Raw genomic sequence first — 57,671 nt, 5'->3', positions numbered from 1 at the left:
TTTTTCGATAACACGAATAATAGGGCGTTCTGGGAAATTACCATTATTTTTAACTACAAAACCTGTTTCACCAGTACTTAGTGTTACTGTTATACCAACAGGATACATAATAACCGATTTTTTAAAAATTTGGACCAATTCCGTTTCAAAATGTGTGCCCGCACCACTATAGAGAATTTCAAAACCTTTGTGTGGCAACATCGCTGGTCTATATGAACGACTCGATGTTACTGCATCATATACATCTGCTATAGCCATTATTTTTGCATAAGGATGAATATCCTTCCCATTTAATCCTTGTGGATACCCAGTACCATCTATCTTTTCATGGTGTTCAAATGCACAACGGGATGCCAATATAGGTATTTCATGCTGTTTTTTTAAATATTCATAACCCACAGATGTGTGTGTTTGAATAAGTTGAAACTCTTCTGCCGTTAATTTCTCTGGTTTGTTTAAAATTTCAATAGGAATCACCATTTTACCAACGTCATGAAGTAACCCACTTATACCTAATTCATTTAAATCTTTCGGCCTAACCCTTGAGTTGATGGCCAATTGCAAAGTATAGACCATTACATTAAATGAATGATTGTATAGATAATTGTCATATACTTGTATGGATGTCATTAAATTCAATGTTTTTTTGTTTGAAAGAAGTTCTGATAACACATCATCACATAAATTTTGAAATGATTTTAAAATTTTGGGGCTAAATCTACCAGTCAATTTTGATTTAGATTTCAAACTGGTGAAGGAAGTTTTTATTTCTACTAACGACCTTTGTTTTAATTCGTGTGAAATACTAAAATCCTCTATTAAACCATCGCTATATTTGTCTTTTACATATACCGCAAAAATACCGAGATGCCTTAATCTCGAAATGGCTTTATCCGTTAATTTATACCCCTCTGCTAGTAAAACTAGGCCATTGTTATCATAGATTGATTTGGCTAACTCTGTCCCTGCTTTACACCTACTTAATGACACTAACCTCACACTACACCGTCTCCTATTAATCACTTTATGAAAGTGTACATACTTATTCACATTATTACATAAATTTATCATATAAAATATGTTAAAACTCACATCAATTAAAACTTGAAACCTCAATTACGGTTAAAATGATGAAGAAAAACTGTAGATGGAGGAACGACCATGAAGGACAAACTAACCACTCAAGAGTTACGTGAATATAGGTGCCTGACCCCCAGTGTGTTAAAGCTTTAATGCACTGGCGGTCTGGCACTTTTTTTAGAAACGAATATATCAGATTACAAGTTAGGAAGATTTAAGTCACAGGTCGAGATACAGACGAATTTGAAAATGAATAAAAAACCAATAATTGTAAATCTTCTTAGAATGTTAGGTCGATTTTTGATATGATCAATTAGAGTAATCTAGAAATTTTCTTTTATATCTGGGTGGAGTGGAAGGATGGATTTGTGAAAAATTGTAAGTGCAAATTGAAAGAGGAATAGGGAGTGTATATATGAATCAATTTCTTCAGATGGGTGCCAATACAGTTTTAAGTTCCCCAAAAGGTACTATTACTGTTAGCTATGAAATTTCTAATTCGATAGATATTTCCTTAACAGCATTCCTTTTAACTGATTTAGACAAGGTACAAGGAGATAGTGGAATTATATTTTATAATCAACCAGAGAGCTCTTCTGGTGTAGCTACCTTAATGCCGTCTGAGAATGTAGGTAATACAAAAGTACATAAAATTAATTTTAATATGAGTAAAGCTCCTGAAGGCATTTCAAAAATAGCTATTACTCTTACAGAGGATAATAGTACGGGATTTTCAAATGTAAAGAATTTAAAGGCAGAGATAGGTACCGATCATACTTTTATTCAGTTAACCCCATCTAGTTTCACAAATGAAAATGGAATTGTAGTATTAGAATTATATCTAAGGAATGGCCAGACAAAAGTAAAATCAATCTGGCGGGGATTTAATTCCGGGCTTGAAGGGTTATGTAAAAATTATGGTGTAGAGGTTGAAACTGAGGAGCAAAACAAGCCTTCTGAACCTAAAACTATTCAAAAACAAACCGCAAAAGAACCGCCTCAAACTGTTCCTAAAAATAACGCTATGTCACTGATAAGCCTTGAAAAGGTAAAGGGTAAGATAAGTCTCGAAAAAGGTCAAAAGCCAGTGATCATTGAAAAAACACCAGAAATTACAGCTACCGTATCTTGGAAAACTGGGACAGATTATGATATATATGCTTTAGTCTATACAAAGAATGGGAAGCAGATAGATGTAGCTATGTTTGGGGCAAATGGAACCCCTCCGCTCAGAAGTTTTGGCAAAGGAGCAGTGGAACATATGGGGGATGTTAGGAGAAATAGCGGACCAACTAAGACAGAAGTTATTAAATTAAGGTTAAATAATGAAATTCTCGCAGTTGTTCCTGTGGTTTATTCGGCTCAGTCAAATGGGACAGGCTCATTCTATAGATACAAGGTGTCCATGAGTATAGATAATCATAATGGAACCTCAGTTACCATATCTGCAAAAAATGCAAATAATAATGATAGAATTTATTCCTGTGTACCCGGAATACTTCAAAATACATCGGATGGAGTAATTATAAGCCCATTGGAGCTTTATAGTACACCGAACTCAGAACATAGACCTAAACTTAGGATGGGGTCTTCAGGTATGGTAGAAGTTATAATGGATGAAGGACCAAGAAATGATTACAAGTAGACTAGAATTATGAAACCTCATATAGATGCACCGAGATGAACCGTACCATAAATAGAGGCAGTTTTTATACATGAATTCTATTTATTGGTGGGGAATTTGTACAAAGGTATAGGCTAAACAAGATATACTATTTATGATCTACTTGTTTAGCCTACCTTTTTTGTCTAATGAGCTTTATATAGTCATATAAAAAAATTGTGTGGATAACTGAATTCGAGTAGTATGCATGAATTTTCCTTAGTTTATAATGCAGATGTTTATCCCTTAGTAGAGATTGTCTTCAACTTTTCATGACTGAAAGAATCATCATGTTTAAGTCTGCCATCTTCCATTCGATACACTTTATCGCAGTATTCAAGCATTCGTTCGTCATGGGTAACCATGATTGCAGCTTTGTTTCTTATTTTTGTTTCTTTGGCTATGAGTTGAACCACTTCATGAGCCCTCATCGAATCAAGACTTGCTGTTGGCTCGTCTGCTAGAATAATAGATGGATTATTTATAAAAGCACGAGCAATTGCCGTACGCTGTCGTTCTCCTCCAGATAACTGTTCAGGTAATTTTTCCAGTTTTGTTGCTAAACCAAGACTTTGTAATAATTCCTTTGCAAATTCTTTATCCTCTTTTACAAGTTTCCCTGCCATTTTTTTTACCACAAGTAATTGTTCTAGAACATTTAAATAGGGGATAAGATTACTAGTTTGTAAGATAAATCCTATTTCCTCCAACCGCAATCGCACTAAATCCTTAGGTTTTAACTCACTAAGGTTCTTACCGTTAAGAATGACCGCACCTTTAGATGCATGGAGTAATGCACCTGCAATAGCAAGAAATGTACTTTTTCCTGAACCTGATGGGCCAATGACAGCAATAAACTCACCTTGTTCTACAGTTAGGGAGATATCATCAAGGGCAAGAACTTGATTTTCACCCTGTTGATACTGTTTAGAGACATTTTTTAATTGGATTCCTGACATTATTCCATCCTCCCAATCGCTTGAAGTGGGTCTATTTTTGTGATTTTTCGAACGGAAACCAATGAACTTAAAACCGAAATCACAAGTAATAATAGGGCATAAAGGACTACTAATTTAAGATCAAGTGAAAATGGCATTTCATCCGGAAGAATAAGGGCTGTCCCATAGGTTAATAGGATTCCTGCTATAATACTAATAAATGATAATAGAAATACCTGGGAGACAATGGCTCTTCCCAAGAAACGATTGCTGGCACCAAAGGCTTTTAATATGCCAAATTGATTTGATTTTTGCAAGGTAATTACATAGAAGAATACACCTAGTACAAAAGCTGAGATGGCCAATAGGAAAGCAAGCATCATCATAATTGTGCCATTTTCTTCTTTATAACCAGGCATTCCCTGTACGGCTGTGCTCTTGGTTACTGTTTCCGTATGATTGAATAACTTATTTAGTTTCTCAGAATCAATATTTTCCCCTTGCAACATAATCGCATTTACAGGTTTCTCAATTCCTTTATCAGAACCAGGTGCTGCAAATTGAATAGAGCGCCATTTATCCAGGGTAGTAAAAATAGCAGGTAAATGATTGTATGTTTCATTTTTAACAAACCCGACAATTTCCATTTTTTCTAATGATCCTTCAATTTTCAATGTATCGCCAATTTTAAAGCCCTTTTTCTTTAAAGTATCATTAGCGATAACTTCCAAAGGTTTACTTGCTTGAAGTGGTTTTCCATCAATCACATTAGGTTCCAGAAAACTACCAGGTGATATTCCCAATATGGCAATATCTATTTTTTCTTTATCATCAGAATCAGAATGATTAAGTACGGTTCCCATGGTCGCACCCATTGCTGACGCAGCTGAAACATTAGTTTGGTTTTCTAGTTTCTTTGCCAATGATTCACTCAATAACGATCGACTCATAGAGGATCTTGAGTCATCTTCAAAAGTCACATAACTGGCATTCATGTTTTTAAATGTTGCCGCACTAAGAGTGGAAAGGCCGTTTCCTAACCCAGATAGAATGAATACCAGCCAAGCAATCAGAACAGTTATAACACCTATCATTAGAAATCGTAATTTACCATGCTTTAACTCTTTTATAGCAAGAAACAATATACGTCACTCCTTTAATATAAACAAGATTAATCACGTGTGATTAGTAAAATCATACTAGTTTGTTGTTGATTAGTCAATCGTGACTATATGGTTAAAATATAATATTTATTTTTTAGATTCAAATAAAAAGGAACCCTCAGTCGGTTCCTTTGATTCATATGGATATAAAATTTAATCCAAGTGAAGAAGATGTTGAATGTTTTTTTCAAGAAAGGAAACTTCTGCTTCTAACATGGTAATTTTATGTTTGACTGCAAGATTCACACCGGTTCGTATTCCATGTGCAGGGGTTTGGCTAAATAAATGGATTAGTTTTTTGCTTTTCTCTAATCTTTCCTTCAAGGCAGGTATTGCTTTATCCATCGGAAGAAGATCAATAAACATTAACCCAATATCTCCTTGGTAATTAGCACTTTCCGCAGAAGATAGATTTTTCAATAGTAATTGATAAAAATAGTCTCTTCCACTTTCATTTATAGAGTAGACTTTTCGGGTGGGTCTATTTCCTTCTTGTTCTAACTGAATATCTATATATCCCTTTTGATTTAGTTTATCCAGAGTAGCATAAGCAGTAGGCTTTTTCATATCTGTAACTGTACTTAAGTTTCTTTCGATAAATTCATTAATTTGATATCCGTGTTGACTTTGTCCCATGAGTATCCCAAGCAGTATTAGTGAGCGATTTTCCACTGAAATCCGCCTTTCTTTCATGCATTCTTTATATATTCTCTCGTAAATTTTATTTGTAGTCAATTGATGCAGTAAAAATAGACCATTTTCATGATGAGAGAAATGAGTAATAAAGTCTTGAAGCCAATTAAAATGTATAAAAAAAGGATAGATAGAGCATTTATATTGCTCCACTATCCTTTTTATTAGTGACATTAAAGTGAGGTCACTTCTTTATAAATATTAAACTCCCATTTTCTCTTGAATGATAACCTGGTTTGACTCCTGCTTTTGCTTCTTATTTACAAGATAGATACTGGCCACGATCAGGACAATTCCTAAAAATAAAAGTTTTGTAAAGGGCTCATTTAATAATACAGTTCCGATGATAACTGCGAGCATTGGAACCAAGAATGTAAATGTTGCCACAACACTGGCATCTCCTTTTTTGACAAGTATAACGTAGAGAATCCAGGATAATGCAATCCCTAGAATCGTACCAAAGGAAAGACCCCATATAAACGTATCATTCCAAACAATACTGGACCAATTCTCAGACCAAAGCCCGGCTATCATCAGAACGCATCCCCCAATTAAACACTGGAATGCCACCATCCAAAGAGAATCAACCGAGTGAATTTAGTGGATGAAATCAATGAACTGTTAGCTAAGACAAGTAACAGAGGAAAAGCCCCTACCTTTAATGTCTAAGGCAAAACACCAAAGAATTATTGAAGAGATGTCTAAAATCTGGGGGAATGAGAGGTCACTTATACAAATAAATAATACTCCTCCTGAAGAAAAATCTAGTGATGACAAAAGGAACAAATTAAAAGAAGAGGTATTAGCCCACTATATTAGTGGACAGCAATATATTAATGGCAGCCAAAGGCAATGGAAGGAATTTGTCTTATATAGATTTAATCAGGTATATGAAAAGAAGTTAACAGTGCAAGATTTGATTGTATTAATGAAAAATGTAGGGGTTTCCTTTAATCAACCGGATAAACTTGTTTATTATCCTATTCGAGATTATTTAATCTATATTGGGAAAAAGTCAAAGAAGCCCTTGGATTTACTTTAATGGGCGAACAGTAACTGTCGCTATTCGCAAATTGAACCATTTAAATTAAAGTTTTCATAAATCTTTTTAAGAAATATAAGGTGGGTGAATACTTATAATATTAAGGAGAAAAATATTATCTGCAATTTTCAGTAGTTTACTAGGTGCACTGATGTTTTCCGTACCTGAGAGGTTCGAACTGAATCTATTATTGAATTTATTTTACTTGAACATTATGTTTGTATTAACGTATGGTATAATTTCGTCCTTAATTAGTGATTGGTTAACAAACAAGATTTTCACATCAACATATGCTCGCGAAATTGCTTCCTTTATATTACATTGCCTATTCGGTTCAGTATTTAAAGTACTTAGTCTTGTTCCTGCTATCCTATTTTTCGTTATCGATCGATTGTTAAGAATGTTCAAGATAAAATGGTGGACGGTTATACCACTATTATTACTTGTTGTGATTATATTTTTTATAGGTATTAATCTGGATTAATATATGAAGAACTAGGGAGAGTAGAGGCATCGTCCTCGAGTAAATTGGTGGCAACCATTAATCCTGGCCTGCCTATTTGGGACACAGTGGTACTTAAAAAACTTAGGTAAAAGGCCTCCTGCATATTATAGGAAAAATAGATTGGAATACCCTCTTATTATATGAAGATATTAAAAATGCATATAAAAAAATAATTGCAGAAGAAACACTGGCAAGCTAGTTATCAAGTTATTTGACCAAGAGTATCCTAACTCAGGAATAACCGATATCAAAAAAGTAGAGTTTGTATTATGGCAAACGAGAGAGTAAAGGCACTTTTTGATAATGGTGTTTCTACTTTTTCTACTTTTGACACTGTTCTACATGTTAAGGGAAATTTATTTGCGATAATTCCAAACGAAGGACATAATATTAAAACATAAATTGGGTGGGTCATGATGATTGAAAAAATATGTGAAATTATTAATGATGAGTATTGTTGCGATATTGATATAACTATTGAGGAATGGAAAGAATTATTAACAAATCCTACAGTATTCGATGATAAAAGCAAAGAAGCTATAAAAAAATGGTATATAGAACCTGGATATTCTGCTACTTGTGGTTATATAGGTAAAAAATATAATGAGCACAGTATGAGTGCTAATGGAATTATAAATGGATTAGCGGGAAGAGTCCAAAAAGAACTTGGACGGTTCGTTGTTAAGGGAATAGGAGGTATAGCTACAGGCACAAGATTTATTGTGGTAATGAAAAGCAAATTGATTAATGCAAAACCAAAAACTTGGGAGTGGACGATTAGAGAGGAGCTTGTAAAAGCTATTGAAGAATTAAATATATTTTCGGATTATAGTTATTCGGATGATGCACTTATTTCAGATATCAGCGATAATGACATTTCTTCGGATAACCCACATTTTGAATATAGTGGTAGGCCTAAAAATAAAAAAGACCCTGTTTATGTCAAAAATAAATATTCGTATCCTCGAAGTCACAAGGTATCAATAAATGCTTTACGACACGCAAATAATAAATGTGAATTTGATGATACTCATTTAACATTTACTAGGAGAAATTCGGACTTAAGCTATACTGAACCTCATCATTTAGTACCAATAACTTACCATAATAATTTTGAAGTATCTCTTGATGTTGAAGAAAATATCGTTTCTTTATGCTGTAATTGTCATAAACAAATCCATTTAGGAAAAGGCTTTGAAGTAATGCTAGAAAAATTACATAATGATCGAAAAGACTTATTAACGAGGGTTGGTATAGATATCACGTTAGATGAGTTGATTAAATTATATAAAAATAATTAAATGCGAAAATTTAGCCGGGGCGTGAAGGCACCCGAACTCAAACACCCGCTAGAAGGGTGTCTTCCCAGAGTTGTTTTGTATTTATAAAGTTGAAGCAGTCTTTCTAAAAAAGGTGCCTGACCCTCGTTGCGTGAACGCATTAAAACACTAGAGGTCAGGAACCTTTTTCCAATCGCATAATTATAAAGGGTAATTTAAAGAGTAAAAAATTGTTGGTATATAAGGTGCGGTGAACCGCATCATATGGTACAAGACAAGACATACTCTTTTAAACTCCAAAGACATATCTATAGAGATCCTTTATTGATTCATTTAATAGTGGATCTTTTTATTTACCCGAAAATATAGTAAAATTTTCACATATCCAATAAATAGCAATATAGCAATGATAGTTAACATATAGTCAGGAGCAAACCTATGGAAGCGGTCGAAAAGAAGCTAATCGTGAATTCTGATAAGGGGAATTTATTAAGAGAGTTAGTAAAATCGATGAACGAGTGTGAGCGGTTTTATTTTAGTGTCGCATTTATAAACTTCAGTGGTCTCCAACTTCTCCTAGATCCGTTAAAAGAAGCTGAGTCAAAGGGCATAAAAGGAAAAATTATCACTTCCACATATCTTAATTTTACAGATGCAAAAGCGCTAGAAAAAATTAAAGAGTTTAATAATGTTGAGTTAAAGGTTTTTGTTACGGATAAAGAGATTGGTTTCCATACGAAAGCATACATATTTGAGTACAAAGATAGCTATAAGGTGATAATTGGTTCGTCGAATATTACTCAAAGTGCCCTGAAAAGTAATATTGAGTGGAATGTAGAAATCATTACGAAAGAGGATGGCCGGTTTATTCAAGATGTTCTAAAGGAATATAACTATCTTTGGAATATGAGTGAAGATGCTGATCAGGATTTTATTAGTAGATATGACGAATTTCTAAAAAGCCTCAAAAGTACACAAAAAAAACATCAGTTGATATATGAAAACAAACAATATATCGTCCAAAATAGAATGCAAAAGCGAGCAACCGAGAATTTAGATAGACTAAGAAGCTTTGGCGAAAAGAAGGCTCTTGTCATTGCCGCAACTGGTACTGGTAAAACCTATATGTCAGCTTTCGATGTTAAAAGTTTAAAACCGAAGAAACTCCTCTTTATTGTTCATAGGGAAGAGATTTTGAAAAAAGCAAAGGAAACCTTTGAAATGCTACTACCTAATGAGGGTCTTTCTTTTGGCTTACTTACAGGAAATCATAAGCAAAGTGATGTGGATTATGTCTTTGCTACGATCCAAACCATTTCTAAGTGTTTTCATGAATTTCAAAAAGATGAATTTGATTATCTAATCATTGATGAAGCCCACCATGCGACCAGCCCAACCTATCAAACCGTTTTAAATTATTTCGAACCTAAGTTTACATTAGGAATGACGGCAACCCCTGAACGTAGTGATGGTTATAATGTTTTTGATCTTTTCGATAATAATGTGGCTTTAGAAGTTCGGCTACATGAGGCTTTAGAGGACGAGTTAGTTATTCCTTTTCATTACTTTGGGATTACGGATATTGAAGGCATTGATTTAAGTAATGTTAATATTGACGATATTGCTGAACTAACCAAGCGGTTAAAGGTTAATGAACGGGTCGATTTTATTATTAAAAAAATGGACTTCTATGGTCATGATGGCGAGAAAAGAAAAGGCCTTGGTTTCTGTGCGAGTATTGAACATGCTCAGTATATGGCTAGTGAATTTAATAAAAGAGGCTATAAAAGTGTTTGTTTATACGGTGCCGACTCACCGGATACACGAGAACGTTTTATTAACCAATTAGAAAATGATCAGGATGATTTAGAATTCATATTTACCGTCGATATTTTTAATGAAGGCGTAGACATTCCTTCTATCAATACAGTACTCATGTTAAGGCCAACCAACTCTCCGATTGTGTTTATTCAACAGTTAGGAAGAGGTTTGCGAAAACATGCAGATAAGAGTTTCTTAACCGTTCTTGATTTTATCGGAAACCATAATAAAACGTTCCTCATCGCACTGGCACTTAACGGAAGTCGTTACTATGATAAAGAAAGCTTGAAGTTAGCGATTGCGACTGGATTTGCAAATATTCCCGGGTGTACTCATATCCAAATGGATAAGATATCGCAGGAAAGAATTTTGGCTCAAATTGACAATGAGAACTTTAATTCAATGAAATACCTAAAGGAAGGGTACTTTGAATTTAAAAAGCTCAACCAAGGACGAATTCCATATTTATTATTAGAATATCTTAAGTATGATGGGGCACCTGATCCGACGAAATTTATAGACCGTGAAAAAACATATCTACAGTTTGTAGCAAAAGTTGAAAAAGATGATTATTTAAAAGTGTTATTACAAAACGAAGCTTTCGAAGGGGCTTTAAAAGAATTATCCAGTAAGCTTCCTCTGAACAGGATTTATGAGTTTATCATCATTAGGTATTTGATAGAGCATGAAGAAATTAATTTAGACATTGCTAAGCATCAAATCTTAAAGATGATTAAGGATGTTGATAATGATAGTATCTTACATGCATTTGAGTGCCTGAATCAGAATTACTATGATAGTGGTCAGTTGAAGAGTAAACCCAAACTATTTAATTATACGAACGGATTACTTGTTAAGACTCCTATTTTTAAAGAATTACTAGCAAATAGGGAGTATCGCAAATATTTAGAAGATGCTGTTACCTACGGGATTTTCCGGTACGAAAAAGAGTTTAAGTCTGATTATTACGGTGTTCCACACTTTAAACTATATGAGCAATATCAAATGATGGATGCCGCATTACTTTCCAACTATCGAAAAATCCATAGTTCTTTTAGGGGTTCAGGGTTGCTTGCTAATGGGAAAGAATATTTCTTATTTATTGATTTGCATAAAGAAGAGGATGTAAAGGAAAGCATTAACTACAAAGATAAATTTATTAATGAGCGATACTTCCAATGGCAATCGCAAAATAGTACTGCCCAGCATTCTGAGCGAGGACAGAATATTATTTTTAATAAGCAAAGAGGCGTTAACCTTCATTTATTTGTGAGGAAGTACAGGGAAATAGATGGGAAGAATGAACCTTTTATTTATATTGGAAAAGGAGATACTGTTCAATATGAAGGTGAAAAACCTATTACGGTGAAAATTAAATTAGAGCACGAAATACCTGCAACACTGTATACAGAGTTTACGAAGAAAGTGTAGTCTTCTCATTAGAGAAGACTATTTTTCATATATTAATTGTTCAACGGCTGGGATGTCAGCGGGCGCCCACTTTAGTGAATCTAAGTTTTCTCTTTTTAGCCAAATAAGCTTGGAATGCTCACTTGGAGTTGGCGTTCCTTCTAAAACCTTGCATTTAATTGATTTTAAATTAATGATAAATGTTTCATATTCATGGGTATTATCATTAAATACTTCTTTTGAAGTCTCGATTGTACAGCCTAATTCCTCATCAATTTCTCTTACTAAGGCTGAATAGATATCCTCATTTGCTTCCACTTTTCCACCTGGAAACTCCCACATATTTGGAATAGACATTTCTGGAGACCTAAGAGCGCATAGGATTTCTTTTTGGTCGTTTTCAATAATTGCTGCGACTACCTTTACAAGCTTTTTCAATGTGATCCTCCTTGATGAATTGATTTACTAGTCATAATATATCACTTTTATTTGAAATATTCTTTGATTGAACTTTTCATTCTATTGCGAAAGTTTTATTGGAAAATTAACCCTTATACTCTATCATTAAGATAATACAATAATACGCTAAGAGGAGTGATATTTTGGAATGAAGTGGAAAATTTGTCCTCCTAAACTATCGTTGAACAGGGTGAGCTGCTATGGATAAAAAGCTATTTAAGGCGAAAGTTTTAAATTTACTTGAACAAGATGTAGATGGATTAACATCTGAGAATAAGATCAAGTATATGAAAAAATGGATAAGAGACTATGAGCTTTTACATCAAAGAGAGCCAATTGCAGTAAATCCTCAAGATTCCATTAAAGTAGGTATTCTAGTACAAACAACAATGAGAAAAATAGTTAGAGCTAAATTACTTTCAGAAGAAATAATTAAACATTTACAGGATTTCCGGTATTGTAAATTAACATTTGATATTAATTATCCGCTTTTGAAAAAGGTGGTCTGGGATTTACCAATCTCTGAACAAAGAAAAATAAATGGTTACGACCGGTATTGGAAAGAAACAGTAACTATTAACAACGAGAGATACCTGATCTGTAATGACTGGTATGAAAGAAATAAACCCAAGTTTATAAAATGGGTAGAAGAAATTGAGTATGAGATTACAAAGTTTAAGTATATTAGGGATAGCCAAATATAAATACATTCCTGTCGATAGGGGGTCTAACTATGGAACTATATTTTTATGAAGAGAGATATAAACATTTCATCGAGCAGTATCAATTAACGGAGGAACAACTTCGTTTTACTGGTACGCCAACTGAATGTATCAAACTTTCAAATGAGGATCCTAATCGTTATTCAATCTTAGCGATGGATCAGGAACATTTGGTCACTTTTTTCGATTTGCATAAAAATGAAGGAGTAAAACCGTATTCAAATAATGAACGTTCTATTTTATTAAGAGCCTTTTCGACAGATCACCGTTATCAAGGGAAGGGTTATGCCAAAAATGTCCTTTTGCAATTACCTTCCTTTGTAAAGGAACATTTTAAAGAAACGAATGAAATTGTCCTAGGAGTTAACCTTCAAAATACAGTCGCTCAAGGATTATATAAAAAATGTGGATTTATTGATGAAGGCGAACGAAGGATGGGAATAAAGGGCGAACTCATCATCATGAGTTATCATTTGTAGAATTAAGACGAACTTATGGTTTGTTATGCTCATATCATGTACTTTTGGTAAATATGATATAAAAAAACTAACCAAACGTTTGATTAGATCCTTGAAACCCTTGGTACATATGGTCTGAAAAACTAATCAAGCGTTTGATTAAATCCTTGTAGCCCTTGGTACATATGGTCTGAAAAAACTAATCAAACGTTTGATTAAGTCCATGCAATCGTTGAATCATATGGCCTGAAAAAACTAACCAAACGTTTGATTAAATCCTTGAAACCCTTGGTACATTTGCTCTGAAAAACTAATCAAACGTTTAATTAGATTCTTGTTTCCTAGGTACAGATGAAAAAAGAGAATAGGAGGCTTTTATAATGAATACCTTAATTCCTTTCATCACCTTTTTGCCACTAATCGTCCTAGCATTTGTTGTTAGATGGGTTTATCAAATTAAAAGAAATAGTGACATTCAAGTGGAGCAAAACCAATAAATTATTTCGCTTTTGCAAAATAAAAAGATTAGTAATTAACTATTTAAAATCTTAGTAATCAAAGGAGAAAGACATGAAAATAGAATACGCGATCATAATATTAGCTATTAGCATTGCCTTCAGTGGATTTTGGATAGGCAATGCGCTTAAACACAACAATGCGCTTAAAGATTAGCGAGGATTCAATAAAAAGAATAATCAAGATAGAAAGAGTAACCATGGAACAAAGTGGATCATTTGAAGGTATGATGTTCCCCTATTCGAAAATATATGACCATTATGTTTTTTCAAAAACATCTTTGGACCAATGGGTACAGGAGACTGTAAAATATCAAAACGTATATAGTTCGGCAGGTATTCAACGCAGATAGCATGTTTGGAACGGACCTTTGTATTTTAAAAGGGGGGAAACGTTTGAAAATTAAATTTGGACCCATTCTCTTGCTTTTATCGCTTGTCCTCACGGCTTGTAACATAGGAGTAGACCCGAAGGCACATTTAGGTGAAATTTATAGCGCTGCACTGGACTCCATCATGGGAAAAGATGAGGCATTAAATAGTGACATGAAATTCATTGCGATTGATATGAGCAATTTCGACGCTGGATTAAGTGAAAAGGATAAAAAAGATATTATTACTTTTTTCAAAGACAAATATAAAGTGGATGTAATGGATGTCACTTTTGAGGAACTGAAAGCAAAAGGATTCTACGATCCGGATAAAATGTCTTTAACTGGCGTCCTTCTTAGGATAGAGAAAGTCGATTTCAAATGGAACAATGATGTTTTCTTTGAAGGGTCTAAATATCGCTCAGGATTAGGTGCCATTGGTGTAGAAGGTAATGTCCACTACAAAGATGGCACTTGGCAAGTGAAAGAGTCAAAAGAGACCTGGATAAGTTAATTTAATAATTTTACATACAGTTTAAGAAAAGGGGATGGAGCATAATGTTGATTAGAGAACTGACAGAAGAGGACTACTTAGAATCAATGAAACTCTCTGAATATGCGTTTCAATATAAGGTTCCGGAATCAGACATACCAGCTAGATTAGATCGATTGCGAAACCATAAAGTTTTAGGGATATGGGATGAGGATACTCTCGCTGCCAAACTGCATATTTACCCGCTAAGTATTTTCATGAGGGATGCGGAATGGAAAATGGGCGGTATCGCTGGGGTGGCTACATACCCAGAATATAGACGGAACGGTTATGTGAATACACTCATGATTGATTCCTTAAAACGGATGCGAAATAATGAGCAGATTGTCTCGCTTTTACATCCATTTGATATTTCTTTTTATCGCAAATATGGATGGGAGATCTTAACTGAAACGAAAAAAATCACAATTGAAAAAAAGGACCTTAAGTTCCTCGAACCGCAACCTGGTTTGATTAGAAGATTTTCAAAAGAGACCCATAATGAAGAAATAGAAAAGGTTTATCAACAATATGGCACACAATTTACTGGCATGTTAAAACGCGATTCTTATTGGTGGAAACAACATGTTTATGATGAAGATTCACAGATGGCTGTCTATTATAATCCCGATAAAGAAGCTATCGGCTATATTCTTTATCAAGTAAAGGATAAAAAAATGGAGGTGCAGGAGCTGGTTGCTCTTGACCATGAAGCAAGAATTGGTTTGTGGAATTTCATGTGCCAGCATGATTCTATGGTCGATAAGGTCACGATTCAACTTACCAGTCAGGATCCTTTTCCTTATTTTCTAAAGCAGCCTAACGTGAAAATTGAGCTGCACCCATATTTTATGGCCAGGGTCGTTGATGCGGAGGAATGTTTACGGAGATTTCCGTTTCTACATGAAAATGAGTCCCTATTCCTGCATCTTGAAGATTCCCATGCAGCTTGGAACAATGGGAGCTATTTACTTAATATGGGAGAACTAAAGGTGTTTAAAGAAAAAACTGGAGGTCAATGTGTTCATCCTCCTAAAAAAGGGATTCACTTAACTATCAATTCTCTTTCAGCGATTCTGTTTGGTTATAAAAGGCCGATGGAGCTTTTTGAAATGGGCTATTTGAAAGGTTCCAAGCTTGAAATTGAACTTTTTGAAAAAATGGTCCCAATATTGAAATCGGCGTTTATTGACTTCTTTTAAGGAAAAAAGTGCCTGACCCCCGATGTGTTAAAGCTTTGACACGCTGGGGGTCACCTTTTTAAACGGTTTCATATTGCGTTATCCAAAGTTCTAATACTTGACCGCTTCTCTATTTTCAGCAAGGGCAGATTCATTGAAACCTTTAACGAGGAGCCATACCGCTAAAATCATTTCATTAGCTGCTACTGGCAAAGCCAAAATTCCACCCCAAACAGAAATTTGCTGAAATACCCCAAACATGACGAACAAGGAACAAATAAATACAAGAGTTGCCCCAGTCATACCTAAAATTGATATAAACCTCGGTACGAGCTTGGTTTTATAAAAGATATAACTGTACATCATCGTATTGATCCCAAGCATGAAAAGGGGGCCAAGCATAAATGTCCAGTCATGTATTGCTTTTAATACTGTACCGGAAGCTTGAAAAGAGACGGAATCCGGAGCTCCTGTTGCTACAAATTCCCGGCTTAAGGTCAATAGTGATAATATGCTGATTACACCAACTGTTATGATAATTGCTTCAAGGAACCGGAAACAAACATGCCAAAGCGCAATCGTTTCATTATATTTTCTTAATATAGGAAACATGGTCGTTGCCGTTCCTATTGCTGATGCGACAAGAATTAACTCCATTAGTGCTCCTAATATCACCTGATTGGAGTTTTCGGATCCTTCCATTAGGTAGTTGGAACCTTTTAGTATGGGATCATATAATTTAAGACCTATTACTGCTGTTACGGCAGCAAGTATAAACAGCACGCCCACAATTTTCGCAGCTATGTTTGAATTCATTATTTATTCTCCCCTTCATTTAATAAATTCAATAATGGTTAAACCAAACGATTATAAGTTCTTACTGTTTATGCTCTCCCCATAAAAGAATACTTCTTCCAACGGTAAGTTAAAGGCGAGAGCAATACGAAAAGCGAGTTCTAGAGAGGGGGAGTAATTTCCCCTTTCGAGAGCCACGATGGTTTGTCTTGTTACACCTACCTTGTCAGCTAATTGCTGTTGTGTCATTTCATTATGGTTGAATCGTAATTTACGGATATGATTGCCGACAAGCTTTTTACCCATATTAGACTCCTTTACGATAGTGATAGAGTTTGGTAATGGATCCAGTCACATCGGAGATGAATCCTGAAGAGATTAGGATAATGAACATCATGTACGACGGCTGATAGATAATTAGCGAACCCATAGCAATAAGGAAGCCAATGATAAACACAAAAAAGGAATTTTGGTTCGCTTTCAAATCTATCAACTTATCCAACTCATCTGCAAACCTAGGTTCCTTTTCGCTGGTTGTAATTCTAAAAATGATGTTAAAAATAATGCTGATAAAAATATGCGCGACAATTGAAAACAAAGTCAGGAACAGGACGAAGGAACCCCAATAACGATAGGTTTCCGACTCCTGACCCCCTTCAGGGTAAAGTGGGTACATATACAGGCAATAAAATCCAAAAATGAGTATGGCGCTGATCAGAGATACGATGCTCTTCTTTTCTTGATAGGTCATGGTAACACCCCCTGTATTGTCACTTTTACATAAAGTAAGGTATTATATACATCATGTAAAAGAAAGTATACATCATGTTATGCATAGCTTACATTTAATATGACGGACACAAAAAAGAAACCATAATCCATTAAATAGATCATGGGTTCAGTGGTTATTTTCAATATCCCAAAAATTAACTAATGACCAATTCTTTTTCGGTTAGACCAAGTGACGCTGCTGTTAGAAGTGTGAATTTTGTACGGAAAAAGAGTGCCTGACCCCCAATGCGTTAATGTTTTAACGCGCTGGGGATCAGGCATCTTTTTATAAAAAAATAAATGTTTTACCAATAAAAAACAAAAGTCGGCCGTCTACTATATGAAAGGAGGCCAAAGATGACTCAGACTAGTTTGCATCAATTAAAAACCTCGGTGGATCCCCGGGATGAATTTAAACAATTATATATTGAACATAAAAAGCATGTATTTGCGATGGCGTTATCGATTTTAAGAGATTTTGAATTGGCCGAGGATGTACTGCAAGAAGTGTATATCAAACTTTACCGACATACAAAGGATAACCAAGTGACCAATGTGAGAGCATGGCTGATTCGGGTAACGCGCAACACGGCACTCGACCTTTACCGGAAGAAAAAGCGCGAATTGACCGGGTTCGACGATCAATATTTTGAACGTCTGGAGTACCTATCCGAAGAACCTGTCGACAAAATCGTATTATCCAAATACCTTGCACTCCTCGATAGTGGAGAGCGGCAGATTGTCATCATGAAGGATATTTCAGGGCTAAAGCATAAAGAAATCGCGAAAATTATGGAGATGCCTTTGGGAACTGTTCTCTGGAAATACCAAATGGCCTTGAAAAAACTAAAAAAAGGTCTGGAGTAAGGAGGGAAAGTTTGGATGGAACATGAAAAAATCATCAAGCATTTAGACCATGCTTTGGAGAAGCAGGTCCCAGATGTATGGGATGAGCTAAATAAAAAAATCGATCTGTTAGGTGATGAACCGATGACCATAAAAGAAAAAAAATCCTCTTCAAGAAGGTTCTTATTTACGGCAGCAGCCTGTTTGCTTGTGGCATCATCGCTGACTTTTTCACCAGTAAGAGCGGCGATCCAAAACGTTTACGATAAAATATTCTCAAGCGAGCATATCGATGATAGTGGATTGAAATCCGCTCTAATAAATGGAATGGGCCAAGAAATCAACCAAATCTACTATGATAAAGAACACGATATTACTGTTCATTTTAATAGTATCCTGATGGATGATAAGGAAGCCAAGCTTTTGGTTACCTATGAGAGCAAGAAAACGGATTTAAAAAAATATTACCTTGATCTTTTTGAAGGCTTTACTTCGATGAACTTAGTGGCAGGCAATGAGGATAAGAAATTGAAAAATATCGGCTGGGGCAGCCGTTATTACGATGAGAAGGCGAACAAAGTAGCCGAAGCACTCTCGTTCGAATCCATCAGCACGTTCCAAGGAGATGAAGTCCATTTAAAAGTGAAAGACTTGACCATTCATGGAAAAAAAGGGGCAAAACGTGTAGAAACCGTTTGGCCACTTGATTTCAAGCTCTCAAAAGAAGCGGTTGGTGAGCGCGAAACCGTTGATGTGAATAAAGAATTTTCATTTAAACATGAAACTTATCAAGTAAAGCGAGTCGAATTTTCGCCACTTGAAACAAGGGTGGTCGTCACGGGCACGGACATTAAACCGCATTTCGAAAATGGTGTTGCCTACGATGTATTTAACAAACTCCAGCTGCAACTCTTAAATGCCAGGAAATTTGATAAAGGAAAAGGGTATACGGTTGATTACAACAAGTCTGGTGTATTCTTGAATTCAGCCGGCAAAATGGCCGACCCAATCTTCAGCAAGGCAGAAGCAGACGGACCGCGTGACCAATACGTTCTCTACTTCGCCCCAGTTAAAGACCGCCAAAACTGCGTACTTCAAGTGGGAGATTTAAAAATTAACTTAAGATAAAAAGGAAAAGACAGAAAGTTACCAATGGGTTAGTATGCTGGAGTCAGGCACCTATTTCTTAAAAAGTGTTAGAGGAAATTAAACCTGCTCATGTTATAATAGGTAACTTAGGATAATTACTTCTTAAACTTATAAATGAACGGATGCCAAGAAAAGCCTCCGTATAGCGATAAAATATGGAGGTGTCAAAGAATGAATAAAAAATGGACGATTGGTAAAATAAAAGAATTTGTTGAGAACAATTCGGAAAGTAAGTTGTTGACGGATGAATATCACGGTTTTTCTCAAAAGTTACTATTTAAATGTGCATGTGGTAGTAACTTTGAAAAAACATTTACAAAGTTTAAAAATAATAACCAACGTAAATGTGACGTGTGTCAACCGCCAAAAGTGGCACGATAACAAATAGCGAATAAACGAAGTGCCGATTTCTATTGAAGTTGGCACTATTTTTATTTTATAGGTGGATTAAAGTGGACTTCTCTAAAGGAATTTATGCATGAAGAATAACTAACTCAACGTTTGCTTGAATCCTTGAATCCCTTGGAGCATATGGTCTGAAAAATATAAATGTTCAATTTTCCCTTAATATACTTTGTAATGTTCTATTTATATTATCCAATTAATATAAATCACAAAGTTATCTTTTTCTTGAGGTGGGGAAGTTGGAGATTTTCGGTTTGTCATTTGCAATACTCTTGAAAGTTATTGTCATCAATATTGTATTAAGTGGTGATAATGCAGTTGTCATCGCTATGGCATCACGTAATGTCCCCAAGAAACAACAAAAGAAAGCGATCTTTTGGGGAACATTAGGAGCTATTATTTTACGTTTACTATTTGCAGTCGCGATTGTTTACCTGCTTGAGGTACCATTCGTCACCTTTATAGGAGGCCTTCTGCTCGTGTATATTGCCATTAAATTATTAATTGGTGATGAGGAGGAGAATCTGAAGGAAGGAGGGACAAGTTTATTTTCCGCAGTCAAAACTATCATAATTGCTGATGCAGTGATGTCGCTTGATAATGTACTAGCTATTGCTGGTGCGGTTAAAGGGAATTTAGTCGGTATCATGATTGGAGTGATTGTAAGTATTCCCATCATTGTGTTTGGAAGCCAATTAATATTAAAAGCAATGGAAAGATACCCGATGATCTCATATGCAGGGGCTGGAATCTTATCTTGGACTGCAGGTGAAATGATTCTTGGAGAACCAAAATTTGAACCTTTTCTTACTCGTGATTTACATATATTGGTTCCTACAACGATAACCGTCCTTGTTATTGGTTTTGGATATTTTATTAATCGGAAAAAAACACAATGAGGAATCCTCATTTCGGACACCCTATAGGCAGGAGGGATGTTCATGGGATTACGAATGTTATTATTACTTATTTTCATCAGTTTTACTGTATCGACGGCTGCCAGTGCAGAAACGCCGCTCACTGCTGCCTTTATCCGTGATCATCAGCTATGGATAAAAAAGGGTGACCAAGAAATGCAAATCACAAAAAATCGCTATGTGTATGCTCAGAAATGGTCCTATGATGGCAGGTTTATTGGTTATATCGATGGGGATGAAAAAGGTGAGAAATCTAATCTGTACATATATGATACGAAGGAAAAAGATAGCTACCAGCCATATGTAAGGGTGGTAACATCTGACTTTAAGTGGTCACCAAACAAGAATCAGTTGGCTTACAATGATCAAGGTTTATTAAACGTGACGAAAACAAAAAATGGCCGTCCGCAAGGCTTTGAAAATGTTGCATTAGGGGTTAGTGGGTTTGAATGGTTTCCAAATGGAAAGGAATTTATCGTTGCCTCACAATCCAAGCTGCGTCCTACTGGTTGGGGCCCCATCCCACTTTATCGAATTCCCGTGGATGCCAATCTTGCAAAGGAAAAAATGAAGCATTTTTATACCATTCACACATACGAACCTGATTTGTTTGCGATTGATGCTGATTATTTTAAGTGGAGTTCGGACGGGCAATGGGTTAGTTTTTTAGCCACTCCGACGGCTTCTTGGGCGATGGATAGCAATGTTTTATGTGCCTTATCATCAAAAGGAGAACACTTTCAAGCTGTAGGTAAAATGTTAGGATTCAGCAATTGGTTCAAGTGGGCTCCATCAGCCAATCAATTAGCTTATATTTCAGGAGAAGGAAGATTCTTTGTTGAAAACAAGATAACTACCATTGCCGATATGCCAACCTACCAGCAGCAAAAGGAATACACACCCAAAGGTTTTGTAGACCTTGATTTGGAGTGGTTCTCACCCGACAAAGTAATTGTGGCTCGTGCAAAAGAGAACAAGGAGTGGAAGGAAGGGCCTGTTCCAACCATGTTTACAGCACTTTATGCGATTAATATTAAAACAGAGAACCAAAAACAAATCTCGTACCCAAAGAAGAATGAACTGGATGAAGCTCCTCAAGTGGTGGGTTACAAGCTTACTTGGCTTCGAAAAAAGGCGGCAGGCTCTAAAGGCGATCTATGGGTGAAGGACGGTTTAAGTGGTCAAGAGCATATCTGGGTTAAGAATGTTGATTCCGCACCTGTGTTTTTTACAACGAATAAAAGAAAAAGGCCGCCAGTTTGGCAGCCTTTTAACTGAAGTAACCTATTCATTTAAGATACGGTTGGCGCTAAGCTCTTTTTCGCAGCCGTTTGCTTTAACCAAGGTTTGGAGTGCCACCGTTTTAAGGCGAAGAATCCTCGAATACACTCATCAAGTCCTTGGGCAATCCATACTCCTAGTAGTCCTAAACCAAGGGTAATGCCAAAAATGTAACTAAACAAGACGGCCACTCCCCACATGCAGATGATTCCGATGATAACAGGGAAGCGTACATCACCTACTGATTTTAATGAACCCATAAGGACGATATTCATCGCACGGCCGGGTTCAATAAACACAATCGCCCATAATACAGGAAGAGCGATTGCAATAATGTTTGCATCACTGGTAAAAATAGTTAGAATGGGCTCCCCGATTAAAGCAACAGCCAGTGATACAGTGGCAGATACAAATACGGCAATTTTTAACGTCTTAAGACCCCGCTTCAGAGCTCTGTCATATTGTTTCGCTCCGATATACCGGGCAATTAACAGTTGGGTCCCTTGGGCAATTGCGACGGTAAATAGGAAGCAAACCATGGATATATTTAATATATATACCCGTGCCGCTAAGGCCTCGTCACCGGTAAGTGCGACAAAGCTGGTGATCACCACTTGTGAAAATTGATAGGAAAGGTTTTCTCCAGCAGATGGAACCCCGATTGATAGAAGCCCTTTCACATCTGTTTTTTCGATTTTAAAAATATCTTTCATATGAAACTTTAAATCTAGTCTTTTATAAACAAAGTAGAAAAGTGCAACTATGATAAAAATCCGCGCTGCAAACATGGCATAAGCAACACCAGCTACACCGGTTACTGGCAGGCCAAACCATCCTTTAATGGCAATAAAGGATCCTACGATACTAATTACATTCATGATCACCGTAACAACCATGGTTTCTTTTGTATGTCCGTAGCTGCGCAAGACCGCACTTAACGCTAATGAGATGGCTTCAAGGAACAGAGATAAACCAATAATGGTAAGGAAGGTGGAAGCAAAGTCATATACTTCACCGCTCAGTCCGTAAAATTTTAAAAACAAACCGCCAAAAGCAACTACAATGATGGTCATCAAAATTCCAAACCAGAAATTGACTCCAAACGCTGATCTGGCAAGGCGTCGTGCCCGGTCTAATCGGTTGGCTCCTAAATTTTGCCCAATTAGGATGGTCGCTCCGATAGCTGTGACGTTGAATACTAAAATAAAAATATTAAGAATCTGATTGGCTACGCCGACACCTGCAACCGCATTGTCCGAGTATCCGCTTAAAATTAACGTAGCGACAATTCCCATCCCCATATGGAGCGAGATTTCGATAAAAAGAGGCCACGTGATGCTAAACAAGGATTGATCTTGATATTTATTGTTCTCTTCGGTCAAATCTTATCTCCTTCTTTACGTAAAATCATATAAACCCTATTGTAACTACATTTACTCAAAATGGAAATAAAAAAGATATTCCAGTAGAAGAATGCTTATTTTAGATTATTTTATGTTTCTGACCTTGTGGAAAGACTTCACACTTTTCAATAGCTTTTAAATAATTTAAAATTATCATATAATAATAGTAGATATGTTAATAAGTGAATAAGAATACTATAGAATGGTTATAATTTTGAAACAGAAAAGGTGTGTGATTGGGTCGCGCATTACCTTGGTGTAACACCTGCATCTTTTCTGCAAATTTCAGGGGAAAAGGTTGGTTAAAATGAACAAAGGGGAAACAAAAACAGACGTCATTTTAATTGGTGCCGGAATCATGAGTGCGACTATTGGGACACTCTTGAAAGAATTAGTACCAGAATGGGAAATTACTGTGTATGAGAAACTCGAAAACGCAGGTGAAGAAAGCTCTAACGAATGGAATAATGCGGGTACAGGGCATGCCGCACTTTGTGAATTAAACTACACAGTCGAAAAACCAGATGGATCTTTAGATATTAGTAAAGCGATAAAAATTAATGAACAGTTTCAGGTTTCCATGCAATTTTGGTCTTATCTTGTAAAAAGCAAGCTGATCGCCAACCCACAGGACTTTATCAGACGCTTGCCACATATGAGTTTAGTACAAGGTGCAGAAGATCTAGCTTTTTTGAAGAAACGTTTTGAAGCGCTGTCAAAGAATCCTTTATTCCAAGGAATGGAATTCTCTGAGGACCATGAAAAACTGATCGAATGGATTCCGCTGATCATGGAAGGCCGTACATTGAAAGAACCGATAGCGGCAACCAAAATTGACTCTGGAACGGATGTCAACTTTGGTGCGTTAACACGCATGTTATTTGAACACTTAGAGAGTAAAAGTGTCCAAATAAACTATAATCATAGTGTAAACGGTATCAAACGGAATAATGATGGTCTATGGGAATTGAAGGTGCAGAATCAATTTAGTGGTACAGTCAAACGTCATACGGCAAAATTCGTCTTTATCGGAGGCGGAGGAGGAAGCCTGCATTTACTTCAAAAATCAGGTATTCCTGAAGGAAAACATGTGGGAGGATTCCCAGTAAGCGGACTTTTCATGGTATGTAACAATCCAAAAGTTGTCGAACAGCATCATGCAAAAGTATATGGTAAAGCTAAAGTTGGTGCTCCGCCGATGTCAGTTCCACATCTTGATACCAGATTTATTGATAATAAAAAATCGCTGCTATTTGGACCCTTTGCCGGATTCACACCCAAGTTCTTAAAAACCGGGTCAAATATGGATTTAATTACTTCTGTCAAACCGAGTAATGTGCTGACTATGTTGTCTGCAGGCGCAAAAGAGATGTCACTAACAAAATACCTGATTCAACAAGTGATGTTATCAAAAGAACAGCGTATGGAAGAGTTACGGGAGTTTATCCCTGATGCTAAAGCGGAGGATTGGGATACAGTAGTAGCCGGCCAACGTGTACAAGTTATCAAGGATACCGAAGCAGGCGGAAAAGGAACCCTGCAGTTTGGTACGGAAGTAATTACTGCCGCAGATGGCTCAATCGCAGCGTTGTTGGGCGCTTCTCCTGGCGCTTCTACGGCCGTTCACGTCATGCTTGAGATACTCAAAAAATGCTTCCCGCAACATATCAAAGAGTGGGAATCAAAGATCAAAGAAATGATTCCTTCGTATGGAGTGTCATTAATGGAAAACCCAGAGCTTCTTCATGAAGTTCATCATTCAACCGCACAGACACTAGGACTAAGCGAAAAAGAGCTTGCATATAGTTAATTTTTTGTATTTTGATGTGACTGAACGGGATCCGTTTCCTATCGCAAATTGTTAAAATGAGTGCCAAATTTATTTATGAATTTGGCACTCATTTTTTATTGGAGTAAAGCCAAACATGTAATTCGAGCAGATTGGTATGTCTTCGGTAAAAAATTTTTTCCTGAAAGCAATCTTATTCATTAACAATGACATGAATGTAGGCAGGCTATTTTTCATACTATATTTTGGGGGTGAAAAAATGCCTAGAGCAAATTATCGAAGTTCAGACGTTGACTTAATGGCAAGGATGATGAGAGCAGAAGCCGAGGGTGAAGGACAACAGGGAATGTTATATGTTGGAAATGTAATTGTGAACCGACTTGTAGCAAATTGTTTAGACTTTAAAGGTTTAAGAACGATTAACCAAGTTATTTATCAAGTACAAGGTGGAAATTATTCCTTTGAAGCAGTTCAAAAAGGGAATGTATTTTATCAAAGATCAAGAACTTCTGAAAGAAGATTAGCCAAGCAGAATTTGGATTATTGGAGAGTTCACCCAGCAAAATATGCCCTTTGGTATTTTAATCCACATGCTCCATGCCCTCCAACATGGTACGGCCAACCTCAATCTGGTCAATTTAAAGAACATTGTTTTTATGAACCAAAAGCTGGAACATGCGATAGTGTGTATAGCGGTTAAGCGTACTCTGAGTCATCCCAAATTGTCGAGAAAGGGTATTTTTCTCGGCAATTTTTAATTTTGTCCGAGCAAGGGGCCAACATGATGGCCCCTTTGCTATTCTTGTAACATCGATTTACTTTCCAATGAAGCCGACTTCATTTGGCCTTTAGGCAATTTTACGTTCGCGGCGATAATTCCGCCTAAAATGAGGACAACTCCAAGCCATTGTGACAAGGTTACGTTCTCGGCTAGAACCATAGCAGATAAGATTACTGCAATCGGAAGCTCGGAGGCTGTCAAAATGGTTCCAAGGCTCGGTCCGACATGCATCATTCCTATAGAAAATAAAAGTGGCGGCAGGGCTACGCCAAGTAATCCCAAGAACAATCCGTATGGAGCTACTCCCATCATTAAGGGTAAATGAAGTAAATTGGCTGGCTGAAAAACCAATAAAACGGTGATTAACCCGCCAGTTGACATGAGTGCACTCTTCTGTACAGGCGGGGTATCCTCTCCCACAGAACTGCTGAGAAAAATAAAAACGGTATATGAAATTGCAGAAAGTAGTCCCCACACTGTCCCTTGTAAGGATAGATGTACGCCGCCATCGGTAATAATGCCGGCAGAAAGAATGGAGCCAATGATGAGAATCCCAATCGAAGCCATTTTCCCGGTTCTGGGTATTTTTTTATAAACAATCCAATCAATGAAAGTGCCCATCCATACAAATTGGAATAAAAGGATAATCGCAAGTGAAGCATCAAGTGTTTGAAGAGACTGATAATAAAAGACGCTGGTTAACCCAACAGGAATTCCTGCTAGAAGTAATTTACCCTTGTTCAACAGCGTAAGTTTTTTCTTTTTCGAAAAAAGAGCGACGATCCAGATGAGCATCGTCCCAAGTATGAATTGGCTTCCTGTCACTTCTTTTACAGTAAACCCAGCTGAGTAAGCAAGCTTCACAAAGGTCGATAATACACCGTAACAGCATCCTCCTAAAAAAACGATGAGTGCATAGTGCCAATTTTTCATTTTTTATTCCCCTTTCAGTATTTGATTTTTCCATTCTTTGAACATTTTCAGACAACAAAAAAGCCACACAGCTCTCACGGGAGAGCTGTGTGGCGAAAATAGAGATACTTCTAGAAAAGTCCACAATAAATGAATTTTATTATTTAATTTAACTTTGTTACTTTAAAACAAATGTCACAGAATGTCAATAACGAACAACTGTGACTGTTATAATGTTCAAGGAGAAATCCTTACGCCATATGGCCGGATTTCTTTACTTTCGTCTGTAAGTATTTTTCATTGTACTCGGAGACATCTCCCCACAGAGGAGTACGTCCAGAGACTGGTGCTCCCGCTGCTTTTAAGGCTTTAAGTTTTTTCGGATTGTTTGTGATCAATGTGACTGGTTTATTCCTAAGCGCTTTTAGAACTTCAATCGCATCATCATAATTCCTTGAATCATCACTAAAACCAAGTGCCTCGTTTGCCTCAACGGTATCATAGCCATTTTCTTGAAGGATATAGGCCATCGCTTTACTAAACAGGCCAATTCCTCTGCCTTCATGATTGGCTAGATAAAATAATGCTCCCGTTCCATGCTCGACGATCATTTTCATCGATTGTTTGAGTTGAAAGCCACAATCACAGCGTTTGCTCCCAAAGATATCTCCTGTATGACAAATCGAATGCATTCTTATTAACGCATCCTCGCCATATTCAAAATCCCCATACACAAGGACACTCGATTGTTGATACTCTGCTAAATTGGCGGTGGACAATTGGTCAATGACTTGCTGGAAATCTTCTATCCCATCTTCACTCTTAAGCCAGCTGTACCATTTAAATTCAACCGTTTCTCCATATAAATTAACTGGAAGTTTAATCGGACCTACGAGGTAGATCATTTCAGCACCATTATTTATGAATTTTATTTTATCCTCTAAAACAGAGAAAGTGTCAGATTTTAATTGAATTTGTCCCACTATGAATTCCCCCCATTCAATATTTTCATAGATTTTATCCTTCCTAAGAAAGGATAGGTTCAGCAAAATTATCTTGATAGGTCATTTCTTTTACTCGTTGCTGCTCTTGTAGTTTTTCTGTATGAGCACGTCGAGCTTCTTCGAAGCCTTTTAATTGTGCTGTACTGAAGTTCTGTTTGTCGAGTGCTTCGCTCAGCACATCAGCTAAAACATCTGCATCTAATAAGGAAAGATTGATCCCAAATGCCCCAGTCGGTGTCATCGTATGGGCGGCATCCCCCATGATTAACACTCCGTCCTTCACCCAGGTTGGGCTGTGACTGCTTTGAACTTTTAATAAAATAAAATCATCCCATGATTGAATTTGTGAACGGATGCTTTCAGCTAGCTCTGGAAAAGCCTCAATTGCTTGTTCAATAAACGGAGCACATGATTGCTTTTTCAAAGTGGGATAAGAATCTTCTTCAATATTCCAGCCAAATTGGATGAAACCGCCTGCCTGGGTAAACAAAGCCAGCTGCTGTCCATTGACCAACGCATTTTTAATCGTTGGCTCCCAATTATGTGGGCTTCGAATTTTTGCCCATAGCAAGTCATAACCATGTGTTGTCTTTGAAAATGGTATCTCAGCCAGTTTTCTTACTGTTGAGAATCGGCCATCTGCACCAACAACGATCTTGCTCTTAATTGTTACTTCTTGCTCGCCGTTCATGGCTTTTAGACCTGTTACGGAGCCGGTCTCATTAAAAAGTAACTCGGTTACCTTTGTTCCCATCATCAGCTTATAATCCTGATAATGCTCAGATGCTCCGATTATCGCACTTAATAATTTTTTTTGCGGGACATGGATGCCGACATGCTGTTCTCCAGCACCAGGTGTAACCGTCTTTATGACCCGACCATGCTGCCAATATTCCACTCGTTCCATTAATAACAGTCCAGCAGCTTCTACTTGTTCATATAAACCATGTTTCTTTAATACTTGTTCACCATCTTGGTTTAGATGTTCGCCACGGAATTCTTTATCAATCCCGACATGTCGCTCGAGAACAATGGTAGAAATCCCTTTTTTCGCAAGCAAATATCCAAGTAAAGCGCCGCCTGGACCTGCACCAACAATGCAAACATCTGCCTCAAGGTTCATAGTTGATAACCACCTTATTTATCTTGTTTATGATGTATTGACGAATCCTGAATGTTTAAAGTAAAATATCTATAGTAAATAATTTATTGTTAGTTAGTTACTTTATGTAAGTAATTATATTTTTAAAACTAGTTTGTGTCAAATAAAATTTGTTTTGCAAGGTAATTACCGTGTTAAATGCACTTTGCATAAAAGGAGTGAAAGAACCATGGATCAGTCTGTCATTTGTCCTCGATTCGAAAAAGCGATGGGGATGATGAGCCAGCGGTGGACAGGATTAGTCATTTATCAACTGCTAACAGGGCCGAAACGCTTCTGCTCCTTAGAATCTTCGATGGGGATCAGCGGAAGAGTCCTTTCTGAACGGTTAAAGGACCTAGAAAATCAAGGAATTGTTAAACGTGAGGTATTTCCGGATACGCCCGTCCGAATCGAGTATTCCCTCACTGAAAAGGGATTAGCGTTACAACCAATCGTTAAGGAATTGGAAAAATGGTCACAAACCTGGCTAGCAAATGATTCCGATTAATTATATAATTCTTTAGGCAGCCTTGGCCGAACCAAGGCTGCCTATTTTTTTATGAAAAATAAAAAATAACCCTTTTGAGGACATATGTCCTATTCAAACAGCTTGATGATGTCTTTTAATATAGTTAGCAATGGAAATAAGGGGGAGAAACGAATGAAAGGAATTATCTTTGCATTTTTAGGAGGGGCCTTTATCACCCTGCAAGGAATTGCCAATACACGAATTAGCGAAGATGTTGGGACCTGGCAGGCTGCAACGGTTACCCAGTTTACTGGATTCGTCATGGCCTTTATTATCTTAATGTTTGTTCGGGATGCGAAATGGCAAGGCTTCAAGCAGGTAAAACCATTATATTTGATCGGGGGCGCCTTTGCCGCAATTGTCATCTTTAGTAACGTCAGTTCGATTCAGAGAATTGGTGTGACCCTAAGTATTTCAGCCATTCTGATTGCGCAGCTAACACTAACTTTTATCATAGACAGTAACGGATGGTTCGGCCTCGAGAAACAGAAGATGAAGCTGCCGCAGTTTATCGGTATCGGAATGATGATTGCTGGTGTGGTCATCCTAAGGTCATAAATGATAGGAGGTGGACCGCATGAAAGAACTAAAAGAGCTGGAGCAATTGCTAGCTTACTTACAAACCCATCAATTAGAACAGATATTTCATGAACCATTCCTTCCGCATCTAACGCTATACAGCTTTGAACAAGGGGAATTCATCTGTTCCCAAGGTGATGCGTCAGAGTTCCTGTATGTACTTGTAAAAGGAAAGGTCAAAATCTATACCAGCTCGCCAGAAGGGAAAACACTGATTCTTTCGTTTAAGAAGCCGCTTGAAGTAATCGGGGATATTGAGTACGTACGTAGCATTGACATTATCAACACGGTAGAGGCGGTATCACCCGTTTGGATGATTGGTATTCACCATCGCTGGCTAAAGAAATATGGAAGTGACCACGCGCCGTTTCTGCAATTTTTATTAGATATCATTACCAGGAAATTTCATCTAAAAAACAATTCAATGACCTTTAATATCATGTATCCCGTTGAAGTACGCTTGGCTAGTTACCTACTGTCTGTATCCTTTGATGAAGCGGATTCTCTTCTTAAAAACATCAGCATAAAGGATGCAGCCAATTTGATTGGAACGAGTTATCGTCACTTAAATCGGGTGATTACCCAATTTTGTGCCGAAGGACTGATTGAGCGGAGCAGAGGTTCCATCCTAGTAAAGGATAAGAAGGGATTACTGGAACTCGCAGGAAATAATATTTACGAATAAAATTTTTAGTATTGGGGAGAGAAAGCGGATGCTTCTAGGATTATTATTTGCAATCATTGCCGGTTCATTGGTCGCTTTGCAAAATATCTTTAACAGTAAGGTCAATGAGCGCGCAGGGTCGTGGGCAACGACAACCTTAGTATTGGGGTTGGGATTTCTCGCTTCACTGACATTCGGTCTTATCTTTGAAGGTGGACAGTTATTCCACTTGGAAAATATGAAGACGTGGTTCTGGTTCAGCGGGATGATTGGGGTAGGTGTAGTCGTTTGTCTCGTTCACGGAATAAAGCGGCTTGGCCCAACCTATGCGATCGCGATTGCACTAACATCACAGCTCGTGTTTGCCTTATTGGGTGACACTCTGGGCTGGATGGATCTGAATAAAGTCCCGTTTACTACTAATCAGTTGATTGGTGTACTGGTAATCGTCGGCGGGATCGTCGTTTTTAAATTTGGCGGCAGCGGTGAAGGACAAAAAGTAGGGAAATTGACTGCGCTATTTGCAAAGGGCCGTAAAATATCTGAGTTGCATCAGAGAGAAAACTAAATTGGACATAAAGCAGCGGATTTTATTGAGATCCACTGCTTTTTTCTTTAGGTCGGGAGTTTGTTTGCGAAAGTAAGGTGTTTGTTTGCGAAACTAGGCAAATTGTTTGCGAAACCAACCTATTTTAGAGGAGACTGCCAGTTGTTTGCGAAAGATCTCTATTTGTTTGCGAAACTAAGCAATTTGTTTGCGAAACCTACCCGTTTGTTTGCGAAACCAACCGTTTTATTTGCGAAACCAATTTTACCAGGGGATGGTGTCTGGAGAATAGGAACGATTCTTTTTCTCTCCAGAGCTAGTAAGCCCTGCAGCCCGCAGGTGTCTCCCTGCTGCATCGACAGATTTAATTAGAGCAAAATTTCGAAACTCGAGGTTAGTTATTTTTGAATCATAGAGCAAGAAATAATCCAGCAGGGCGCATGCTAACGCATCACTTGAAAAAGTGTCACAAGGCTGACAGTACCATTTCCTATTCTTACGAATCATTGGAAGATGCCCACATAATGGACAATGAAGGCCTGGCAATAATTCGCCTTTTTTAATATCAAATCTATCTAATATTTGAATGGTAGGTGGAGTATTTTTTTTTACTAGGTGTTTGCTAAGTTTTCGGAGTTCTTTTTCAGAAAGGATTTCATTCGTATACATTTTCTCAAACATAGTGATTTTCTTGAGGAGATGATGGGATTTGCACACCCGTTGTTTTGCTTCTGGATTATTTCCCGTAAAGGATAGGACGGAGTAGTGATTACTGACGACGACTAAGTAATCAACTGTTAATGAAGGGAAATTATACTTGGCTAGGAACTCTTTGATGCAGTCCTTATGCATCTCCGCTTGTGCGATGGGATCGGTGTAGCCTTTATTTTGTTCGTCAACAGTTTGAAAAAATTGTCCATTTTCAAAATCGAATGTTAACGTCCCTGTCATATATTTGGTTTCTAAGATAAGTGCGAGATTTTTTGTAAGAAGAAGGGTATCAATTTGGCAGTTATATTTCCCAAATGGAAGGTTTAAATCGTGGAAAATCATATAGGTCTTATCAGGGAGTCGGGATAAATAGTAGTCGAGAGATTCTTCTCCGTGGTATCCAGCCTGTCGTCTTGAAAGTTCCTTCATAATTTGAGGACGTTTTTCATGGTTTTTGGGAAGTCTCCGTAAAAGTGCCTCTAACATCAGGATAATTAATGGAGTTGTTCTTTCTTTCATTATCAAAATAATCACTCCTTATAGTTTTATTTACTAATTCTCAAAAGGATTGGAAAATTCCTGCAGAATTTTGTAGAAAAAAATCATATTTTGCAGACCGATTCTTTTATAAAATTTGTAAATCTTATTTGTTTGCGAAAGTAAGGTGTTTGTTTGCGAAACTAAGTAATTTGTTTGCGAAACTAACCAGTTTATTTGTGAAACCACCACATTTGTTTGCGAAACCCCAAATAAGCTGTTTAGGTAACCGCTAGGTAGAACTAATATAGATTTTTTCTACTGTTTCGATTGTTTTTTATAGGTTGATTAGAAGAATGAAAGAGGGTAAATAATTGATATAGAGGAATTTTAGAAGATTGATGGAATTACATAGAAAAAGGGGTGGAGTCAATGATAACGAGTGAACATTATCCATATATTTATTTTTTCACGGAGCCGAATGTCGTGTTTGTTTATAAACTTGAAGGGGAAAATTATTTAACCGCATCAGAATTGTCACAACAAGGGGAATGGGAAACGTATGAAATTCAACACCCAACTGATTTCGATAGTTTTAATCATGAAGCACATATACCCCTTGTAGGAAGGGGGTATTTTCTTCGTCAGGACGATCTCAACTTCATGGCAGAGAAAATTAATCAGCTCATTCAAAGTCAGCGGAAACGAAATACCTATTCATATGAGAAAATGGGTGCGGTTCATCTGGTATCTTCCCAATCAACAGCGGGGGCGTTAAGGGTCGGCTTGGATCGCCCGAAGACGGTGATTGGTTTTGATAGTTTTTTCTCGATTGGACTATTGTGGAAGCTGGATCAAAAAGCAGGTCAAGACTCACGCTTTGAATGGTTAAACGAGAATATTAACGTTGAGCAGGATGACTACGAATTACAAAATCAATTTACCAAAACCCTATTAGAAATCGAGGATATTCCTGAATATGTTCCGATTTACATTTGGACGGCCAATAATGGCAATGAACAAACGGGCCTTCGCTTTATCCTTCAAATATTAAAAGAGAAGGATAATGATATTTTTTTAATCAATCCAACGGAACATAATGACTCCAAAAAAGAGAACATATACTCCAGTATGCTGCATCCCGATCAATTAAAAATCCTGCTAGAACAAGCAAAATCGACAGAGCCTTTATCATATCAAGAGCGAATCCAATTCCAAAGAGAGTGGGAAGAACTTGCACAATCTAAGGAGATCCTTCGTTTATGGAAAAATGGACGAGTTACCAATGTTACCGAAGATTATTTTGATGCTCTTATTTTAAAAACAATCGAAAATTTGCATTCCCAGCAGCAACAGAAGGATTTTATCAAAACTGCAAAAGTCGTTGGTACAGCCATGCAGGAAATGGACGAGATGGTCGGGGATTTTTATCTTGAATTCCGTATTCGTCATTTAATTTATAACGAATTTCTTGAATTAAAAGGGGTACCACGGTCGATGCGTCATTATTGGATAAAGTTGCGGGAAAAATAAATTAAAATTAACAATTTTCTAATTACTTGTTGACAGGTTAAAACATGGGATGTTAATATCCTATTAAGTAATCAGATGAGTATTGTCGGAATTGAAAGAATTAAGCCACAATCGAACCGATTAATAAAAGAATATAGGTTACCAGACAACTGGAGACACGAACTTATGTGTCTCCAGTTTTGTTTATATATAATAGTCGACTATTCGCATAGAGACTTCTCCTACTAATGAGAAGTCTCTTTTTTTATCTAAAAAAAGGAGCTGATTCAAATGAGACGATTAAGAGATTCAATTGGTCAACAGTGGTCAACATGGGTGGTTCCAATCCTTATCCTAGTTCTGTGGCAAGTGTTAGGACAAATCGGCTTAATTGGCCAAGATATTTTACCGACGCCGCTGGAGGTATTACAGGCATTTATTCAGTTAAGTAAGGATGGTGTGTTGTGGGAGAACATGGGGGTAAGTGCGAAGCGGGCGTTTATCGGATTTCTGATTGGCGGCAGTATCGGTTTTGTGCTTGGGATGGCGAATGGTCTATCAAGAACTTCAGAAAAATTATTGGATAGTTCGATTCAAATGATTAGAACGATTCCACACTTAGCCCTCATTCCAATTGTCATATTGTGGTTTGGGATTGGCGAATCATCGAAATTGTTCCTTGTCGCACTTGGTGTTGCGTTTCCCATCTACCTTAACACCTTTCATGGAATAAGGTCCGTTGATAAGGGGCTTATCGAAATGGGAAAAGTATACGGCCTCAAATCGCTCCATTTAATTATTACGGTGATTCTTCCTGGAGCGCTGCCATCTATCTTGGTTGGCCTCCGCTATGCCCTAGGAATTATGTGGTTATCGCTCATCGTCGCCGAAACGATCTCAGCTGATTCAGGGATTGGCTATATGGCGATGAATGCAAGGGAGTTTATGCATATGGATATCGTGGTTGTCAGCGTTTTACTATATGCCTTACTTGGAAAGTTATCCGATTCTGTTGCTAAGTTTTTGGAGAAGCAATGGCTGCAATGGCACCCTAATTATAACCATGTGAAAAACCGGTAAGTTTTTATTTAAAAAATTGTTGCCTTTTAACATTCGCTCATTGAAGTCCAAGATTCGCCCGTTGAAGTCAATAATTCGCTCATTGGAACCCCGAATTCGCCCATTGAAGGAAGCAGCCCGATAAATTACCAAAAGAAAGAGTGTAATTTTACACAAAAAATAGTATTTCTTGAGTTTTTTCAAGAGTAGTTACGAAAAAAGTATTTTTAAAGAAAGCGAGAGTGAACAAAATGGCGAGAACCCAAACTGGATTAAAGCTAGAACTATCAAAAGTTGAAAAATCATTTGGTCAAAACAGGGTATTGAAGGAAATTAATCTATCGATTAAACCGGGTGAGTTTGTGGCCATTGTCGGAAGAAGCGGATGCGGGAAAAGTACCTTGCTACGACTGATTGCTGGACTTGAATCGGTTAGTAATGGGCTAGTCCAGGCGGATGAAGAAATCGTCATGCGAAATCACGCGGATTCAAGAATCATGTTTCAGGATGCACGGCTGTTGCCATGGAAGAAGGTTCTAACCAATGTCCAAATCGGCACGAAGTCGCGGTCTAAGGATGAAGCCAAAGCTGCTCTGTCCTTAGTAGGGCTCGAAAATCGAGCGGACGATTGGCCAATCGTTCTCTCAGGAGGACAGAGGCAGCGCATTGCGTTAGCCCGTGCATTAGCGGGTGAACCACGTTTACTGCTCCTGGATGAACCACTTGGTGCTCTCGATGCACTGACTAGAATTGAAATGCAGCAATTGATCGAAAAATTGTGGCTTGAGCAGGGGTTTACCGCCATTCTGGTGACTCATGACGTGAGTGAAGCTGTTTCTTTAGCAGATCGGGTCCTTTTGATTGAGGAGGGGGAAGTAACCATGGATATTGAGATTTCGCTCGATCGTCCCCGCATCAAGGATAGCAAATTTGTCTATTATGAAAGGTTAATCCTTGACCGTGTTATGGGGGAAACCAAACCCCACATCCAGGAATCCTTGCCGAAATGGGTTCGTACCATCTGATTGCAATGAAATACAAGGTATTCACAAATTCGAATTACAAGGAGGAATTGCATTGAGTAATCAAGTAGGAAAACAACCCAAGGGAGAACGAGAGGTAGAGACTGACGTACTAGTGATTGGGGGAGGACCATCGGGGACATGGGCAGCCATTAATGCCGCATCAAAAGGAGCAAGGGTCATTCTCGTCGATAAAGGATATTGCGGAACTAGCGGTGCGACGGCGCCATCGGGGACAGGAGTTTGGTATGTGAATCCAACCCCAGAGGAACAGGAAAAAGCGATGAAAAGCAGGGAAGCGCTAGGGGGATATCTGCAGGATAGAAAATGGATGAAAAATGTATTAAATCGGACCTATAGCAATGTCAATCAGTTAGATACATGGGGATATCCATTTCCACTAGATGAAGATGGGCATAAACATCTGAAAAGTTTGCAGGGGCCAGATTATATGCGTTTAATGCGAAAGCAGGTGAAAAAGGCAGGGGTGAAAATTTGGGATCATAGCCCGGCGCTCGAGCTTCTGGCGGATGAACATGGTGTGGGCGGGGCCGCTGGGGTTTTTAGTGAAACAGGGGAACGCTGGAAAGTAAAGGCTGGAGCCGTAGTGATTGCTTCCGGCGGGTGTGCCTTTTTAAGTAGGGCATTGGGTACCAATGTCTTAACAGGTGACGGCTATTTACTGGCTGCTGAAGCGGGCGCCAACTTATCAGGGATGGAATTTTCAAATGCCTATGCGATTGCTCCAGCTTTTTCATCCGTAACCAAAACAGCCTTTTATACATGGGCAACCTTTTATTATCAGGATGGTTCCATCATTGAAGGAGCTGGTTCTCAAAGAGGACGGTCGGTGATCGCGAAAACACTGCAAACACAGCCCGTCTATGCAAGATTAGATAAGGCAGATGAACAAATGCAGAAATGGATGCGCAAAGCACAGCCAAACTTCTTCGTTCCGTTTGACAGGTTAACAATTAATCCGTTTACGGACCGGTTTCCAGTAACTCTGAGATTAGAAGGAACCGTTCGGGGCACGGGTGGCATCCATCTGATCAATGAAAATTGTGAAACGAAGGTGCCTGGATTATATGCAGCCGGTGACGCTGCGACACGGGAATTTATTTGCGGTGGATTTACTGGTGGGGGTAGTCATAATGCGGCCTGGGCGATGTCATCAGGTTCTTGGGCGGGTGAAGCAGCCGGTGAATATGCGCTAAACCTAGGTTCAAATGCATCAAAACGGAACGTAGCAGGAATTTCGACGACACCCATCTCAGCAAACTGGAGCAAATCAAATAAAAAAGGTTTTGTCTTGTCTGAAATTACGGAAAGCGTCCGTGCCGAGGTGACTCCTACTGAAATTAACTTATTTAGAAATGAGAAAACGCTCCAGTCGTCTTTACAGCGGCTTGACCTCATTTGGGAGGAAATTCGTTTAGGTATTTTAGCAAACAATCCTAATGTCGTCAGAGTGAGAGAAGCTACAGCCATGACGGCAACTGCACGATGGATGTATTCTTCGGCTATTGAGCGGCGAGAGACACGAGGGATGCACAAACGGTTGGATTATAAGGAACAAGATCCGCGTTTTCATTATCGAATTCTTACCGGCGGACTGGATCACGTATGGGTCAAACCAGATCAGCCGCTGCATCAAGAGGAGGGGGTTAGAAGATGATTGAAATCATTAGTAAATCAAAATGTATAAGCTGTGGATTATGTGTTTCTGTCTGCCCCACAGGCGTATTCGACCAGGAAAAAGGGAAGGTTCCCGTGATTGCCCGTAAGGATGATTGCCAAACCTGCTTTATGTGTGAAGTGTATTGCCCTGTTGATGCGATGTACGTCTCCCCAAATGTAGAGGAAGTCGCAGTAAATGAGGAAGAACTTGTAGTTAGCGGGATTTTGGGAAGTTATCGAAGAGAACTTGGCTGGGGAAAAGGACAGAGTTCAAGTGCAGCTTCAGATGCTTCCTACAAGATGTTTCAAATGATGAGCAAATTACCAGGACATTAATAGGAGGATTTTTAATGAATAGAACCAGCAAGCGAACATCGTTTTTAAAAGGATTAATGGGATTCCTACTGGCAGCGGTACTTTTAACATTGGCGGTGGGGTGCACAAATAGTACTTCTTCTAAGACCTCAGAGGAGGCTAATAAATCCAAGTCGACCACATTAAGGATAGGCTATATAGGATCAACTAAAGATAATATTCCTACAGGTGCGGAGGGCTGGGGGCTTCAACATAAACTTCTTCAGGAAAAGTTGAAGAAAATCGGCATCGAAAACTATGAATTTCATGCGTTTCCAAATGGGCCTCCATTGAATGAAGCGATTGCGGCAGGAGAATTAGATATTGGTATTTTAGGAGATACTCCTGCGATTGTAGGGAGATCAAACGGACTCAAGACACGGTTAATCAATCAGGCGGCCATTAACAGCAACGTCTGGTTAATTACTCCGAAAAATGGAGTAAAGTCATTAGAAGAATTAAAGGGAAAGACCGTAGCAACGCAGTTGGGATCGTATATGTATCGCTACCTTACTGGGGTACTCAAAGAAAAGGGCTTGGATAAGGATGTTAAAATTGTCAACATGCTCACAAGTGATGCAGAAGCTGCGTTAAAACGGAATGACATTGCCGCTTTTGCATTTCCGACAAACTCCGGTCCGCTGATCAAGTCAAAAGGATATCCGGTAATTGATCAGGCAAAGGATCATCCCGAGTTACTTGGAAGCACCGTCACCGTGGTTACCGAGGAATTTTTATCGAAGAATCCAGACTTCCTGACTATTTGGAATGAAGTCCGTGAACAATCATTAGCAGATTTATTAACGAAACCGGAGGATTTTTACCAATTCCAATCAGAACAAGTGGGTTATCCAGTCGAAGTCATGAAGGAGTCTTTGCCACTAAATAATTTGAAATCTGAAGCATTGTCCAGTGAAGGACTTAAGTTACTAGATGGGACGAAAAAGTTTCTTGTGGAAGGGCAGTTTGCCAAAAAGGATTTTGAAATAAAGGATTGGATTGCTAAATAGGGAGGGGCTGTTTTTCATTACCTCTTAAACTGGGAATCTAAATTAGGGAGAGGATGATATGGATCATATTCTTCGGAAGGGTGTAGAACAAAGAAGGAAAATGTTAATAAATATCCTTCTTTCCTTTAAAATATATAACAATGAGGAGCAGCTTTCGGAGTTATCATTAACAGAATTAGAAAATGAATTTAAGAGATTAAAGTCAACTAGTCATCCTCATAGTAATAACGGCTCGATTCAATGGAAGAAATAAATAATGGCGACCAGTGCTATCACTGGTCGCCACCTTTTTCCCCACTAAACTAAACATATTGATTCCGCCCCGACAACATCCCAAATAGCATAACGACTAGAGAGATAATGATTAATGTAATCAGTGGGATCGTCCACAAATGGGTATAATCAAACAAATATCCAATAAACATCGGGCCTACTGCTGCTAGGATATAACCAGTGGATTGAGCCATTCCTGATAATTCAGCCGCTTGCCCGGCGTTACGGGCGCGCAGCCCTATATAGCTTAGAGCCAGAGGAAAGGTTCCTCCCAAGCCAATCCCTATCAAAATAATACTTACAATTAAAATTGGATAGGATGATCCCAACCATAACACTAGAAAACCAGAAACGGTACACAAGCTTAATAGGAAGGATATCCACGTTTGTGAACGATAACGTCCTGCAATCACAGGGATTAAGAAACTCGCTGGTAATCCGACAATTTGGCTAAAGGACAAGAGCCAGCCTGCTGTTTCCATGCTTAATCCATGACTATGCAAGATTTCAGGTAACCAAGAAATCGTTACATAAAATAAAAAGGATTGAAAACCCATAAAAATGGCGATTTGCCAGGCAAGCGGTGACCGCCAAAGGTTTGTGTTAGAACCAACCCTTTTCATTCCCTTTTGACTTCCCTGAGTAAATTTGGATAAATATCCCCACACCAGAATCGCGGCGACAGCCGGAATTCCCCAAACGTTTAAAGCACCCTTCCACCCCAGGTTCATTCCTTCTGCTAAAGGAACACTAACGCCTGATGCTAATGACGCAATTAAACCCATTGAAGTGGAATATACACTTGTCATTAAGCCGAAGTGCTTTGGAAATTTATCCTTTGCAATCGCTGGTAAAAGAACATTTCCAAACGCAATTCCCACGCCAATAAACAGCGTTCCAGCGAAAAGAAGAAACGCATTTGGAACGGATCGAATGACAATGCCGATTAAAAGAGAAGACAAACCGATTAGTAGGGCTATTTCATTTGTCATCCGATGGGCAAGCTTTGGGACTATCGGTGACATAATGGCAAAAACAATTAAAGGCAAACTCATTAGTAAGCCTGCACTCCAATGGGCTAGTCCCACATCCTTTTGAATCATTCCGACTAATGGACCTACAGAGGTAATAGCAGGGCGCAAATTAAAAGCTACGAGTACAATTCCTGTAATCAGCCAGATATTATAAAACGATTTCGAATAGGTAGTTGCTTTTGATTTTAGTAACTCCACGACTTTGGCCTCCACAATAAACAAACTTTATACAGTATACCATAATTGAAAGTGGAGAGTAGGTAGTGAAGCAAAAGCCACCCTAATCATAAAAGTAGCAGTTATTTGCTTTCAGCAATGGTTACACATACATAAGCACACCTAAAATTGGCAAACTTATTAAAAGTTGGAGGTGGTTCATGATGAAAAAACCGAGCATAAAGATGCTCTTTGAGAAAAACAAGTCTGAACCACAATTTGTGGAGAAGTCAAATGTAAAGGATATAGAACTAAAAAAACAAGATATTAGCAGTAGTTATGATAAAAATTTAGCAACATTTAAGTCCATTTTCAGTGTACCTAAAAATACAGATGTCAAGGTACGTGAGTTTACAATCCGTGCACTCAATCGGCGTGCTTTTATTATTTTTATAAGTACAATGGTCGAAGTGGAAAGAATCCAGGAAAGCATAGTGAAACCGCTGCTTGAAAATGAACTATCTACAGGGGAAATTAGAGATATCGTTTCATATCCCATCGAAAAAACAGCCACTGTTATTGGGGAGATTACGGAATTTATTACAGGCGGGATGACAGCACTCTTTATAGATGGTGATATCCAGAGCCATTTATTTGAAACTACGAACCTAACGGGTCGTTCCATTGAAAAGTCAGATAATGAAGTGATTGTAAAAGGGGCCAAAGAAGCTTTTAACGAAAGAGTAATTGATAATATTGCCTTACTTCGAAAAAAAATAAAAAATGAAAATTTAATCGTGGATTCTCAAGTTATTTCCAAACGATCTAGAAACGATGTATTTCTTGTCTATCAAAAGGACCTTGCTAATGATGAAATACTTCAAACCATAAAAGATAAGTTAACTTCGATTGATATCGATAGAATTCTCGATTTAAGTATCCTGGAGCAATATTTAGAAGAACGACCAAGGTCGCTATTTCCAACAATCTTATATACTGAACGTCCAGACCGGGCAGCTTCATTCATTGAAGAAGGGCATATTGTTATACTAATGTCTAATTCACCAAGCTGCTTGATCCTGCCAACAACCTTTTGGTCCTTAATGCATTCACCGGAAGATCATTACTTGCGTGCACCCTATGGTAATTTCATTCGGTTGTTGAGACTATTTGCTTTTCTTGTCGCTGTGTTTGCCTCTGCTTTTTATATTGCGATTACAAACTATCATGTAGGAATGATTCCGCCAGATTTGTTAATGGCGTTCGCAGGCACAAGGGAACGTGTTCCTTTTCCGTCCGTCATTGAAATCTTTATGATGGAAATAGCTTTTGAACTTATTCGAGAAGCTGGATTACGAGTGCCAACCCCGATTGGGCCAACCATCGGGATAGTTGGTGCCTTAATTCTAGGTCAAGCTGCTGTTCAGGCGAATATCATTAGCCCGATTGTCATTATTGTCATTGCCTTAAGCGGACTTAGCTCATTTATTATTAGTGACTTAAGCATAAATTTTGCTATTCGTATGACACGCCTTTTGTTTATTTGTTCAGCAGGGCTCCTTGGCGTATATGGGTTAATTGCCTTATGCATGGTCTTTCTCTTTTATTTAGTTTCACTTAATTCATTTGGGACACCTTACCTTGCTCCGATGACGCCACATTTCTTATCGTCAAAGGACCTTATTATTCGTCATCTTCCAATAAAAGAGCGGTTTCGCCCTGGTTATTTAAAACCAAAGGATATGGTCAAACAAAGAAAGGAATAAAAGTATGAAGCAGCAGGTTGGAAAACTTGGCCTACGTGAATATATTTCCATTGCCATTTTAATGGTGGGTGCAAAGGCAACGGAAGATACACCCACTATTCTTTTTAATAAAGTCCATAACTCATCATGGATGCTTCCGATATTATCGGCGGGGATATTTTTTATTCCGCTTTATTTATTACTAAAGATCATGACGCTGTACAAAGACAAAGATTTATTTTCCGTTATTCAAAAGTTACTTGGAAAATACTTGGGTTTTATCGTGTGTCTGCTTATCTTTTTGATAAGTTCCTATGCCATTTCGTTTGATAGCAGGTCCTATTCAAATATTATCCGAACGTTCTATTTTACAACCACACCGAATCTCATTATCTATGCCCTATTAATGGTCGTTTGTACCTATGGTGCTAGAAAAGGGATTCAACATATCGGCTCGGTTGCCTACCTTGTCATTTACCTGTCCGTTTTCTCTTTGTGGTTTGCTTTAATGTTAAGTATGCAACAAAGTACGATCCAATCTATATTTCCAATCTGGGGTCCCGGTAAGTTAGAAATCTTGAATCAAAGTTCTCAAAAGGTAACTCTTTTTGCTGAATTTTTTCTGTTTACTATGTTCATTCCATATCTTCCATCCATTAAGGAATATAAAAAGGGTACGTGGTTTGCCTTTGTTTATGTCAGTATCCAAATTAGTGCGGCGATTTTTATTTATATATGTTTGTTTGATATAGGTATGGGTGGAGTAGGTTATCCGTTCCATACAGCCATTCGTTTTATTTCATTCGGAACCTTCCTGCCAAATGTTGAAATCATTTTTTTTATCACATGGTTAATGTCTGTTTTTATTCGTTTTACTGCATTTCTCTATTTAAATTCCCTAATGTTCGGTCGTCTTTTTAAAATTAAAGACATTGAATATATAATACCATCACTAGCAACTATTTATTTATTGATTGGAAGCATACCTGAAGCAGCCGTTAATGTGAGCACAGAATTTAGAGCGTTATCCCTAACTATTGCCGGTCCTACGTTTGCTGCCATTTCGATCATTCTATGGTTATCGGCACTGTTAAAAGGAGAATTTAAACGTGATAAAAACAGGAACAGTATGTAAATTATTGATGTTTCTATTTATTGTCTGCATATTAACAGGCTGTTGGGATAAACAAGAATTGGAAGATAAAGCCTATGTAATTGGGCTGGGAATTGATCATTCAAATCATAAAGGGAAAATAAAAGTGACGATGCTACTGGCTAATCCTGAAGTTGGGAGTATGCAAGGAGGCGGTGGTTCTACAGAAAAGCCTAGAGAAATCATCACCTTTGAGGCCAATGATTTCATTGCAGCGAAAGGGACAGCCAATGCGATTATCTCACGGACCATTAGTTATGAATTATTAAAGATCTTTGTTGTTTCGGAGGAATACGCCAAAAATCCGAATTTTATTAAGACTTTTTCAGACATCCAAATGGATAAAGAAATTAGACTGGATAGTCATTTAGCCGTATCGAAAGAAAATGCAAGTGAGTTTTTCCTGAAAAATAAGCCGAAAATGGAAACGAGGCCACATAAGTACTTTCAATATATGGTTAATCATGGGATTGAAAATGGCCTCATTCCGGACTCGACCTTATTTCGGTTTTTTAACACAACCTATAGAAAGACTGAACTTTTTTTAGCGATGTTCATTTCCGCCGAAAAGGATAAGAATCCTAAAGAGCATCGGGAAGATGAATACATGGCGGGTCAAGTGAATGCCACAGGGGAGCTTGATGATACACAATTTATTGGATCAGCGGTTTTCAGGAATGGCATGATGATCGGAAAACTAAACGGTCAGGAAACACGTATGGTGAATATTCTTGATGATACCACGAATATCAAAGATATATTGATTGATTTACCAGATCCTTTTTCAAATAAAAAGAAACAGCTCGCGGCAAGAATCTTAAAAACAAAAAGTAATAAAGTAAAAATGAATGTGAAGAGTGCCAGGCTAAAGGTTGATATCACGGTCCCATTAAAGCTTGAAATTATGTCAAACCCATCCATGATTGACATTGCGAAGAAAAGGAACCAACAAATAATAAAAAGTCAAGTGACTAATCATCTCAAAAAAGTAAATGAAAAGTTTTTTAAGAAAACCCAAACGAAATTAAAAGGAGTACCATTTCCCTTATCCATGTATGCACGAAGGTATTTTGGGACCATTCAGGAATATAAAAAATTTGATTGGCAAAAATCTTACTTAAATGCGGATATACGTGTGCACCCTAGTATTCAAATTATTGATTATGGAAAACAAACTAAAGCACTGAAAAGGTAGGGTAGAAGAATGGGCTTATTTATCTTTGTTAGTCTAATTAGTATTACTGTATATACTTTTGGGTTTGCTGTCTCTTTATGGAAGGGCAAACAAAAGCTGAGTGCAGTGGCCGTTTTATTCCTCACCCTTTGTATAATCATTCTGCCGTTTTTCTCAATCCTTTAAAACGAATTAAAAAAGCGAACAGTGTCAGGTACTGTCCTCTAGGATGAGGTCAGGCTCCAATTAAGGCGAAGTAGTGGGAGACTGGCCTTTTTTTTCAAGTTTTAATTCTAGTTTTTCGCTTAAGAATGTGGAGCCAAGGACAAGTACACCGCCAATCATTTGAATCACTGTCATCCCTTCACCCAGGAAAATCGCAGCAATGATCACGGCCGAAATCGGATCGATATAGCTAAGGACAGCAATCGTTTGCCCTTTTAATTTTTGGATCGAAGTAAAGTATAAAAAGTAAGCCAAACCAGTATGTACAATCCCAAGGATTAAGATAAAAAGAATCGCAGTGGAGTTTAACTCAGTAAAATTAAGTTGACCCTTCCAAAGTAAGTAGGGAAGTAGAACCAAAGCAGCGGCCATTAATTGTACTAACGTGGTTTCAAAGCCGGATAAGCCTTTGATGAATTTGTTCATTAATATCACACTAGCATATAATGCTGCCGCTAAAAGACCATAGAAAATTCCTAGGGTATGATTCATTGAACCACTAGTACCGCCAGATCCGGGATTCACTATTAAATATAGACCGATCATGGCCATTACGATACAAATGACCTTTGTACTCGTCAGTTTTTCTTTCAGTACCCATGGAGCTAAAATCATGACAAAAATCGGCGCAAAGTAATAACTAATCGTGGCGTTGGAGATTGTCGTATATCGAAAGGACTCAAACAGAAAAATCCAATTCAGTCCAATTGCTGCTCCAGATAATAAAAGCAGTACAGCGTTTGCTTTCAATGCTTGGAGAGAGGGCTTATGTTTGACAAGGAAACTAGCAATAAGCAAAAATACACTTCCGATGACACCTCTTAAAAAAGCAATTTCACTGGAAGATAGATCAATCTTTTTTACAAAGACCCCGATGCTTCCAAAAATGAGCATCGTCAAGATAAGACACCATTTTCCCTTCATGTGAATCCCCCCTATTTTCTAATCAAATTCTCTGTGTTTGCTCAACTGCTATATACAGCAGGGGGCATCTCTTCTTATGTTATAAACTGGAATAAGGTAAAAATCAACCATTAACTATTTTGGGCATTAAAGGAGAAGTAAGAATGATGAAGAATTGTTATAGTGGAGCGCTTTTAGCAACAGCTATTTTCATTAGTATGAGTGGATGCGTTCTTAAAAACACTCCTCCCGCCAATAATGAGATTGAGGTGAAAGAAACGATGAATCCATCCGTTCATATTGACCCTGCCATTGACCTTTCCAGCAAGCAAACCATCTCAATTATCATTGAATTCAAAACTAAACCAGCTAAAGTAGCAGTAATTGAAGCAGAAGCAAAGGGAATTCCCTTAACGTTGGAGGAAGCGCAGGAACAAGTAGAAGAAAGTCACCGCATGTTTCAAAAGGAACTACTGGAGTTATTAGATAAGAACCAGACTCCCTATAAAATAAGGCACAAATATACGACTGCCTTAAACGGTGTGTCGATGGAAATACCCGCAAATGAAATCAAAAGGTTAGCAGAGTCTTCATCCGTCATTTCAAGAATATCACTTAATCGAAAAATCAAACTAGACCCACCCATATACCCTTTTAAACAACGGTGAAAAAGCGAACAGTGCCAGGCACTGTTCGCTTTACGGAGGCATCAAGCCTTATTTATTCCCATGACGGAGATCAAACAATTGATGGTTGATGGCAACAGTATGCGGATATACATCTTTATATACTTGGTAGAATTCCTTATAGCGCTGAACATTTTCTGATTTTGGTTCATAGACTTTATCGGCTTTAATAAATACATCGGCACATGCTTGAAGAGAGGAGAACCAACCCAAACCAGATGCCGCAATCATCGCTGCCCCCATGCCAGGCCCTTGTTCATTTTGCAGCTTCACGACGCGTGCGTTAAAAACATCGGCTTGAATTTGTAACCATAATTCACTCTTCGCACCGCCCCCAATCGAAATAACGGAATCAATATTTTTTCCATAATTGCGGAAGATTTCAACACTCTCATTAATCGAGAAGACAATTCCTTCAATGACAGCGCGGGTAAAATCACCTTTTTGGTGAGAGCCATCAATACCAGTAAACGTTCCTCTTATCTTTGCATCGGCATAGGGTGTCCGTTCACCCACCAAAAAAGGAGTGAAAATAAGCCCATTTGCTCCAATTGACGATGAAGCTGCTTCATTTAATAGACTGTCGAACGATTGCTCCTTAGCGAACGTTTCTTTAAACCAGGTCAAGCTATATCCAGCAGCTAGTGTGACACCCATTGTATAGTAGGAGTCTTTCTGACCGTGATTGAATAGATGAACTTTACCGCCGTAATTTTTATTTTTATCGTTCTCATAGGAAAGAAAAACTCCTGAGGTTCCGATACTGCAAAGAGCGATTCCTTCCGATAAAATGCCTGCCCCAATTGCACCGCATGCATTGTCTGCACCACCTGCAAACACTTTTGTTGCTGAAGATAACCCCGTTGATGTAGCAATTTCCGGCAAAATTGTCCCAACGAAATCTTCCGTTTCCACTAATGGGGGGCAGATGGCAGCAGGAATTTCAAAGGTGCGAAGAATATCCGTACTCCACGATTTATTAACGACATCCAACATAAGCGTACCTGCGGCATCTGAGTAATCCATGTGGATTGCTCCAGTTAACCGATAGCGGAGATAATCCTTTGGAAGTAAGAAAACGTTTGTTTTTTCCAGATAAGCAGGCTCATTCTCCTTCACCCAGAGAATCTTTGGCAAGGTAAAGCCCTCTAATGCTGGGTTTTTGGTAATTTCCAGCAGCTTACCACCTAGTTGCTGATCGATACTTTTGCATTGCGGAGTCGTTCTTGTGTCATTCCATAAAATTGCATTTCTAATTACGTGATGGTTTTCATCAAGCAGGACTAATCCATGCATTTGACCGGAAAAACTTAGCCCTTCGATATCGTTGGGGTGTACATTTGCGTCACGAACCAACTGTTTTAAGGCGGCAATCGTTTGTTGGACCCAATACTCTGGATTTTGTTCGCTGTATCCTGGCTGCTGCTGGATGAGCGGATAGTCCTTTGAGACTGAATAATGAACATCGCCTTCTTGGTTAACGAGAAGGACTTTAACAGAGCTGGTACCTAAATCTACTCCAATAACATATTTCATATTGATTTCCCTCACCTTTTTACTAAATTTGGCCTTCTATAAACAAACGCCATCCTTCTTGTTTGTGCAAAGGATAGCGTCTAATAATAAATTTAAGCTGACTTTCTCCAAGTTCCTTCCATTTCCTCCAAGGTCTTTCCTTTTGTTTCCGGTACAAATTTCCAAACGAAAATGGCGGAAAGAACACTCATTAATCCGTAAAAGCCATAGGTGACAGCACCACTAAATTCCATCATCATTGGATACGTAGAGGAAATTAAATAGTTAGCCGCCCATTGTGCTGCAACCGCAATAGCAACCGCGCGTCCACGGATATTATTAGGAAAGATTTCAGATATCAATACCCAGCAAATTGGACCCCAGGACATCATAAACGAAGCAGTATAAACGATAATGAAGACTAACGTGCTCACACCGATTACATCGAAATAGGCCAAACTAGATACCCCAAACATACCAATTGCCATCCCAATCGAACCTACAATTAATAATGGTTTACGGCCCCATTTGTCAACAGTCATAATAGCGACAAGCGTAAAAACGACGTTAATTACGCCCATAACCGTTGTCTGCAGCATCGAGGCATCTTTACCCGCTCCCATGCTTTCAAAAATCCGTGGTGCATAATACAAGGCAACATTAATACCGACAAACTGTTGAAACACAGAAAGCAAGATTCCAATAATGATCACAGCTTTACCGTAAGTAAATAGTTTTTCAGAAGAAGCATCGACCGTTTGTTTAATTTGTTGCAAAATCGCTTTTGCAGCGGAAGACCCATTAATTTTTGAAAGGATGGCAAGAGCTTTGTCATCTTGATTTTTCAATGATAAATAACGAGGTGTTTCAGGGACCATCAGTAAGAATACCCCAAATAATAATGCCGGTACACCACAAGATGCAAACATATATCTCCAGCCAACATCATTGACCCATGCTTGACTTTCTCCACTCGAAATTGAAAAGTTAACGAAATACGCAACGAGCATTCCTAGAATGATCATAAATTGGTTAAAGGATACCAAACGGCCCCGGACATTTGCGGGAGCCACTTCTCCAATATACATTGGGCACACAGCTGAGGCCAAACCGACCCCAATTCCTCCTAAGATTCGATAAAGGTTAAACGCGATTAACAAGCCAATTGAGGGTTCTCCTTTTTCGAAAAACAGAAACTCAGGATAAGCTGCCCCTAGGGATGATACTAAGAAAAAGATAGAGGCAATGATAAGTGAATTCTTCCGGCCAAACCTCGAGGCAAACTGACCGGAAATAAAACCGCCAATAATACAGCCTATTAATGCACTAGAAATGGTTGCTCCATGAATAAATGCCCCTAAATTAAGACTATCGATTAGATAGATTTGTAATGATTCCTCCGCACCAGAAATAACGGCCGTATCGTAGCCGAAAAGCAAGCCGCCTATCGCGGCTACTAGTGTAATTCCAAATAGATAAAGCGAGTTCTTTTTTTGCTCCATCGTAAATGTTAAAGACGGGTGTCCTTTTGGATGAAATTATACCAATTTATTAATAGAGCGCTTTCAAATGTACTATGTAGGTTGGTATAATACTCATCCTAAAATCCGTCTTTATCCTCCTTTTATTGTGGAATGGAAAACTCGGAAATTACTTCTGTGAAAAATATTCCCAAAATAGACCCGCAACTACAATTGGCTTATATCAGTTGACGGGTCCATTAGAAATAAAGGCCATCGTTGACTTATATGATTAGACTTCCAATAAATATTGGTTTAATAAAGCTTTCAAGTGTTCCGTTTTACCAGAAACATTTTTTATGGTGTCATTGTTGAGAGCATATGTCTCAAGTGTGTGGAAGTTGGCTCTGCCTTGAACAATATCTAAGCCAATTCCATTGGTAAAGCTGCTGTAACGCTCGGCAATCACATTTTCAAACACGCGGTCTTCGATTAATTTATGAGCCACTTTTAAGCCTCTTGCAAAAGCATCCATTCCAGCTATATGTGCATTGAAGAGGTCTTCTGCTTCAAAGGACGTTCTTCTTACTTTGGCATCAAAGTTCAGGCCGCCCCGACCAAGCCCGCCGTTTTGAAGAATTTCATACATTGCTAGGGTTGTAGAATATAAATCAGTAGGGAATTCGTCAGTATCCCAGCCAAGTAAAGGATTTCCTTGGTTTGCATCCACAGAACCAAGAAGGCCGCTAGTTCTTGCCACACGTAATTCATGCTCAAATGTATGTCCAGCAAGGGTGGCATGGTTCGCTTCAAGGTTCAATTTAAAGTAATCCTCTAAACCGTATTGCCTTAAGAACGCAATCGTTGTAGCTGCATCCGTATCATACTGGTGGGTAGTAGGCTCTTTTGGTTTTGGCTCAATTAAGAATTGACCGTTGAAGCCAATTTCCTTTGCATAATCAACAGCCATATGCATAAATCTTGCTAGGTTATCAAGCTCTAATTTTAAGTCAGTATTTAATAAGGTTTCATACCCTTCTCGGCCGCCCCAGAATACATAGTTTTCTGCGCCAAGTAGTTTGGCAGTTTCTAAGCCCTTTTTCACTTGGGCTGCTGCATAAGCAAACACGTCAGCATTGCAAGAAGTAGCTGCACCATGAACAAAGCGTGGGTTCGTAAACATGTTAGCCGTGTTCCATAATAGTTTTGTGTTACTTGTTTTCATGTAATCTTGAATCATCTCTATAATAATATCTAAATTTTTATTTGTTTCGCTTAAGGTTCTGCCTTCTGGTGCAATATCACGATCGTGGAAAGCAAAGAATGGGACACCTAGTTTTTCAAAAAGTTCAAAGGATGCTTCGACTCTAGCTTTGGCTAAATCCATTCCAGTGAAGTGATGATTCCATGGTCTTTCCATTGTTGCAGCACCAAATGGGTCGGTACCATCGGCTGTGAAGGTGTGCCAGTAAGCAACTGAAAAACGTAGGATTTCTTTCATTGTTTTTCCGCCAATAACTTCTTCAGGATTGTAATATTTAAATGCTAATGGATTTTTAGAATCCTTCCCTTCATAAGCTACCTTGTTTACGCTTCCAAAATAGGTATTCTTCAATGTTTGAACCATGTTTATTCCTCCTGAAATTTAATGATGTTCAAAACTATGTAACTTTAACCAAAATCAAATGGTGTTAGTTTGTTGTTTGGATAAACTAACTTAAATCTGATTACATCTTATAAAATTAAAGCGCTTTAATCAATAGTTTTTTTGAATTTTTTAAGTATAATTTCACCAGATGTTGATTTATAATGTAATTAAACAACAAAAAGTCAATAGAACTTAATTGTTTCATTATACAAACGGGGGCAAGTTAATGATTATCGCAGATCAAATGTTAGTTAAGAAAATGAATCAAAAAGTACTGTTAAATGAAATCGTTGCCAATTCTCCTATTTCTAGGGCGAGGTTATCTGAAATAACAGGATTAAATAAATCGACTGTTTCTTCCCAGGTAAATACCTTAATAGAAAAGAACCTTATTTTTGAAATCGGACAAGGACAATCAAGCGGGGGAAGAAAACCAGTCATGCTGGTTTTTAATAAAAATGCTGGATATTCAATCGGAATTGATATCGGCGTTGACTCTATCAATGGTATTTTAACTGACTTAAAAGGAAATATTGTCCAAGACCAGTATCATCATTTAGAGAAACCATCCCTTGATAGCAACAAAGATCTTATATTTTCTTTGATAAAAGAACTCAATAGTAAAATCCCAGATTCACCTTATGGATTAATTGGCATTGGTATTTGTGTACCGGGGCTGGTTAATACGGAGCAAAAGGTCGCGTTTACCCCAAACATCGACTGGAATTATCAACTTGATTTAAAAGCGCTGATTGAAAAGGAATTTAAGGTACCTGTGTTTATTGAAAATGAAGCCAATGCAGGTGCTTATGGTGAAAAAGTCTTTGGGGCAGCCAAAAATTATCAAAACTTAATATACGTTAGTGTCGGGACCGGAATCGGGATCGGCATTGTGATTAATAATGATTTATATCGCGGGGTTAATGGTTTTGCAGGGGAGATGGGTCATCTAACCATCGATTTTAATGGTCTCAAATGCAGTTGTGGAAATCGAGGCTGCTGGGAATTATACGCCTCTGAAAAAGCGTTACTCCAGGGTAACGGGGCTATTACATCTAGTCAGGAACTGATTCACCAAGCAAACCAAAATGACCCTGATACCTTAATGGCATTACAAAATTTTGGCTTTTACCTGGGGATTGGATTGACCAGTATCTTAAATACATTTAACCCGCAAGCGGTTATCATCCGAAATGATATTGTCGAAGCACTGCCTATGGTTTTGAATTCGATTAGAAATTCTATTTCATCAAGGGGTAATGACAAACTTACTAACAATCATGAGTTATTACTTTCTTCCTTAGGAAAAAATGCGCCTGCATTAGGGACATCATCGATTGTAATTGAGAAATTCTTGGAATTGTTTACATCTTAATCATTGGTCCGTCATACAGAAAGGGTGGAGGGAGATTTGAAAAGAACCGTCTATATCACAAGAAAACTACCGGAGGAAATTGTCGATAAGCTTTCAAGTCGTTTTAATGTGAAAATGTGGTCTGAAGAGGATGTTCCTGTTCCGAGGGAAGTTTTATTAAGAGAAATAGAAGAGGTAGACGGACTTATCTGTCTATTAACAGAAAAGATTGATGAAGAGGTACTGAATAAAGCTAGACAGTTGAAGGTCATTAGTAACGTTGCTGTTGGCTATAATAATATCGATGTGCAGGCTGCAAATGAGAAGGGAATGGTTGTCACCAATACACCTAGTGTATTAACTGAAACGACGGCCGATCTAACCTTTGCCCTGTTAATGGCGGCAGCACGAAGAGTGGTGGAAGGTTCGGATTATTTGCGCAGTGGGGAGTGGGGAGCCTGGTCCCTGATGCAAATGACAGGCCAGGATATTTTTGGGGCAACGATAGGGATTATTGGTTTAGGAAGAATTGGCGAAGCCCTTGTCAAACGGGCAAAGGGCTTTGATATGAATGTTCTGTATTATAATCGGACTCGGAAACCAGAAAAAGAAGTAGAGCTGGGGATCCATTACCGGGACATGAAGGACTTGTTACAGCAATCCGATTTCGTTTGCCTTCTTTTGCCGTACAGTCCTGAGGTACATCATTTAATTGGTAAAGAAGAATTGTCATTTATGAAAAGAAATGCCATTTTGGTCAATACGGCTCGGGGTGGCCTTGTTGATGAGGAAGCATTATATCATGCATTGAAGACAAGGGAGATTTGGGGTGCTGGGTTGGATGTGTTCGAACAAGAACCCGTGCCTATCGATCATCCTTTATTATCCCTGCCAAATGTAGTCACACTGCCGCACATTGGCAGTGCCAGTTTGAAAACGAGAATGAGGATGGCAGAGTTAGCTGCAGATAATATGGTAAGTGTCTTAACTGGGAATGAAGCAATTACCCCAGTTTTAATAAAATAATTGTAAGATTAGTTACTTTTCTGAAATATTTGTTAAGATTGTTGCCCAATTGGATAGTTGTCAATAGTATTTTTCTTTATAATTTTTGGTAATAGTACCGTTAATTAGGAGGAGTTAAAGAGGGAATTCATTTTTTTGATAGACTTGGGAGACTTAGAGTATCGGTAGATTACTAGATTTGAAAGAATAACCGACTTTTATGAATGTAAAATTCTTCCTCAATTATGACAAAAATCGTATGGTACGATTGATTTGTGTAAAAACGGCAAATTGTCAAAATAGGAGGAAGAAACGATGAAGAAGACAAAAACAATTCTTACTGTGGCAGCTGTGGCAGCGGTACTGATGTCGAATCCACTCTTAAATAAAGCCTTTGCTGCAACAAATAGTCCGGAAAAGGTTTATGTATACCAAGGGACTAATATGAATGAGATTAATAGCATCATCGAAAAATATCTTGCTAGTTTAGGATTTACATTTTCTCAAAGTACCGTAAAACAGCCGGTTTCGACTCAACCAACTCAAGCGGTGCCAACACAGGAGCCTGCTCAAACTACCGCACCAGAACCGGAGGCTGTGAAGCAACCTAGCCCAACACAAACAACAAGTACCGTGAGTGCTTATGAGCAAAAATTGGTCGATCTGACCAATCAAGAACGGGCGAAAAATGGTTTGCCAGCGCTTAAAGTGGATACAACACTTAGCAAAATGGCTCATGAAAAGTCTCGTGACATGTCAGTAAATGGCTACTTCAGTCATACAAGCCCAACATACGGTTCACCATTTGATATGATGAAAAAATACGGAATTTCGTACCGCTATGCAGGTGAAAATATTGCGATGGGCCAGCGAACCCCTGAAGAAGTGGTCAAAGCTTGGATGAATAGTGAAGGCCACCGTAAGAATATCTTAAGTCCGAATTACAATTATATTGGCGTCGGATATGTGGCGCAAGGTAATTACTGGACACAGGAATTTATCGGTAAATAATGAGAGCTTGGGGATGAACTGTCCCCAAGCTTTTTTGTATCTTGTTTCCTCTAGCCGTTTTAATTGTTCGTTTCTATTTTTTGAATAATGGTCAATTACTACTATAAGCTATTCGTGACCATTAGAGGTGAAAAATCTGGTACACAGTAACGATAAGAGGCTATTCATGCCCGTCACTGTTGGAAAAACTCCTCAAAGGTAACGAATAAAGGTTATTTGTGCCCGTTATGGGTGAAAAAATAAGTATATGGTAACGAATAAGGTAAATATTTTTGTATAAAGCAACAAACCGCTAAAAACGAGCTTTTTTAAACAAAAAGAACACCTCTTATCTTTGAAGAGGTGCACTTCCTTGTTAGCATAATTGTCTTGTATTCATCGGTAGATTAAAATTATTTTTAAGGGAGCAACTGTTTTACTGGTGCTCTTCCTAAGGTATCGGCTCCGCCTACGCCTAATACCATGATAGCCACGCGTGCTATCCCCTCTACCTTGTACTATAACACCAGATTATTAATAAATTATGAACTAGATATTAATCATTAATTAATATTTGGTTAAAAACTAATCAAATGTCTGATTAAGAAATTTCCTTATTTTAAAGGAATCCAAATTTCTGAGTAGTAATCAGGGCTCCAAGGATCTCCTTCTAAATAGACTTCTAAATTTGGCGTCCCAGCATGCGTGTAATGGCCAGAGGGAAACCATTCAGAGTAAATTTGTTCCCACACATTTTGGATTGCTTCAGGCATTGCGCCGTGAACTTCAAATACCCCCCACTTGGAAGCGGGCAGCTCCAGACTTAATAAACCGTCTGGTATAATCCCTTTATGTTCCGTAGCAATCCAGTAATCCATTAATTGCGCCTCTGTATCTGGCTTATTAACACATACCCCTAAGACCCCCTTAATTTCCCCATTATTTAACTTGATTAATAAATCGTTGGTTCCGTCTGCATGAACTTCAGTCCACAATTTGGGAATCTCCGTTAAGTTCTCCCCATTTTTATATGAAATCTCACGCTTGACACCAATAACTTGGAAGCTGTCTCTTTCGATAATCTTGTATTTCATAAATTTCACTCCATAACCCATTTATATTCATGATCGAAAATATTGTAAAACAGTTCCCTTCCCGTCTGAGACTTCTACCTCTGAATAAGCACCGTTAATAAAAGTAATCTGCGGTGGGAGATGGCCACAATCAATGTCATATATAATGGGAATGCCAAGTTCCACGGCAAGGTCTTGATATACATCTTCCACCGTATAATTGTCCACAGGCTTATTGGCTTCACTACGACCAAACATCAGACCTGAACAATTTTCAAACCATCCAGCTAACTTCATTTGTACCAACGATCTTCGTAAATCAGTCGTACTCAGTTCACAATTCTCTAAATACCAGATAACAGACTCCCCATTGATATGTTGATTTCTAAAGTTCGCTACATCACCAAAGGGTGTCCCAATTAGATGTCTAATAATATCAATACATCCACCGAGTAGACGACCCTCAATTTTTACTGGATAATGTCCAATGGTTTTCCAAACAGTTTGTTCAGTTAAATGAAACACACAAGGAGAAGGGTTAGCGTGCTGCCATTCCTTTTGGTATTTTTCTGAGGAATATTGAAGAATAGATTCCCCTGAATTCAGCGTCAATACAGACTCCCACATGGCTGTTGTTTTGTCGATAAACTCCCCTCGTAAATCTACTAAATTTGTCCCATGTGCTGTAGCGATGCCGGTCTTTAGGGTGATGGCCAGTAGCAAGGCACTTATATCTGAGTAGCCTAAAACCCATTTGTTTGTCAGATTTTCAAAGTTAATATGTTCAAGAGTTTCAATCAGTAATTCGCCGCCCCAAGGTGGAATGATGATGTCAATACCACTGTCGGTCATCATACCATTGAATTCATCTGCTCGTGTTAGTGCTGGGGCTGATTTAGCTTTGTCCTGGGTCCAAGTAGTTTCACCAATGTCTGTTCGAAACCCTCTTTGTTCCATCCGACTACATGCAAGTTTAAGAACATCATGTAATGGTGATGGCACACCCGATGAAGGTGCGGTGACTCCAATCGTTGCCCCCTTTTTTAAATATGGGTAGGTAATCATGGATATCCCCCTTACAATTTACATGATTTTATCATTGTAAAAGTAGTAAAAGTTTAATGCGCGAAGCTAGCTTAATCAATGATAACAGCAACCTCACCGCTTTAAATTTCTGTTTTTAATCGACTGCGTTCGGAATAATGCCATCTCTATGCCCAGATTGCTGATACCCAGCATGTTTCGAAATCCGTCCGGCTAAATCAATAATTTCAGTGATGGCTTGTTCTTTTTTGATTTTCCAGCTGCTTTCTAGCATCGTAAAGCTAATCCCATAAATCAGCTTATTTTCATAATTGTAAATAGGTGCGGATACGCAATAAAATCCAAGTGAAGCTTCTTGCTCTTCGCAAATATATCCCTGTTGTTTGGCGGCAGCTATTTGTTCCCAGAGTCCATCGATATTTTTTACTGTATAAGGAGTATTTTGCTCTAATTCTCTTCCTGAATAGAGTTCCACAAGCTCTTCATGTCTATATTGAGCTAATTGGATTTTTCCAATCGCTGTAGCATGAGCGGGGAACTGCATTCCTGGATCCGTCACTAAGCGGACGCGGGAATCATTTTCTTCTTTTGCTAAGTAAACAATATTGGTACCGTGAAGCGTACCCATTTGTACCGTTTCATTTAGTCTTTTTACTGATATGGCCGCTTCTTTATGAAAGGTTTCTAGAAAATTGAAATTACGAAAGTATGCCGCACTATATCCACCCAAAGTTGGTCCTAATGTGTAGGTATCGCTTTTTTCTTTTACAATCCACCCGAGGATTTCGAGGGTATTTAAAAGTGAAAACATCGTACTCTTATTAATATTCAAGGATTTTGAAATATCTATTAATCTGTGTTTCCCTGGTTCTTTGGCAATTAAACCAATAACTAAGTTGGTTCGTTCAATGGCTGGAACCCAATATTTTTCAGACAATTTAACACCTCATTTTTAAACGAGAAAATGGATGAAGCTCCTCATCCTTATAATAAAATAAGTATAAAAGTTTGAACATAGATAACTGTCCAGCTCCAGCACCCTAGCGGCTAGTGTCCTTC

General features: G+C 38.2%; 56 protein-coding genes (1 of these 56 running past the window's edge). 34 read left to right on the top strand and 22 right to left on the bottom strand.

Annotated elements, in window-relative coordinates:
• Positions 1-999: the 5' portion of an HD-GYP domain-containing protein gene (locus tag V7121_RS16585; RefSeq protein WP_335494243.1), read on the bottom strand. Its footprint begins 93 nt before the window's first position; 999 of the gene's 1,092 nt are visible here — the first part of the coding sequence; the start codon lies at positions 997-999; the stop codon falls past the left edge of the window.
• Between the two features lie 496 nt (positions 1,000-1,495).
• Between V7121_RS16585 and V7121_RS16580 the strand changes: the two genes are divergently transcribed.
• Entirely contained in the window at positions 1,496-2,725 is a 1,230-nt protein-coding gene (locus V7121_RS16580) for a TerD family protein (RefSeq protein ID WP_335494347.1), read from the top strand.
• A gap of 257 nt (positions 2,726-2,982) precedes the next feature.
• Here the strand turns inward: V7121_RS16580 and V7121_RS16575 are convergent, their stop codons facing one another.
• The 4 genes from V7121_RS16575 to V7121_RS16560 all read right to left on the bottom strand — a co-directional run bounded on the left by V7121_RS16575 (position 2,983) and on the right by V7121_RS16560 (position 6,134).
• Positions 2,983-3,702 (bottom strand): ABC transporter ATP-binding protein, encoded by a 720-nt coding sequence (locus tag V7121_RS16575; RefSeq protein ID WP_335494245.1) that lies wholly within the window; start codon positions 3,700-3,702, stop codon positions 2,983-2,985.
• The gene (locus tag V7121_RS16570) at positions 3,702-4,823 is read right to left on the bottom strand and encodes an ABC transporter permease (protein WP_335494246.1); all 1,122 of its coding nucleotides are present in this window, start codon (positions 4,821-4,823) and stop codon (positions 3,702-3,704) included. Before V7121_RS16570 ends, V7121_RS16575 begins: the two co-directional genes overlap by 1 nt.
• Positions 4,824-4,997: 174 nt before the next feature.
• Positions 4,998-5,516, bottom strand: coding sequence for a PadR family transcriptional regulator (locus V7121_RS16565; RefSeq protein ID WP_335547233.1), 519 nt, complete (start codon positions 5,514-5,516; stop codon positions 4,998-5,000).
• A 222-nt stretch (positions 5,517-5,738) separates the two neighbouring features.
• Entirely contained in the window at positions 5,739-6,134 is a 396-nt protein-coding gene (locus V7121_RS16560; protein WP_335494349.1) for a DMT family transporter, read from the bottom strand.
• Between the two features lie 64 nt (positions 6,135-6,198).
• Between V7121_RS16560 and V7121_RS16555 the strand changes: the two genes are divergently transcribed.
• The 4 genes from V7121_RS16555 (at position 6,199) to V7121_RS16540 (ending at position 11,616) form a co-directional block, all read left to right on the top strand.
• Positions 6,199-6,579, top strand: a complete 381-nt coding sequence (locus V7121_RS16555) for a hypothetical protein (RefSeq protein ID WP_335494250.1) — start codon at positions 6,199-6,201, stop codon at positions 6,577-6,579.
• 774 nt (positions 6,580-7,353) lie between these two features.
• Entirely contained in the window at positions 7,354-7,485 is a 132-nt protein-coding gene (locus V7121_RS16550; protein ID WP_335494252.1) for a hypothetical protein, read from the top strand.
• Positions 7,486-7,497: 12 nt separating this feature from the next.
• Entirely contained in the window at positions 7,498-8,385 is an 888-nt protein-coding gene (locus V7121_RS16545; protein WP_335547231.1) for a hypothetical protein, read from the top strand.
• 417 nt (positions 8,386-8,802) lie between these two features.
• Entirely contained in the window at positions 8,803-11,616 is a 2,814-nt protein-coding gene (locus V7121_RS16540) for a DEAD/DEAH box helicase (protein ID WP_335494256.1), read from the top strand.
• 18 nt (positions 11,617-11,634) lie between these two features.
• On the opposite strand, the gene V7121_RS16535 is transcribed toward V7121_RS16540, so the two are convergent.
• On the bottom strand, positions 11,635-12,033 hold the full coding sequence (locus V7121_RS16535; protein WP_335494258.1) for a (deoxy)nucleoside triphosphate pyrophosphohydrolase: 399 nt from the start codon (positions 12,031-12,033) through the stop codon (positions 11,635-11,637).
• A gap of 221 nt (positions 12,034-12,254) precedes the next feature.
• Here V7121_RS16535 and V7121_RS16530 point away from each other — a divergent pair, with 221 nt between their 5' ends.
• The 4 genes from V7121_RS16530 (at position 12,255) to V7121_RS16515 (ending at position 15,854) form a co-directional block, all read left to right on the top strand.
• Positions 12,255-12,758 carry a hypothetical protein gene (locus tag V7121_RS16530; RefSeq protein WP_335494260.1) on the top strand — a complete coding sequence of 168 codons (504 nt, stop codon included), beginning with the start codon at positions 12,255-12,257 and terminating at the stop codon, positions 12,756-12,758.
• A gap of 29 nt (positions 12,759-12,787) precedes the next feature.
• A complete protein-coding gene (locus tag V7121_RS16525; protein ID WP_335494262.1) occupies positions 12,788-13,255 on the top strand; it encodes a GNAT family N-acetyltransferase in 468 nt (155 codons plus the stop codon).
• 890 nt (positions 13,256-14,145) lie between these two features.
• Positions 14,146-14,634 carry a peptide ABC transporter substrate-binding protein gene (locus tag V7121_RS16520; RefSeq protein WP_335494264.1) on the top strand — a complete coding sequence of 163 codons (489 nt, stop codon included), beginning with the start codon at positions 14,146-14,148 and terminating at the stop codon, positions 14,632-14,634.
• Positions 14,635-14,678: 44 nt separating this feature from the next.
• On the top strand, positions 14,679-15,854 hold the full coding sequence (locus tag V7121_RS16515; protein ID WP_335494266.1) for a GNAT family N-acetyltransferase: 1,176 nt from the start codon (positions 14,679-14,681) through the stop codon (positions 15,852-15,854).
• A gap of 90 nt (positions 15,855-15,944) precedes the next feature.
• Here V7121_RS16515 and V7121_RS16510 read toward each other — a convergent pair whose 3' ends face one another.
• From V7121_RS16510 to V7121_RS16500, 3 genes are read right to left on the bottom strand one after another with little or no spacing between them, the layout of a single operon-like run.
• Positions 15,945-16,649 (bottom strand): DUF4386 domain-containing protein, encoded by a 705-nt coding sequence (locus V7121_RS16510; RefSeq protein WP_335494268.1) that lies wholly within the window; start codon positions 16,647-16,649, stop codon positions 15,945-15,947.
• Between the two features lie 51 nt (positions 16,650-16,700).
• Positions 16,701-16,934, bottom strand: coding sequence for a helix-turn-helix transcriptional regulator (locus V7121_RS16505; protein WP_335494270.1), 234 nt, complete (start codon positions 16,932-16,934; stop codon positions 16,701-16,703).
• Between the two features lies 1 nt (position 16,935).
• Entirely contained in the window at positions 16,936-17,379 is a 444-nt protein-coding gene (locus V7121_RS16500) for a hypothetical protein (protein ID WP_335494272.1), read from the bottom strand.
• Between the two features lie 377 nt (positions 17,380-17,756).
• Between V7121_RS16500 and V7121_RS16495 the strand changes: the two genes are divergently transcribed.
• The 5 genes from V7121_RS16495 (at position 17,757) to V7121_RS16475 (ending at position 21,994) form a co-directional block, all read left to right on the top strand.
• A complete protein-coding gene (locus tag V7121_RS16495; RefSeq protein WP_335494274.1) occupies positions 17,757-18,266 on the top strand; it encodes an RNA polymerase sigma factor in 510 nt (169 codons plus the stop codon).
• A 15-nt stretch (positions 18,267-18,281) separates the two neighbouring features.
• Positions 18,282-19,373 (top strand): DUF4179 domain-containing protein, encoded by a 1,092-nt coding sequence (locus V7121_RS16490; RefSeq protein WP_335494276.1) that lies wholly within the window; start codon positions 18,282-18,284, stop codon positions 19,371-19,373.
• A gap of 192 nt (positions 19,374-19,565) precedes the next feature.
• Positions 19,566-19,775: a hypothetical protein gene (locus tag V7121_RS16485; protein ID WP_335494278.1), complete on the top strand. Its 210-nt coding sequence runs from the start codon at positions 19,566-19,568 to the stop codon at positions 19,773-19,775.
• A gap of 278 nt (positions 19,776-20,053) precedes the next feature.
• Positions 20,054-20,698, top strand: a complete 645-nt coding sequence (locus V7121_RS16480) for a TerC family protein (protein ID WP_335494280.1) — start codon at positions 20,054-20,056, stop codon at positions 20,696-20,698.
• A 42-nt stretch (positions 20,699-20,740) separates the two neighbouring features.
• A complete protein-coding gene (locus V7121_RS16475; RefSeq protein ID WP_335547229.1) occupies positions 20,741-21,994 on the top strand; it encodes a translocation protein TolB in 1,254 nt (417 codons plus the stop codon).
• A gap of 14 nt (positions 21,995-22,008) precedes the next feature.
• Here V7121_RS16475 and V7121_RS16470 read toward each other — a convergent pair whose 3' ends face one another.
• Positions 22,009-23,379, bottom strand: a complete 1,371-nt coding sequence (locus V7121_RS16470; RefSeq protein WP_335494282.1) for an MATE family efflux transporter — start codon at positions 23,377-23,379, stop codon at positions 22,009-22,011.
• A 328-nt stretch (positions 23,380-23,707) separates the two neighbouring features.
• Here V7121_RS16470 and V7121_RS16465 point away from each other — a divergent pair, with 328 nt between their 5' ends.
• Positions 23,708-25,210 carry a malate:quinone oxidoreductase gene (locus tag V7121_RS16465; protein ID WP_335494284.1) on the top strand — a complete coding sequence of 501 codons (1,503 nt, stop codon included), beginning with the start codon at positions 23,708-23,710 and terminating at the stop codon, positions 25,208-25,210.
• 238 nt (positions 25,211-25,448) lie between these two features.
• Positions 25,449-25,889 (top strand): cell wall hydrolase, encoded by a 441-nt coding sequence (locus tag V7121_RS16460; protein WP_335494286.1) that lies wholly within the window; start codon positions 25,449-25,451, stop codon positions 25,887-25,889.
• Between the two features lie 96 nt (positions 25,890-25,985).
• Here the strand turns inward: V7121_RS16460 and V7121_RS16455 are convergent, their stop codons facing one another.
• The 3 genes from V7121_RS16455 to V7121_RS16445 all read right to left on the bottom strand — a co-directional run bounded on the left by V7121_RS16455 (position 25,986) and on the right by V7121_RS16445 (position 29,009).
• Positions 25,986-26,903 (bottom strand): DMT family transporter, encoded by a 918-nt coding sequence (locus V7121_RS16455; protein WP_335494287.1) that lies wholly within the window; start codon positions 26,901-26,903, stop codon positions 25,986-25,988.
• A gap of 230 nt (positions 26,904-27,133) precedes the next feature.
• Positions 27,134-27,865 (bottom strand): GTP cyclohydrolase II, encoded by a 732-nt coding sequence (locus V7121_RS16450; protein WP_335494289.1) that lies wholly within the window; start codon positions 27,863-27,865, stop codon positions 27,134-27,136.
• A gap of 43 nt (positions 27,866-27,908) precedes the next feature.
• Positions 27,909-29,009 carry an FAD-dependent monooxygenase gene (locus V7121_RS16445; RefSeq protein ID WP_335494291.1) on the bottom strand — a complete coding sequence of 367 codons (1,101 nt, stop codon included), beginning with the start codon at positions 29,007-29,009 and terminating at the stop codon, positions 27,909-27,911.
• Positions 29,010-29,217: 208 nt separating this feature from the next.
• On the opposite strand from V7121_RS16445, the gene V7121_RS16440 reads away from it, so the two are divergent.
• The 4 genes from V7121_RS16440 (at position 29,218) to V7121_RS16425 (ending at position 31,370) form a co-directional block, all read left to right on the top strand.
• The gene (locus V7121_RS16440; RefSeq protein WP_335494293.1) at positions 29,218-29,538 is read left to right on the top strand and encodes a winged helix-turn-helix transcriptional regulator; all 321 of its coding nucleotides are present in this window, start codon (positions 29,218-29,220) and stop codon (positions 29,536-29,538) included.
• Positions 29,539-29,691: 153 nt separating this feature from the next.
• Positions 29,692-30,117, top strand: coding sequence for a DMT family transporter (locus tag V7121_RS16435; protein WP_335494295.1), 426 nt, complete (start codon positions 29,692-29,694; stop codon positions 30,115-30,117).
• A gap of 19 nt (positions 30,118-30,136) precedes the next feature.
• The gene (locus tag V7121_RS16430) at positions 30,137-30,823 is read left to right on the top strand and encodes a Crp/Fnr family transcriptional regulator (RefSeq protein WP_335494297.1); all 687 of its coding nucleotides are present in this window, start codon (positions 30,137-30,139) and stop codon (positions 30,821-30,823) included.
• A 28-nt stretch (positions 30,824-30,851) separates the two neighbouring features.
• Positions 30,852-31,370, top strand: coding sequence for a DMT family transporter (locus V7121_RS16425; RefSeq protein ID WP_335494299.1), 519 nt, complete (start codon positions 30,852-30,854; stop codon positions 31,368-31,370).
• Between the two features lie 243 nt (positions 31,371-31,613).
• Here the strand turns inward: V7121_RS16425 and V7121_RS16420 are convergent, their stop codons facing one another.
• Complete coding sequence (locus V7121_RS16420; RefSeq protein WP_335547257.1) at positions 31,614-32,579, bottom strand: nuclease-related domain-containing protein; 966 nt, start codon at positions 32,577-32,579, stop codon at positions 31,614-31,616.
• 390 nt (positions 32,580-32,969) lie between these two features.
• On the opposite strand from V7121_RS16420, the gene V7121_RS16415 reads away from it, so the two are divergent.
• The 7 genes from V7121_RS16415 to fbpA all read left to right on the top strand — a co-directional run bounded on the left by V7121_RS16415 (position 32,970) and on the right by fbpA (position 39,427).
• Complete coding sequence (locus V7121_RS16415) at positions 32,970-34,070, top strand: DUF1835 domain-containing protein (RefSeq protein WP_335494303.1); 1,101 nt, start codon at positions 32,970-32,972, stop codon at positions 34,068-34,070.
• 270 nt (positions 34,071-34,340) lie between these two features.
• On the top strand, positions 34,341-35,129 hold the full coding sequence (gene ssuC, locus V7121_RS16410) for an aliphatic sulfonate ABC transporter permease SsuC (protein WP_335494304.1): 789 nt from the start codon (positions 34,341-34,343) through the stop codon (positions 35,127-35,129).
• Between the two features lie 230 nt (positions 35,130-35,359).
• Positions 35,360-36,133 carry an ATP-binding cassette domain-containing protein gene (locus V7121_RS16405; protein WP_335494306.1) on the top strand — a complete coding sequence of 258 codons (774 nt, stop codon included), beginning with the start codon at positions 35,360-35,362 and terminating at the stop codon, positions 36,131-36,133.
• A 52-nt stretch (positions 36,134-36,185) separates the two neighbouring features.
• Positions 36,186-37,808, top strand: coding sequence for an FAD-binding protein (locus tag V7121_RS16400; protein WP_335494308.1), 1,623 nt, complete (start codon positions 36,186-36,188; stop codon positions 37,806-37,808).
• Positions 37,805-38,146: a 4Fe-4S dicluster domain-containing protein gene (locus V7121_RS16395; protein WP_335494309.1), complete on the top strand. Its 342-nt coding sequence runs from the start codon at positions 37,805-37,807 to the stop codon at positions 38,144-38,146. Before V7121_RS16400 ends, V7121_RS16395 begins: the two co-directional genes overlap by 4 nt.
• Positions 38,147-38,160: 14 nt before the next feature.
• A complete protein-coding gene (locus V7121_RS16390) occupies positions 38,161-39,174 on the top strand; it encodes an ABC transporter substrate-binding protein (protein ID WP_335494311.1) in 1,014 nt (337 codons plus the stop codon).
• A 58-nt stretch (positions 39,175-39,232) separates the two neighbouring features.
• Complete coding sequence (gene fbpA, locus V7121_RS16385) at positions 39,233-39,427, top strand: Fur-regulated basic protein FbpA (RefSeq protein ID WP_335494313.1); 195 nt, start codon at positions 39,233-39,235, stop codon at positions 39,425-39,427.
• A 49-nt stretch (positions 39,428-39,476) separates the two neighbouring features.
• Here the strand turns inward: fbpA and V7121_RS16380 are convergent, their stop codons facing one another.
• Positions 39,477-40,679 carry a CynX/NimT family MFS transporter gene (locus tag V7121_RS16380; RefSeq protein ID WP_335494315.1) on the bottom strand — a complete coding sequence of 401 codons (1,203 nt, stop codon included), beginning with the start codon at positions 40,677-40,679 and terminating at the stop codon, positions 39,477-39,479.
• A gap of 179 nt (positions 40,680-40,858) precedes the next feature.
• Between V7121_RS16380 and V7121_RS16375 the strand changes: the two genes are divergently transcribed.
• From V7121_RS16375 to V7121_RS16365, 3 genes are read left to right on the top strand one after another with little or no spacing between them, the layout of a single operon-like run.
• Complete coding sequence (locus V7121_RS16375) at positions 40,859-42,403, top strand: spore germination protein (protein WP_335547227.1); 1,545 nt, start codon at positions 40,859-40,861, stop codon at positions 42,401-42,403.
• Between the two features lie 4 nt (positions 42,404-42,407).
• The gene (locus V7121_RS16370) at positions 42,408-43,517 is read left to right on the top strand and encodes a GerAB/ArcD/ProY family transporter (protein ID WP_335494319.1); all 1,110 of its coding nucleotides are present in this window, start codon (positions 42,408-42,410) and stop codon (positions 43,515-43,517) included.
• Positions 43,492-44,730, top strand: coding sequence for a Ger(x)C family spore germination protein (locus V7121_RS16365; RefSeq protein ID WP_335494321.1), 1,239 nt, complete (start codon positions 43,492-43,494; stop codon positions 44,728-44,730). Before V7121_RS16370 ends, V7121_RS16365 begins: the two co-directional genes overlap by 26 nt.
• Before the next feature lie 225 nt (positions 44,731-44,955).
• Here the strand turns inward: V7121_RS16365 and V7121_RS16360 are convergent, their stop codons facing one another.
• Entirely contained in the window at positions 44,956-45,858 is a 903-nt protein-coding gene (locus V7121_RS16360) for a DMT family transporter (RefSeq protein WP_335494323.1), read from the bottom strand.
• 143 nt (positions 45,859-46,001) lie between these two features.
• On the opposite strand from V7121_RS16360, the gene V7121_RS16355 reads away from it, so the two are divergent.
• Complete coding sequence (locus tag V7121_RS16355; RefSeq protein WP_335494325.1) at positions 46,002-46,505, top strand: protease inhibitor I9 family protein; 504 nt, start codon at positions 46,002-46,004, stop codon at positions 46,503-46,505.
• A 48-nt stretch (positions 46,506-46,553) separates the two neighbouring features.
• Here the strand turns inward: V7121_RS16355 and xylB are convergent, their stop codons facing one another.
• The 3 genes from xylB to xylA form a co-directional block, all read right to left on the bottom strand.
• Complete coding sequence (gene xylB, locus V7121_RS16350) at positions 46,554-48,059, bottom strand: xylulokinase (protein WP_335494327.1); 1,506 nt, start codon at positions 48,057-48,059, stop codon at positions 46,554-46,556.
• 92 nt (positions 48,060-48,151) lie between these two features.
• On the bottom strand, positions 48,152-49,540 hold the full coding sequence (gene xylE, locus V7121_RS16345; protein WP_335494328.1) for a D-xylose transporter XylE: 1,389 nt from the start codon (positions 49,538-49,540) through the stop codon (positions 48,152-48,154).
• Between the two features lie 250 nt (positions 49,541-49,790).
• Positions 49,791-51,125, bottom strand: coding sequence for a xylose isomerase (gene xylA, locus V7121_RS16340; RefSeq protein ID WP_335494330.1), 1,335 nt, complete (start codon positions 51,123-51,125; stop codon positions 49,791-49,793).
• Positions 51,126-51,372: 247 nt separating this feature from the next.
• Here xylA and V7121_RS16335 point away from each other — a divergent pair, with 247 nt between their 5' ends.
• From V7121_RS16335 to V7121_RS16325, 3 genes are all read left to right on the top strand, one after another.
• Positions 51,373-52,521: an ROK family transcriptional regulator gene (locus V7121_RS16335; RefSeq protein ID WP_335494332.1), complete on the top strand. Its 1,149-nt coding sequence runs from the start codon at positions 51,373-51,375 to the stop codon at positions 52,519-52,521.
• Positions 52,522-52,557: 36 nt separating this feature from the next.
• A complete protein-coding gene (locus V7121_RS16330; RefSeq protein WP_335494334.1) occupies positions 52,558-53,526 on the top strand; it encodes a 2-hydroxyacid dehydrogenase in 969 nt (322 codons plus the stop codon).
• Between the two features lie 294 nt (positions 53,527-53,820).
• Complete coding sequence (locus tag V7121_RS16325) at positions 53,821-54,516, top strand: CAP domain-containing protein (RefSeq protein WP_335494335.1); 696 nt, start codon at positions 53,821-53,823, stop codon at positions 54,514-54,516.
• Between the two features lie 593 nt (positions 54,517-55,109).
• Here V7121_RS16325 and V7121_RS16320 read toward each other — a convergent pair.
• From V7121_RS16320 to V7121_RS16310, 3 genes are all read right to left on the bottom strand, one after another.
• The gene (locus V7121_RS16320) at positions 55,110-55,589 is read right to left on the bottom strand and encodes a GyrI-like domain-containing protein (protein ID WP_335494337.1); all 480 of its coding nucleotides are present in this window, start codon (positions 55,587-55,589) and stop codon (positions 55,110-55,112) included.
• A gap of 27 nt (positions 55,590-55,616) precedes the next feature.
• Positions 55,617-56,633 carry a S66 family peptidase gene (locus V7121_RS16315; protein ID WP_335494339.1) on the bottom strand — a complete coding sequence of 339 codons (1,017 nt, stop codon included), beginning with the start codon at positions 56,631-56,633 and terminating at the stop codon, positions 55,617-55,619.
• 115 nt (positions 56,634-56,748) lie between these two features.
• The gene (locus tag V7121_RS16310; protein ID WP_335494341.1) at positions 56,749-57,549 is read right to left on the bottom strand and encodes an IclR family transcriptional regulator; all 801 of its coding nucleotides are present in this window, start codon (positions 57,547-57,549) and stop codon (positions 56,749-56,751) included.
• Positions 57,550-57,671: the final 122 nt, after the last annotated feature.

It is taken from the genome of Neobacillus drentensis (assembly GCF_036962125.1).
In the GTDB taxonomy this organism is placed as follows: domain Bacteria; phylum Bacillota; class Bacilli; order Bacillales; family Cytobacillaceae; genus Neobacillus; species Neobacillus drentensis_B.
Note: the sequence above shows the minus strand (reverse complement) of the source record. Positions and strands in the feature narration are given on the sequence as shown.

Bases quoted from the DNA above. Each gene is read 5' to 3' on its own strand.
- V7121_RS16440 (WP_335494293.1), top strand. From the start codon at position 29,218: ATGGATCAGTCTGTCATTTGTCCTCGATTCGAAAAAGCGATGGGGATG.
- V7121_RS16545 (WP_335547231.1), top strand. From the start codon at position 7,498: ATGATGATTGAAAAAATATGTGAAATTATTAATGATGAGTATTGTTGC.
- V7121_RS16415 (WP_335494303.1), top strand. From the start codon at position 32,970: ATGATAACGAGTGAACATTATCCATATATTTATTTTTTCACGGAGCCG.
- V7121_RS16510 (WP_335494268.1), bottom strand. From the start codon at position 16,649: ATGAATTCAAACATAGCTGCGAAAATTGTGGGCGTGCTGTTTATACTT.
- fbpA (WP_335494313.1), top strand. From the start codon at position 39,233: ATGGATCATATTCTTCGGAAGGGTGTAGAACAAAGAAGGAAAATGTTA.
- V7121_RS16455 (WP_335494287.1), bottom strand. From the start codon at position 26,903: ATGAAAAATTGGCACTATGCACTCATCGTTTTTTTAGGAGGATGCTGT.
- V7121_RS16555 (WP_335494250.1), top strand. From the start codon at position 6,199: ATGTCTAAGGCAAAACACCAAAGAATTATTGAAGAGATGTCTAAAATC.
- V7121_RS16460 (WP_335494286.1), top strand. From the start codon at position 25,449: ATGCCTAGAGCAAATTATCGAAGTTCAGACGTTGACTTAATGGCAAGG.
- xylA (WP_335494330.1), bottom strand. From the start codon at position 51,125: ATGGTTCAAACATTGAAGAATACCTATTTTGGAAGCGTAAACAAGGTA.
- V7121_RS16445 (WP_335494291.1), bottom strand. From the start codon at position 29,009: ATGAACCTTGAGGCAGATGTTTGCATTGTTGGTGCAGGTCCAGGCGGC.
- V7121_RS16575 (WP_335494245.1), bottom strand. From the start codon at position 3,702: ATGTCAGGAATCCAATTAAAAAATGTCTCTAAACAGTATCAACAGGGT.
- V7121_RS16405 (WP_335494306.1), top strand. From the start codon at position 35,360: ATGGCGAGAACCCAAACTGGATTAAAGCTAGAACTATCAAAAGTTGAA.
- ssuC (WP_335494304.1), top strand. From the start codon at position 34,341: ATGAGACGATTAAGAGATTCAATTGGTCAACAGTGGTCAACATGGGTG.
- V7121_RS16335 (WP_335494332.1), top strand. From the start codon at position 51,373: ATGATTATCGCAGATCAAATGTTAGTTAAGAAAATGAATCAAAAAGTA.
- V7121_RS16360 (WP_335494323.1), bottom strand. From the start codon at position 45,858: ATGAAGGGAAAATGGTGTCTTATCTTGACGATGCTCATTTTTGGAAGC.
- V7121_RS16315 (WP_335494339.1), bottom strand. From the start codon at position 56,633: ATGATTACCTACCCATATTTAAAAAAGGGGGCAACGATTGGAGTCACC.
- V7121_RS16420 (WP_335547257.1), bottom strand. From the start codon at position 32,579: ATGAAAGAAAGAACAACTCCATTAATTATCCTGATGTTAGAGGCACTT.
- V7121_RS16465 (WP_335494284.1), top strand. From the start codon at position 23,708: ATGAACAAAGGGGAAACAAAAACAGACGTCATTTTAATTGGTGCCGGA.
- V7121_RS16485 (WP_335494278.1), top strand. From the start codon at position 19,566: ATGAATAAAAAATGGACGATTGGTAAAATAAAAGAATTTGTTGAGAAC.
- V7121_RS16540 (WP_335494256.1), top strand. From the start codon at position 8,803: ATGGAAGCGGTCGAAAAGAAGCTAATCGTGAATTCTGATAAGGGGAAT.
- V7121_RS16495 (WP_335494274.1), top strand. From the start codon at position 17,757: ATGACTCAGACTAGTTTGCATCAATTAAAAACCTCGGTGGATCCCCGG.
- V7121_RS16525 (WP_335494262.1), top strand. From the start codon at position 12,788: ATGGAACTATATTTTTATGAAGAGAGATATAAACATTTCATCGAGCAG.
- V7121_RS16425 (WP_335494299.1), top strand. From the start codon at position 30,852: ATGCTTCTAGGATTATTATTTGCAATCATTGCCGGTTCATTGGTCGCT.
- V7121_RS16490 (WP_335494276.1), top strand. From the start codon at position 18,282: ATGGAACATGAAAAAATCATCAAGCATTTAGACCATGCTTTGGAGAAG.
- V7121_RS16390 (WP_335494311.1), top strand. From the start codon at position 38,161: ATGAATAGAACCAGCAAGCGAACATCGTTTTTAAAAGGATTAATGGGA.
- V7121_RS16325 (WP_335494335.1), top strand. From the start codon at position 53,821: ATGAAGAAGACAAAAACAATTCTTACTGTGGCAGCTGTGGCAGCGGTA.
- xylE (WP_335494328.1), bottom strand. From the start codon at position 49,540: ATGGAGCAAAAAAAGAACTCGCTTTATCTATTTGGAATTACACTAGTA.
- V7121_RS16395 (WP_335494309.1), top strand. From the start codon at position 37,805: ATGATTGAAATCATTAGTAAATCAAAATGTATAAGCTGTGGATTATGT.
- V7121_RS16320 (WP_335494337.1), bottom strand. From the start codon at position 55,589: ATGAAATACAAGATTATCGAAAGAGACAGCTTCCAAGTTATTGGTGTC.
- V7121_RS16430 (WP_335494297.1), top strand. From the start codon at position 30,137: ATGAAAGAACTAAAAGAGCTGGAGCAATTGCTAGCTTACTTACAAACC.
- V7121_RS16580 (WP_335494347.1), top strand. From the start codon at position 1,496: ATGAATCAATTTCTTCAGATGGGTGCCAATACAGTTTTAAGTTCCCCA.
- V7121_RS16375 (WP_335547227.1), top strand. From the start codon at position 40,859: ATGATGAAAAAACCGAGCATAAAGATGCTCTTTGAGAAAAACAAGTCT.
- V7121_RS16370 (WP_335494319.1), top strand. From the start codon at position 42,408: ATGAAGCAGCAGGTTGGAAAACTTGGCCTACGTGAATATATTTCCATT.
- V7121_RS16530 (WP_335494260.1), top strand. From the start codon at position 12,255: ATGGATAAAAAGCTATTTAAGGCGAAAGTTTTAAATTTACTTGAACAA.
- V7121_RS16550 (WP_335494252.1), top strand. From the start codon at position 7,354: ATGGCAAACGAGAGAGTAAAGGCACTTTTTGATAATGGTGTTTCTACT.
- V7121_RS16500 (WP_335494272.1), bottom strand. From the start codon at position 17,379: ATGACCTATCAAGAAAAGAAGAGCATCGTATCTCTGATCAGCGCCATA.
- V7121_RS16515 (WP_335494266.1), top strand. From the start codon at position 14,679: ATGTTGATTAGAGAACTGACAGAAGAGGACTACTTAGAATCAATGAAA.
- V7121_RS16435 (WP_335494295.1), top strand. From the start codon at position 29,692: ATGAAAGGAATTATCTTTGCATTTTTAGGAGGGGCCTTTATCACCCTG.
- V7121_RS16355 (WP_335494325.1), top strand. From the start codon at position 46,002: ATGATGAAGAATTGTTATAGTGGAGCGCTTTTAGCAACAGCTATTTTC.
- V7121_RS16475 (WP_335547229.1), top strand. From the start codon at position 20,741: ATGGGATTACGAATGTTATTATTACTTATTTTCATCAGTTTTACTGTA.
- xylB (WP_335494327.1), bottom strand. From the start codon at position 48,059: ATGAAATATGTTATTGGAGTAGATTTAGGTACCAGCTCTGTTAAAGTC.
- V7121_RS16505 (WP_335494270.1), bottom strand. From the start codon at position 16,934: ATGGGTAAAAAGCTTGTCGGCAATCATATCCGTAAATTACGATTCAAC.